This window comes from Kushneria pakistanensis (genome assembly GCF_014652795.1).
In the GTDB taxonomy this organism is placed as follows: domain Bacteria; phylum Pseudomonadota; class Gammaproteobacteria; order Pseudomonadales; family Halomonadaceae; genus Kushneria; species Kushneria pakistanensis.
On sequence record NZ_BMZM01000001.1, the window covers coordinates 920,561 to 976,514 of the forward strand.

56 protein-coding genes (2 of these 56 cut by a window edge) are annotated in these 55,954 nt (G+C 58.1%); 46 read left to right on the plus strand and 10 right to left on the minus strand.

Features of this window, described 5'->3' with window-relative positions:
- From IE123_RS04125 to sthA, 8 genes are all read left to right on the plus strand, one after another.
- Nucleotides 1-481, plus strand: partial view of a Na(+)-translocating NADH-quinone reductase subunit A gene (locus tag IE123_RS04125; RefSeq protein ID WP_189515326.1) — the end only. It extends 875 nt beyond the left edge of the window; only the last 481 of its 1,356 coding nucleotides appear in the window; its start codon lies beyond the left edge, outside the window; it ends in the stop codon at nucleotides 479-481.
- Complete coding sequence (locus IE123_RS04130) at nucleotides 481-1,710, plus strand: NADH:ubiquinone reductase (Na(+)-transporting) subunit B (protein WP_229819582.1); 1,230 nt, start codon at nucleotides 481-483, stop codon at nucleotides 1,708-1,710. Before IE123_RS04125 ends, IE123_RS04130 begins: the two co-directional genes overlap by 1 nt.
- The gene (locus IE123_RS04135) at nucleotides 1,707-2,495 is read left to right on the plus strand and encodes a Na(+)-translocating NADH-quinone reductase subunit C (RefSeq protein ID WP_189515916.1); all 789 of its coding nucleotides are present in this window, start codon (nucleotides 1,707-1,709) and stop codon (nucleotides 2,493-2,495) included. Before IE123_RS04130 ends, IE123_RS04135 begins: the two co-directional genes overlap by 4 nt.
- Before the next feature lie 2 nt (nucleotides 2,496-2,497).
- Nucleotides 2,498-3,178: an NADH:ubiquinone reductase (Na(+)-transporting) subunit D gene (locus IE123_RS04140; protein WP_189515327.1), complete on the plus strand. Its 681-nt coding sequence runs from the start codon at nucleotides 2,498-2,500 to the stop codon at nucleotides 3,176-3,178.
- Nucleotides 3,178-3,798 (plus strand): NADH:ubiquinone reductase (Na(+)-transporting) subunit E, encoded by a 621-nt coding sequence (nqrE, locus tag IE123_RS04145; protein WP_115853001.1) that lies wholly within the window; start codon nucleotides 3,178-3,180, stop codon nucleotides 3,796-3,798. The genes IE123_RS04140 and nqrE overlap by 1 nt, the downstream gene beginning before the upstream one ends.
- 34 nt (nucleotides 3,799-3,832) lie before the next feature.
- Entirely contained in the window at nucleotides 3,833-5,065 is a 1,233-nt protein-coding gene (gene nqrF / locus IE123_RS04150) for an NADH:ubiquinone reductase (Na(+)-transporting) subunit F (protein ID WP_189515328.1), read from the plus strand.
- A 177-nt stretch (nucleotides 5,066-5,242) separates the two neighbouring features.
- Nucleotides 5,243-5,494, plus strand: coding sequence for a (Na+)-NQR maturation NqrM (gene nqrM, locus IE123_RS04155; RefSeq protein WP_189515330.1), 252 nt, complete (start codon nucleotides 5,243-5,245; stop codon nucleotides 5,492-5,494).
- Nucleotides 5,495-5,500: 6 nt separating this feature from the next.
- Nucleotides 5,501-6,892, plus strand: coding sequence for a Si-specific NAD(P)(+) transhydrogenase (gene sthA, locus IE123_RS04160; protein WP_189515332.1), 1,392 nt, complete (start codon nucleotides 5,501-5,503; stop codon nucleotides 6,890-6,892).
- 143 nt (nucleotides 6,893-7,035) lie between these two features.
- Here sthA and IE123_RS04165 read toward each other — a convergent pair whose 3' ends face one another.
- The 3 genes from IE123_RS04165 to IE123_RS04175 all read right to left on the minus strand — a co-directional run bounded on the left by IE123_RS04165 (nucleotide 7,036) and on the right by IE123_RS04175 (nucleotide 10,008).
- Nucleotides 7,036-7,896: a DNA replication terminus site-binding protein gene (locus IE123_RS04165; protein WP_189515334.1), complete on the minus strand. Its 861-nt coding sequence runs from the start codon at nucleotides 7,894-7,896 to the stop codon at nucleotides 7,036-7,038.
- A gap of 131 nt (nucleotides 7,897-8,027) precedes the next feature.
- The gene (locus IE123_RS04170) at nucleotides 8,028-8,927 is read right to left on the minus strand and encodes a carbon-nitrogen hydrolase (protein ID WP_189515336.1); all 900 of its coding nucleotides are present in this window, start codon (nucleotides 8,925-8,927) and stop codon (nucleotides 8,028-8,030) included.
- A 1-nt stretch (nucleotide 8,928) separates the two neighbouring features.
- Nucleotides 8,929-10,008, minus strand: a complete 1,080-nt coding sequence (locus tag IE123_RS04175) for an agmatine deiminase family protein (protein ID WP_189515338.1) — start codon at nucleotides 10,006-10,008, stop codon at nucleotides 8,929-8,931.
- 163 nt (nucleotides 10,009-10,171) lie between these two features.
- Here IE123_RS04175 and IE123_RS04180 point away from each other — a divergent pair, with 163 nt between their 5' ends.
- Together IE123_RS04180 and lolD are read left to right on the plus strand one after the other, a co-directional pair.
- Complete coding sequence (locus IE123_RS04180) at nucleotides 10,172-11,413, plus strand: lipoprotein-releasing ABC transporter permease subunit (protein ID WP_189515340.1); 1,242 nt, start codon at nucleotides 10,172-10,174, stop codon at nucleotides 11,411-11,413.
- The gene (lolD, locus tag IE123_RS04185) at nucleotides 11,406-12,128 is read left to right on the plus strand and encodes a lipoprotein-releasing ABC transporter ATP-binding protein LolD (RefSeq protein ID WP_189515342.1); all 723 of its coding nucleotides are present in this window, start codon (nucleotides 11,406-11,408) and stop codon (nucleotides 12,126-12,128) included. Before IE123_RS04180 ends, lolD begins: the two co-directional genes overlap by 8 nt.
- Before the next feature lie 84 nt (nucleotides 12,129-12,212).
- Here lolD and IE123_RS04190 read toward each other — a convergent pair whose 3' ends face one another.
- Nucleotides 12,213-13,010: an SDR family NAD(P)-dependent oxidoreductase gene (locus IE123_RS04190; protein ID WP_189515344.1), complete on the minus strand. Its 798-nt coding sequence runs from the start codon at nucleotides 13,008-13,010 to the stop codon at nucleotides 12,213-12,215.
- Nucleotides 13,011-13,141: 131 nt separating this feature from the next.
- A complete protein-coding gene (locus IE123_RS04195) occupies nucleotides 13,142-13,663 on the minus strand; it encodes a DUF2062 domain-containing protein (protein WP_189515346.1) in 522 nt (173 codons plus the stop codon).
- 172 nt (nucleotides 13,664-13,835) lie between these two features.
- Between IE123_RS04195 and IE123_RS04200 the strand changes: the two genes are divergently transcribed.
- The 7 genes from IE123_RS04200 (at nucleotide 13,836) to murB (ending at nucleotide 21,407) form a co-directional block, all read left to right on the plus strand.
- Nucleotides 13,836-16,043, plus strand: coding sequence for a DNA internalization-related competence protein ComEC/Rec2 (locus IE123_RS04200; RefSeq protein WP_189515348.1), 2,208 nt, complete (start codon nucleotides 13,836-13,838; stop codon nucleotides 16,041-16,043).
- Nucleotides 16,044-16,110: 67 nt separating this feature from the next.
- Entirely contained in the window at nucleotides 16,111-17,910 is a 1,800-nt protein-coding gene (gene msbA, locus IE123_RS04205) for a lipid A export permease/ATP-binding protein MsbA (RefSeq protein ID WP_189515350.1), read from the plus strand.
- 24 nt (nucleotides 17,911-17,934) lie between these two features.
- Nucleotides 17,935-18,918: a tetraacyldisaccharide 4'-kinase gene (gene lpxK, locus IE123_RS04210; protein WP_189515352.1), complete on the plus strand. Its 984-nt coding sequence runs from the start codon at nucleotides 17,935-17,937 to the stop codon at nucleotides 18,916-18,918.
- 14 nt (nucleotides 18,919-18,932) lie between these two features.
- Nucleotides 18,933-19,142 carry a Trm112 family protein gene (locus IE123_RS04215; RefSeq protein ID WP_189515354.1) on the plus strand — a complete coding sequence of 70 codons (210 nt, stop codon included), beginning with the start codon at nucleotides 18,933-18,935 and terminating at the stop codon, nucleotides 19,140-19,142.
- Nucleotides 19,139-19,927, plus strand: coding sequence for a 3-deoxy-manno-octulosonate cytidylyltransferase (gene kdsB, locus IE123_RS04220; protein ID WP_189515356.1), 789 nt, complete (start codon nucleotides 19,139-19,141; stop codon nucleotides 19,925-19,927). The genes IE123_RS04215 and kdsB overlap by 4 nt, the downstream gene beginning before the upstream one ends.
- The gene (locus tag IE123_RS04225; RefSeq protein WP_308430185.1) at nucleotides 19,924-20,403 is read left to right on the plus strand and encodes a low molecular weight protein-tyrosine-phosphatase; all 480 of its coding nucleotides are present in this window, start codon (nucleotides 19,924-19,926) and stop codon (nucleotides 20,401-20,403) included. Before kdsB ends, IE123_RS04225 begins: the two co-directional genes overlap by 4 nt.
- Nucleotides 20,404-20,405: 2 nt before the next feature.
- Nucleotides 20,406-21,407 (plus strand): UDP-N-acetylmuramate dehydrogenase, encoded by a 1,002-nt coding sequence (gene murB / locus IE123_RS04230; RefSeq protein ID WP_229819584.1) that lies wholly within the window; start codon nucleotides 20,406-20,408, stop codon nucleotides 21,405-21,407.
- A gap of 106 nt (nucleotides 21,408-21,513) precedes the next feature.
- On the opposite strand, the gene rne is transcribed toward murB, so the two are convergent.
- Complete coding sequence (rne, locus tag IE123_RS04235; protein ID WP_189515360.1) at nucleotides 21,514-25,053, minus strand: ribonuclease E; 3,540 nt, start codon at nucleotides 25,051-25,053, stop codon at nucleotides 21,514-21,516.
- Nucleotides 25,054-25,622: 569 nt separating this feature from the next.
- Between rne and IE123_RS04240 the strand changes: the two genes are divergently transcribed.
- The 3 genes from IE123_RS04240 to sppA are packed head-to-tail and all read left to right on the plus strand — an operon-like array spanning nucleotide 25,623 to nucleotide 28,315.
- Nucleotides 25,623-26,561 carry an RluA family pseudouridine synthase gene (locus tag IE123_RS04240; RefSeq protein ID WP_189515362.1) on the plus strand — a complete coding sequence of 313 codons (939 nt, stop codon included), beginning with the start codon at nucleotides 25,623-25,625 and terminating at the stop codon, nucleotides 26,559-26,561.
- A gap of 58 nt (nucleotides 26,562-26,619) precedes the next feature.
- On the plus strand, nucleotides 26,620-27,312 hold the full coding sequence (locus tag IE123_RS04245; RefSeq protein ID WP_189515363.1) for an HAD family hydrolase: 693 nt from the start codon (nucleotides 26,620-26,622) through the stop codon (nucleotides 27,310-27,312).
- Nucleotides 27,305-28,315, plus strand: a complete 1,011-nt coding sequence (gene sppA, locus IE123_RS04250; RefSeq protein WP_189515364.1) for a signal peptide peptidase SppA — start codon at nucleotides 27,305-27,307, stop codon at nucleotides 28,313-28,315. Before IE123_RS04245 ends, sppA begins: the two co-directional genes overlap by 8 nt.
- Before the next feature lie 52 nt (nucleotides 28,316-28,367).
- Here sppA and IE123_RS04255 read toward each other — a convergent pair whose 3' ends face one another.
- On the minus strand, nucleotides 28,368-28,952 hold the full coding sequence (locus tag IE123_RS04255) for a Maf family protein (protein ID WP_189515365.1): 585 nt from the start codon (nucleotides 28,950-28,952) through the stop codon (nucleotides 28,368-28,370).
- Between the two features lie 138 nt (nucleotides 28,953-29,090).
- Between IE123_RS04255 and IE123_RS04260 the strand changes: the two genes are divergently transcribed.
- The 16 genes from IE123_RS04260 (at nucleotide 29,091) to IE123_RS04335 (ending at nucleotide 43,023) form a co-directional block, all read left to right on the plus strand.
- Entirely contained in the window at nucleotides 29,091-29,615 is a 525-nt protein-coding gene (locus IE123_RS04260; protein WP_189515366.1) for a YceD family protein, read from the plus strand.
- Between the two features lie 38 nt (nucleotides 29,616-29,653).
- A complete protein-coding gene (gene rpmF, locus IE123_RS04265) occupies nucleotides 29,654-29,830 on the plus strand; it encodes a 50S ribosomal protein L32 (RefSeq protein ID WP_189515367.1) in 177 nt (58 codons plus the stop codon).
- A complete protein-coding gene (gene plsX / locus IE123_RS04270) occupies nucleotides 29,831-30,853 on the plus strand; it encodes a phosphate acyltransferase PlsX (protein WP_229819585.1) in 1,023 nt (340 codons plus the stop codon).
- Nucleotides 30,854-30,952: 99 nt separating this feature from the next.
- A complete protein-coding gene (fabD, locus tag IE123_RS04275; RefSeq protein ID WP_189515368.1) occupies nucleotides 30,953-31,909 on the plus strand; it encodes an ACP S-malonyltransferase in 957 nt (318 codons plus the stop codon).
- A 60-nt stretch (nucleotides 31,910-31,969) separates the two neighbouring features.
- A complete protein-coding gene (gene fabG, locus IE123_RS04280; protein WP_189515370.1) occupies nucleotides 31,970-32,710 on the plus strand; it encodes a 3-oxoacyl-ACP reductase FabG in 741 nt (246 codons plus the stop codon).
- A 93-nt stretch (nucleotides 32,711-32,803) separates the two neighbouring features.
- Nucleotides 32,804-33,037 (plus strand): acyl carrier protein, encoded by a 234-nt coding sequence (gene acpP / locus IE123_RS04285; RefSeq protein ID WP_019951639.1) that lies wholly within the window; start codon nucleotides 32,804-32,806, stop codon nucleotides 33,035-33,037.
- Between the two features lie 267 nt (nucleotides 33,038-33,304).
- Entirely contained in the window at nucleotides 33,305-34,543 is a 1,239-nt protein-coding gene (gene fabF, locus IE123_RS04290; RefSeq protein ID WP_189515371.1) for a beta-ketoacyl-ACP synthase II, read from the plus strand.
- A 26-nt stretch (nucleotides 34,544-34,569) separates the two neighbouring features.
- The gene (gene pabC, locus IE123_RS04295) at nucleotides 34,570-35,394 is read left to right on the plus strand and encodes an aminodeoxychorismate lyase (protein ID WP_189515374.1); all 825 of its coding nucleotides are present in this window, start codon (nucleotides 34,570-34,572) and stop codon (nucleotides 35,392-35,394) included.
- A 14-nt stretch (nucleotides 35,395-35,408) separates the two neighbouring features.
- Nucleotides 35,409-36,410 (plus strand): endolytic transglycosylase MltG, encoded by a 1,002-nt coding sequence (gene mltG / locus IE123_RS04300; RefSeq protein ID WP_189515376.1) that lies wholly within the window; start codon nucleotides 35,409-35,411, stop codon nucleotides 36,408-36,410.
- 8 nt (nucleotides 36,411-36,418) lie between these two features.
- Nucleotides 36,419-37,060 carry a dTMP kinase gene (gene tmk / locus IE123_RS04305; RefSeq protein ID WP_189515378.1) on the plus strand — a complete coding sequence of 214 codons (642 nt, stop codon included), beginning with the start codon at nucleotides 36,419-36,421 and terminating at the stop codon, nucleotides 37,058-37,060.
- Nucleotides 37,051-38,034: a DNA polymerase III subunit delta' gene (locus IE123_RS04310; protein ID WP_189515380.1), complete on the plus strand. Its 984-nt coding sequence runs from the start codon at nucleotides 37,051-37,053 to the stop codon at nucleotides 38,032-38,034. Before tmk ends, IE123_RS04310 begins: the two co-directional genes overlap by 10 nt.
- Before the next feature lie 66 nt (nucleotides 38,035-38,100).
- Entirely contained in the window at nucleotides 38,101-38,397 is a 297-nt protein-coding gene (locus IE123_RS04315) for a PilZ domain-containing protein (RefSeq protein ID WP_189515382.1), read from the plus strand.
- Nucleotides 38,398-38,580: 183 nt separating this feature from the next.
- Nucleotides 38,581-39,402 (plus strand): TatD family hydrolase, encoded by an 822-nt coding sequence (locus IE123_RS04320; RefSeq protein ID WP_189515922.1) that lies wholly within the window; start codon nucleotides 38,581-38,583, stop codon nucleotides 39,400-39,402.
- A gap of 10 nt (nucleotides 39,403-39,412) precedes the next feature.
- Nucleotides 39,413-39,985: a DUF1285 domain-containing protein gene (locus IE123_RS04325; RefSeq protein WP_189515384.1), complete on the plus strand. Its 573-nt coding sequence runs from the start codon at nucleotides 39,413-39,415 to the stop codon at nucleotides 39,983-39,985.
- A complete protein-coding gene (locus IE123_RS04330) occupies nucleotides 39,982-42,162 on the plus strand; it encodes an ATP-dependent helicase (protein WP_189515386.1) in 2,181 nt (726 codons plus the stop codon). The genes IE123_RS04325 and IE123_RS04330 overlap by 4 nt, the downstream gene beginning before the upstream one ends.
- Before the next feature lie 15 nt (nucleotides 42,163-42,177).
- Complete coding sequence (locus IE123_RS04335; RefSeq protein ID WP_189515388.1) at nucleotides 42,178-43,023, plus strand: sulfurtransferase; 846 nt, start codon at nucleotides 42,178-42,180, stop codon at nucleotides 43,021-43,023.
- An 88-nt stretch (nucleotides 43,024-43,111) separates the two neighbouring features.
- Here IE123_RS04335 and IE123_RS04340 read toward each other — a convergent pair whose 3' ends face one another.
- Nucleotides 43,112-44,758 (minus strand): electron transfer flavoprotein-ubiquinone oxidoreductase, encoded by a 1,647-nt coding sequence (locus tag IE123_RS04340; protein WP_189515390.1) that lies wholly within the window; start codon nucleotides 44,756-44,758, stop codon nucleotides 43,112-43,114.
- 318 nt (nucleotides 44,759-45,076) lie between these two features.
- Here IE123_RS04340 and IE123_RS04345 point away from each other — a divergent pair, with 318 nt between their 5' ends.
- The 8 genes from IE123_RS04345 to IE123_RS04380 all read left to right on the plus strand — a co-directional run bounded on the left by IE123_RS04345 (nucleotide 45,077) and on the right by IE123_RS04380 (nucleotide 52,163).
- Nucleotides 45,077-45,826: an electron transfer flavoprotein subunit beta/FixA family protein gene (locus tag IE123_RS04345; RefSeq protein ID WP_189515392.1), complete on the plus strand. Its 750-nt coding sequence runs from the start codon at nucleotides 45,077-45,079 to the stop codon at nucleotides 45,824-45,826.
- Nucleotides 45,826-46,761, plus strand: a complete 936-nt coding sequence (locus IE123_RS04350; protein WP_189515394.1) for an electron transfer flavoprotein subunit alpha/FixB family protein — start codon at nucleotides 45,826-45,828, stop codon at nucleotides 46,759-46,761. The genes IE123_RS04345 and IE123_RS04350 overlap by 1 nt, the downstream gene beginning before the upstream one ends.
- A 270-nt stretch (nucleotides 46,762-47,031) precedes the next feature.
- On the plus strand, nucleotides 47,032-47,781 hold the full coding sequence (locus IE123_RS04355; RefSeq protein ID WP_189515396.1) for a DUF3450 domain-containing protein: 750 nt from the start codon (nucleotides 47,032-47,034) through the stop codon (nucleotides 47,779-47,781).
- Nucleotides 47,778-49,175: a MotA/TolQ/ExbB proton channel family protein gene (locus IE123_RS04360; RefSeq protein ID WP_189515398.1), complete on the plus strand. Its 1,398-nt coding sequence runs from the start codon at nucleotides 47,778-47,780 to the stop codon at nucleotides 49,173-49,175. Before IE123_RS04355 ends, IE123_RS04360 begins: the two co-directional genes overlap by 4 nt.
- Nucleotides 49,172-49,708 (plus strand): MotA/TolQ/ExbB proton channel family protein, encoded by a 537-nt coding sequence (locus IE123_RS04365; RefSeq protein WP_189515400.1) that lies wholly within the window; start codon nucleotides 49,172-49,174, stop codon nucleotides 49,706-49,708. The genes IE123_RS04360 and IE123_RS04365 overlap by 4 nt, the downstream gene beginning before the upstream one ends.
- Nucleotides 49,701-50,108 carry an ExbD/TolR family protein gene (locus IE123_RS04370; protein ID WP_189515402.1) on the plus strand — a complete coding sequence of 136 codons (408 nt, stop codon included), beginning with the start codon at nucleotides 49,701-49,703 and terminating at the stop codon, nucleotides 50,106-50,108. The genes IE123_RS04365 and IE123_RS04370 overlap by 8 nt, the downstream gene beginning before the upstream one ends.
- Complete coding sequence (locus tag IE123_RS04375) at nucleotides 50,108-50,887, plus strand: energy transducer TonB (RefSeq protein WP_189515404.1); 780 nt, start codon at nucleotides 50,108-50,110, stop codon at nucleotides 50,885-50,887. The genes IE123_RS04370 and IE123_RS04375 overlap by 1 nt, the downstream gene beginning before the upstream one ends.
- A 4-nt stretch (nucleotides 50,888-50,891) precedes the next feature.
- Complete coding sequence (locus tag IE123_RS04380; RefSeq protein WP_189515407.1) at nucleotides 50,892-52,163, plus strand: heme biosynthesis protein HemY; 1,272 nt, start codon at nucleotides 50,892-50,894, stop codon at nucleotides 52,161-52,163.
- Nucleotides 52,164-52,244: 81 nt separating this feature from the next.
- Here the strand turns inward: IE123_RS04380 and xthA are convergent, their stop codons facing one another.
- Together xthA and IE123_RS04390 are read right to left on the minus strand one after the other, a co-directional pair.
- Nucleotides 52,245-53,060 carry an exodeoxyribonuclease III gene (xthA, locus tag IE123_RS04385; RefSeq protein WP_189515409.1) on the minus strand — a complete coding sequence of 272 codons (816 nt, stop codon included), beginning with the start codon at nucleotides 53,058-53,060 and terminating at the stop codon, nucleotides 52,245-52,247.
- Between the two features lies 1 nt (nucleotide 53,061).
- Nucleotides 53,062-53,316, minus strand: a complete 255-nt coding sequence (locus IE123_RS04390; RefSeq protein WP_189515411.1) for a hypothetical protein — start codon at nucleotides 53,314-53,316, stop codon at nucleotides 53,062-53,064.
- Nucleotides 53,317-53,487: 171 nt separating this feature from the next.
- Between IE123_RS04390 and IE123_RS04395 the strand changes: the two genes are divergently transcribed.
- Nucleotides 53,488-54,846 (plus strand): DEAD/DEAH box helicase, encoded by a 1,359-nt coding sequence (locus IE123_RS04395; RefSeq protein WP_189515413.1) that lies wholly within the window; start codon nucleotides 53,488-53,490, stop codon nucleotides 54,844-54,846.
- A 32-nt stretch (nucleotides 54,847-54,878) separates the two neighbouring features.
- On the plus strand, nucleotides 54,879-55,954 hold the 5' portion of the coding sequence (dinG, locus tag IE123_RS04400) for an ATP-dependent DNA helicase DinG (protein WP_189515415.1). 1,072 nt of this gene lie beyond the right edge of the window; 1,076 of the gene's 2,148 nt are visible here — the first part of the coding sequence; it begins with the start codon at nucleotides 54,879-54,881; the stop codon falls past the right edge of the window.

Consider the following 55,954-nt stretch of genomic DNA (forward strand, 5'->3'; position numbering starts at 1 on the left):
CGGTGAAGTTGAAACCGATCGCGATGTTCGCGTTATCTCGGGATCGGTGTTTGGTGGCAACACTGCCAGGGAGGCAACGGCCTATCTCGGGCGTTATCACCTGCAGGTGTCGCTGATTGATGAAGGCCACAAGCGTGCGTTGTTTGGCTGGCTTTCCCTGGGGCTTGATCGGCATTCCGCGACCGGTATCTACCTGTCGCGCCTGACGCGTCCGGCTTCCTTTCGCCCCAATACCAACACCAATGGCTCCGAGCGTGCCATGGTGCCGATCGGCTCATATGAGCAGGTCATGCCGCTGGATATCCTGCCGACCCAGCTTCTGCGCTCGCTGATCGTGGGTGATATTGAAGTGGCCATGCAGCTTGGCTGCCTGGAACTCGACGAAGAGGATCTGGCGCTGTGCACCTATGTCTGTCCGGGCAAGTATGAATATGGCCCGATCCTGCGCGACAATCTGACAACGATCGAGAAAGAGGTCTGATGATGGGGATTCGTCGTTTTCTGGATAATATCGAGCCCCATTTTCATGAGGGCGGAAAGTATCAACGCTTCTACGCACTGTATGAAGCGGTTGATACGATCTTTTATGCCCCGGGTCATGTGACCGGGTCGACTGCTCATGTCCGTGATGGCATTGATCTCAAGCGCATCATGATCACGGTCTGGATATGTACCTGGCCGGCCATGTTCTTTGGCATGTACAACACTGGCCTTCAGGCCAACGTGGCTATCGCTGGCGACTATGGCGCGCTGGCAGGCTGGCGAGAGTCGATCGTCATGGCGTTGGCAGGTAGCCATGACCCAGGCAGTATCTGGGCCAACTTTGTACTCGGTGCGACATGGTTTCTTCCTATTTATGCAGTTACCTTTATCGTGGGTGGCTTCTGGGAAGTGCTGTTTGCCATGCGTCGTGGCCATGAGGTCAACGAAGGCTTCTTTGTAACCTCCGTACTGTTTGCATTGATTCTGCCTGCGACCGTGCCGCTGTGGCAGGTGGCGCTGGGAATCACCTTTGGTGTGGTCATTGGCAAGGAAGTCTTTGGTGGTACCGGCAAGAACTTTCTTAACCCGGCCCTGACCGGCCGTGCCTTCCTGTATTTTGCCTATCCGGCACAGTTGTCCGGTGACGCCGTGTGGGTACCGGCTGATGGCTATACCGGCGCTACGGCACTATCTACCGTGGCACAGGGTGGCGTGGATCAACTGGTCGAGCAAACGCCCTGGCTCAACGCCTTTCTGGGCTTCATTCAGGGCAGTGTCGGCGAGACGTCTACGTTGTTGATTCTGCTCGGCGGGCTGGTCATGATCTGGACCCGTGTGGCCTCCTGGCGCATCATCCTGGGTGTTTTCCTGGGGATGGTGGCTACGTCGACGCTCTTCAACCTTATCGGTTCCGATACCAACCTGATGTTTGCAATGCCCTGGTACTGGCATCTGGTCATTGGCGGTTTTGCCTTTGGCATGGTCTTCATGGCGACCGATCCTGTGTCAGCCTCGATGACCAATACGGGCAAGCTCATTTTTGGTGGGTTGATTGGTTTCATGACGGTACTGATCAGGGTGGCCAACCCGGCATTTCCTGAAGGCATCATGTTGGCCATTTTGTTTGCCAATCTATTCGCCCCACTGATCGACCACTTTATCGTTCAGGCCAATATCAAACGTCGGCAGAAGCGTCTTATGCCGTCAAGGGATAAGGAGGTTGCCTGATGGCCAGTAATGATTCGATCAAGAAAACGCTGACAGTAGCCCTGTCACTGTGTGTTGTCTGCTCGGTGGTCGTTTCCACGGCAGCCGTGGCACTCAGGCCCACGCAGCAGCAAAACCAGGAACTTGATCGCAAGACCAATATCCTGCAGGTTGCCAATCTGCTGGAGCCCGGGCAGAGCGTTGACCAGCAGTTTGGGGAAATTACGCCGCGCGTGGTGGATTTGCGTAGCGGCGAGTATGTTGATGATATTGACCCCGATCGCTTCGATCAGATTGCCTCTACCCAGGACCCGGCCATGTCGCGAACCCTGGGTGGCGGTCAGGACCGTGCAGGTATTGGCGGACGCGTCGAGAATTACGCCACGATCTACCTGGTAGGCGATCCCGAAAATCCCGATGAGATCATTTTACCGGTACGCGGCCAGGGGCTGTGGTCACTGATGCTGGGTTATCTGGCCCTTGAAGGTGATGGTAATACGGTGGTCGGTCTCTCGTTTTATGAGCAGGGAGAAACGCCCGGGCTTGGAGGCGAAGTCGATAACCCCCGCTGGAAGTCTCTCTGGCCCGGTAAGGAAATTTACCCTGAAGGCAGCAACGAGCCCGCCATTCGATTGGTCAAGGGTGGGGTTGGCAGCAATACGCCTGACGCCGAGCACAAGGTCGATGCACTTTCCGGTGCCACGCTGACCAGCACGGGCGTCACCAATCTGCTGCAGTTCTGGATGGGCGACGAAGGCTTTGCCAATTATCTGGCGCGCTTTCGCGACACTTCACAAGGAGCTTGATCATGGCAAAAACTGATACGGCCAGAGGTCTGCTGATAACTCCCATTTTTCAGAATAACCCCATTGCGCTGCAGATCCTCGGGATCTGTAGTGCGCTGGCGGTGACCAACTCCATGAGCACTTCTCTGGTCATGGGGCTGGCAGTCATTGCAGTGACAGCGTTTTCCAACATGTTTGTATCGCTGATTCGCAATCACATGCCGTCATCGATTCGTATCATCATCCAGATGACCATTATTGCTTCGCTGGTTATCGTGGTGGATCAGCTCTTGAGGGCGTTTGCCTATGATCTTTCCAAGCAGCTATCGGTCTTTGTTGGTCTGATCATTACCAACTGTATTGTCATGGGGCGTGCCGAAGCTTATGCCATGCAAAATGGTCCCGGTCTCAGCTTCCTGGATGGTGTCGGCAATGGTCTGGGATATACCTTCATCCTGCTGGCTGTGGGCTTTTTCCGCGAGCTTTTGGGGTCTGGGTCGATCTTCGGGATCACCATCCTGCAGACGGTTAATGATGGTGGCTGGTATCTGCCCAACGGTCTCATGTTGCTGCCGCCTTCGGCATTTTTCGTCATTGGGTTGCTGATCTGGGCGATCAGAAGTTTCAGTCCCCAGCAGATCGAGACCAGCGAGTTCAAGATCACGACCAATACCAAACCGCATACTGCACAGGGGAGCGTGTAATGTTTGAACATTACCTGAGCCTTTTCATCAAGGCCGTATTTGTTGAAAACATGGCGCTGGCGTTCTTTCTGGGCATGTGTACGTTTCTGGCCGTGTCCAAGAAGGTGTCCTCTGCCATCGGGCTTGGCGTGGCGGTCATTGTTGTTCTGACCATTACGGTACCGGCCAACAATCTGATCCTTAACTACCTGCTCAAGGCTGGCGCGCTCTCCTGGACAGGCGTCGAAGGTGCCGAAAATATCGATCTGTCGTTTCTGGGTCTTTTGAGCTATATCGGCGTTATTGCCGCCATTGTTCAGATCCTTGAGATGTTTCTCGACAAGTTTGTGCCGGCGCTCTACAACGCACTTGGTGTCTACCTGCCGCTGATTACGGTGAACTGTGCCATCCTGGGGGCGGCGCTTTTCATGGTGCAGCGCGACTACGCCTTCGGCGAATCGGTAATTTACGGTCTTGGCGCAGGGTTTGGCTGGGCGCTGGCCATTGCAGCACTGGCCGGCATTCGTGAAAAACTCAAGTACAGTGATGTGCCGGCCGGCCTGCAGGGACTGGGAATTACCTTCCTGACGGTCGGACTGATGTCACTGGGCTTCATGTCGTTTTCCGGCGTTCAGCTGTAAGCGGCGGTTTTTCGACTGAGCAAGGAAACGAGTCATGGTAGATACATCTGTCATTATCGTTGGCGTGGTCATGTTCACGCTGATTATTCTGGGGCTGGTGGCCATTATCCTGACGGCGCGTAGCCGGCTGGTCAGCAGCGGCGAGGTCACCATTGAAATCAATGGGGATCCCGACAGCACCATCAGGACCCAGGCCGGCGGCAAGCTTTTGCAGACACTGGCAGGCCAGGGCATCTTTCTGTCTTCTGCCTGTGGCGGTGGCGGCTCCTGCGCCCAGTGCAAGTGTCGTGTGCAGGACGGTGGTGGTTCCATTCTTGCCACCGAAGAAAGCCATTTCACCATGCGTGAAAAGAAGGAAGGCTGGCGTCTTTCCTGTCAGGTGCCCGTCAAGCAGGACATGAAAATTGAAGTGCCTGAAGACGTCTTTGGGGTCAAGAAGTGGGAGTGTACGGTCGTTTCCAACGATAACGTGGCCACCTTTATCAAGGAACTGACACTGCGTCTGCCTGAAGGCGAAAATGTAGCCTTCCGCGCGGGTGGTTACATGCAGCTTGAAGCGCCTCCTTATGACGTCAACTTCAGCGATTTTGATATTGCTGAAGAATATCGAGGCGACTGGGACAGGTTCGGATTTTTCAATCTAAGGACCAAAACAACCGAGCCGGTCATTCGTGCTTACTCGATGGCCAATTACCCCGAAGAAAAGGGTATTCTCAAGTTCAATATCCGTATTGCCACGCCGCCGCCCAATTCCGATCATCAGCCGGGTCTCATGTCGAGCTGGGTGTTTAGTCTCAAGGAAGGCGACAAGGTTACGGTATATGGTCCCTTCGGCGAGTTTTTTGCCAGAGATACCGATGCAGAGATGATTTTCATTGGTGGTGGGGCCGGTATGGCGCCCATGCGCAGTCATATCTTTGATCAGCTCAAGCGACTGGGGACGGATCGCAAGATCTCTTTCTGGTATGGCGCACGCTCGGTCCGCGAATCGTTCTATAATGAAGAGTACGATCGGCTACAGGAAGAAAATCCCAACTTTGAATGGCACCTGGCCCTGTCGGACCCACAGCCTGAAGATAACTGGACCGGCAAGACAGGGTTTATCCATAATGTATTGTATGAGGAGTACCTCAAGGATCATCCTGCGCCTGAAGATTGTGAGTACTATATGTGCGGGCCGCCGATGATGAATGCGTCGGTGATCAAGATGCTCCTGGATATGGGCGTCGAGCCGGAAAACATTTTGCTTGATGATTTCGGTGGTTGATCCATCGCTTCCCATGACGGCATCGGTATCCCCGATGCCGTTTTTGTTTGGCACCTATTAATATTATTGCACTGCCTGCGTTGGTACTCATGGGGGCAGGGCGGTTAAAATAACCGTTACGGTTGAGCGCCAGTCATCTGCGGGCCGGCAATTACCGACAACGAACAGGAGCAATCCATGCTGTTATGGTTGATGGTTCTGGCAGTCATGCTGCTTGTCGTGGGCGTCATGTCAGTTGGTGTGCTGTTGGGGCGCAAGCCCATCAGCGGTTCATGTGGTGGTCTCAATAATCTGGGCCTCAAGCAGGGCTGCGATATCTGTGGCGGCAAGGATGAGGTTTGCGAGGAACAGCAGCGCAAGGAAAAGCTGAAGCTTGCCGCCTACAAACCCGAGCTGGCCTTCGATGCAAGCCGCAAGCCCGGAGCATAATGCGTCATGTCGAGCTATCAGTATGATGTAGTGGTGCTGGGTGCAGGGCCTGCCGGCGAAAGTGCCGCTGTCAATGCGGCCAAGCATGACAAGCGCGTAGCCATTGTCGAGCTGCAGTCATCCGTGGGTGGTAACTGTACCCATAAGGGCACTATTCCTTCGAAGACACTGCGCCACGCTGTCAAGCAGGTTGTGCAATTCAACAATAATCCCATGTTCAGGGATTTGGGAGAGCCTCGCTGGGTCTCCTTTCCTCGCATGCTTGAAAGGTCCCGTCGGGTCATCGAAGATCAGGTTGCCATGCGAACGCGCTTTTATGCGCGAAATCGCATTGATGTCTTTTTCGGTACTGCCTCCTTTGCCGATCCGCATACGATTCAGGTCACTGATGGGCATGGCACCAGGGAATCGCTGGTAGCCGAAAATATTGTCATTGCGACCGGCTCGCGTCCCTATCGGCCGGCCGATGTCAATTTCAGGCATCCGCGAATCTACTGCTCGGATACGATTCTGGGGCTATCTCATACGCCAAGGCGCATCATGATTTATGGTGCCGGTGTTATCGGCTGCGAATACGCCTCGATCTTTTCCAATCTTGGCGTCAAGGTGGACCTGATTGATACCCGCGATCGGTTGTTGTCATTTCTTGATGATGAGATCAGCGACGCGTTGTCCTATCACCTGCGCAACAATGGGGTACAGATTCGCCATAACGAAGAGTATTCCCGCATCGAGGGTGACGAGTCAGGCGTAACCCTGCATCTCAAGTCGGGCAAGAAGATGCGCGCTGATGCCTTCATGTGGGCCAACGGCCGTACGGGTAACACCGATACGCTTAAACTTGAAAACGCCGGTCTTGAGGCCAACTCGCGCGGCCAGTTGCAGGTGGATACCAATTACTGCACCAGGGTCGAGCATATTTACGCTGCCGGAGATGTCATCGGCTGGCCAAGCCTTGCCAGTGCCGCCTACGATCAGGGGCGCTCAGCATCCGGTGATGCGCTGAGCAAGGCCTCCCGCTTTGTGGACGATATTCCGACCGGAATTTATACCATTCCGGAAATCAGTTCATTGGGCAAGACCGAGCGGGAACTGACGGATGCCCGAACGCCCTATGAAGTGGGTCAGGCCTTTTTCAAGGACACCGCGCGTGCGCAGATTACCGGCGACACGGTGGGCATGCTCAAGATCCTGTTCAATCCGCGAACGCTTGAGATCTATGGCATCCACTGCTTTGGCGATCAGGCTTCGGAAATCCTGCATATCGGTCAGGCGATCATGAATCAACCCGGCGAGTCGAATACGCTGGCATACTTCGTAAATACCACCTTCAATTATCCGACCATGGCAGAAGCCTATCGGATCGCGGCGCACAACGGTCTCAACCGGCTGCACTGAAGGTTATCAAGGCATCTCGGAAATACAATGACGCCGACCTCGGGTCGGCGTCATTGTGTCCAGGGGTACTATCATGAGGTCATATCACGTCTGATTCCGTCCGGGCCGGCATTCAAGGCGCAGGCATGGTGGCTTTTAAAGGTTCAGCGGCGATAACGATGAATGCGCAGACTCGGAATAAAGGGTTCACTCTCGATTTTCGAATCTGCACGTAATGCACGAGTCCGCTGCTCCGGAGGCTGCGGGGAGGGCTGATTGATCTGCGGCAGACGTTTATCCGATGCCGGTACGAATAATGGCAGGGCTACATTCATGGCGCGGCGTGTGTGGCCGTCTTCCAGTGGTTCTCGAAAAAACAGATTGGCTCGCATCAGGGGGGCCTGCGTCTGTACCTGTGCCAGCATCTCACCATCAGGCAGACCTGCCAGTAGTCGATACTGAATCTGGACGTGCGCGGCTTCGTTGTTCAGCCTGGCCAGTTTGGCTTCTACCTCGGCGACACTCATGCGCTTGATGGAGCGTCCGCTGGAATACCATGCGAGCCGAATGCGCGATACCGGGGCATCCGCGATCGGGAGACGCCGCCAGCACTGTTTGAGATGCAGGCGCGCCATGCCGCTTCCCTTGAGATGATCATGCAGAACAGGGTGGCGAAAGGGCAGCGTTGCCTTGAGCTCGGCAATCATATTGGGGTGTTGTTTTCGGGCAACGCTCAGCTGATGAGCAAAGGCATCCTTGCAACGATTTACCTGCCATGCCTGCTCAAGCAGGGCGTCACTGGCCACCACGACGCCAATATGATCACGTGTCGCACGGCCGTCCTGCCCATCCTGATACCAGTAATCGGTCAATGCCCGCATCAGCCAGTCAATATCGGCTTCACCATCAAAGCGCCACATGGCCGGCGGCTGTTGTCTTGCCGATGCAATGAGTGCTTCCGTGGCTTCCACCAGCTCGTCAAAACTCTTTTCCAGTTCCGCCATCAATTGATAGTGCAATGACATGACCGTGCCATCCCTGCGCTTGGAATATACCGTTATCTTTTAGCACGGGCCGAAACAGTTAACAATCCTGTAATGGCTATCAGCATTCGCACTTAAAGGGTGTTATGACAGATGCTGATAGCCTGAATGCCTTAGCGGTCCAGGTATCGCTCGGTAATGTCGCCATAGGCGTCGATGCGACGATCACGCAGATAGGGCCAGATACGACGTACCTGTTCACTGCGTGCCGGGGACAGCGTGACCAAAAGCTCTTCGGTATCTTCACCGGCCAGCGCCAGAAGCTCCCCCTGAGCGCCGGCAATGAAACTGCCGCCCCAGAAATCGATTCCGTCGCCCACCTGACTGGGATCCTCTTCATGGCCTACCCGATTGGCAGCCAGTACCGGAATGCCATTGGCTACCGCATGCGAGCGCTGGATCAGAGTCCAGGCATCCTTTTGACGCTGCTTTTCATCCGGCTCATCCTTCGGGTCCCAACCAATGGCTGTGGGATAAAGCAGCATATCAGCGCCGGCCAGTGCCATCAGACGTGCGGCCTCGGGGTACCACTGATCCCAGCACACCAGTACGCCCAGACGACCCACTGATGTGTCGATGGGCGTGAAGCCCTTTTGACGACCGACGTCTCCGGGGGTGAAGTAAAACTTTTCATAGAACCCCGGATCATCCGGAATATGCATCTTGCGATAGATGCCAGCCAGGCCGCGATCGGTATCCAGCACGACTGCCGTATTGTGATAAAGCCCGGGCGCACGACGCTCAAAAATGGAGCCCACAATCACAATATTCAGCTCTCTGGCCAGTGCAGCCAGGAACTGGGTCGTCGGGCCTTCCAGCGGTTCTGCCAGATCAAAGACCTCGGTATCCTCACACTGACAGAAGTATCTTGTAGCGTGGAGCTCCTGAAGCAGTACGAGACGTGCGCCACGCTCTGCCAGCGCGCGGATGCCGCGCTCGCTCTCGGCAAGACTTCGCTGCTTGTCGTTCCAGGCCTTTTGCTGAACGACACCAACTTGAATGCTATCCATCATGTTATTTCTCCGCGTATCTGTTTTCGATCGCTTTTAACGTACCCGTAGGCAGCTGCATGGTCAGGCAGTGCAGGCTGCCGTGCTGTCGAATGACCTGGCGACAATCAATGGGGATGATGTCGCGTCCTGGAAAGGCTTCTGACAGGGCCTGCATCGCGGCGTAATCGGCCCGGTCTGCATAGGACGGCATCAGGACTGCGTCATTGATGATCAAAAAATTGGCATAGGTGGCCGGCAGGCGGTGACCATCCTCCGGATCGAAGCAGGGCCCGGGCCAGGGCAGGGCAATCAGCCGATAAGGCTGGCCATCGCAACGGCGAAACGCCTTCAGTTCGCGCTCCATGGCACTCAAGGCTTCAAAGTGTGGATCGGTCGGGTCATCGCAGCGTACGTAGGCTATGGTCTGCTCGTCACAAAAGCGCGCCAGCGTGTCGATGTGGCTGTCGGTGTCATCGCCTTCCAGATACCCGTTTTCGAGCCACAGAACACGCTGGATGCCCAGATGATCCCTTAAATGCGCCTCGATTGCCGCCTGATCAAGATGAGGGTTGCGATTGGGATTTAAAAGGCAGCTGCGGGTAGTCAAGAGCGTGCCCTGGCCATCGGTCTCCACGCCGCCGCCTTCCAGCACGATCTGCTGCATGCTCTCAAGCTCGGGCGTGAAAATACCCTGATCTGCCAGCACACCATTGAGGGCGTTATCACGTTCGGCGGAAAACTTGCCCCCCCAGCCGGTAAAACGATAGTCCAGCAGTCGCGCAGTGCCGTGTTCGATCACGGTCAACGGGCCGTGGTCGCGGGCCCAGGTGTCGTCACTGGGGGCAATGACCAGCGATAACCGGTTGTCGGGAACCCCCAGATGGGAAAGCGTCATGGCAAGCCGTTGACGGGTGCTTTCGTCTGGCAGGGTAACAAGAACATGCTGATAGCGGGCGATAACCTCGATCAGGGTAATGAACGTGGTTTCGATGGCATCAAGCAGTGACGCCCAGTCGCTGTCACGGCCGGGCCAGCTGAGCATGACAGCCTGCTGAGGCGTCCATTCGGGTAAAAACTGACGGGATGAAGAGCCCTGGTTCATGGCAACAGTGTTATCCGCTCAATCGGTGGGGCAGAAATCTGCAGGTTTGGCACATGGCCTGAGCCAATATTTTACCATTGACGGTGATTAAGGTGACGCCTGATGCAGATTGGTATAAAAATCCGTACCATATCGGCTCCCGTCACTGGACCCCAGGCCAATAATGCTTGATCGAATTCCCTTCCTGATCGGGCTTCGCTATACGCGAGCCAAGCGGCGTAACCATTTTATCTCCTTTATCTCGCTGACTTCCATGCTCGGCCTGACGCTGGGGGTGGCAGTGTTGATTCTGGTGCTTTCAGTGATGAATGGTTTCGACCATGAACTGAGGACACGCGTGCTGGGGATGGTTCCGCACACCCGCATTGAAGCGCAAAACGGCGTGAACGACTGGCGTGCACTGGCAGAGCAGATGCAGCGACATGACCACGTGGTCGGTGCGGCGCCCTACATTGAGCAGCAGGGCATGTTCTCCTCCAATGGTCAGACACAGGGCGCCATGATAGAGGGCATTCTTCCTGAAGCTGAAGAGAAGGTCTCCATCATTGGCAGCCATATGGTGGGTGGCGAGCTTGCCTCGCTGCAAAAGGGCGAATGGAATGTCGTGCTTGGGAGTCTGCTGGCCAGAAATCTTGGTGTCGGCATCGGGGACAGTGTAACCCTGCTGGTGCCCGAGGCCTCCATTACGCCCGGCGGCGTCTTTCCAAGGTTGAAGCGTTTTACGGTTTCGGGCATTTTCCAGGTCGGGGCACAGCTTGATGGCGGCCTGGCCTACACAAGTCTTGGGGATATGAAAACGCTGGCGCGACAGTCCGGTGAAGCCCAGGGCGTGCGCTTGAAACTTGATGATCTCTTCAAGGCCCATAGCGTTACCCGCGATATTATTAACACCATGCCGCCCGGCTACCGCGGTATTGACTGGACCTACACACAGGGCAACCTTTTCCAGGCCATTCAGATGGAAAAGCGCATGATCGGTCTGTTGCTGATGGTCATCGTGGCCGTGGCAGCGTTCAATATCGTCTCGACGCTGGTCATGGTCGTCACCGACAAGCATGCTGATATTGCCATCCTGCGCACACTTGGTGCCACGCCCGGCTCCATCATGGGCATCTTCATGGTGCAGGGAATTACCATCGGCATCATCGGCATTGTACTGGGCGTTATTGCCGGTATCGGTCTGGCGCTGTCGATCGCCGATATCATCAGCTGGGTCGAATCAGCGTTCGGCATTCAGTTTCTGGATCCCAGTGTCTACTTCATCAGCTATCTGCCTTCACGTCTTGAGTTTTCAGACGTCATCGTCGTGACCGGTATTGCGCTTCTTCTGAGCTTCTTGTCGACGCTTTATCCTGCGTGGCGGGCTGCACGTGTACAACCGGCCGAGGTGCTGCGCTATGAGTAATTCACATGAAAGGGTAGAGACCGCCACGCATGACAACATGCTGGAATGCCGGGGGCTTACCCGTGTCTATCAGGAAGGGCCCCAGGACCTGACCGTGCTGGATAATCTCGAGCTGACGGTGGCTGCCGGTGAGCGTATTGCCGTCGTAGGCAGCTCCGGTAGCGGCAAGACCACGCTGCTCAATCTTCTGGGCGGGCTGGATCGTCCGACGCAGGGCGAAATTCTGATCGGCGGTCGTTCCATCAAGGGTCTTTCCGAGGCCGCCATCGGCAAGTTTCGCAACCAGCACATCGGGTTTGTCTATCAGTTTCACCACCTGCTGGCGGAATTCACGGCGCTTGAAAATGTCTCCATGCCGCTGATCATCCGCGGCCAGAGTCGCAGCGAGGCGGCAAAAAAGGCCAATATACTGCTGGAACGGGTCGGTATGGCGCCCAGGGGAGAACACAAGCCGGGTGAGCTTTCCGGAGGGGAGCGTCAGCGTGTGGCAATCGCACGTGCGCTGGTGACCGATCCCAGCCTGGTACTGATGGATGAGCCGACCGGTAACCTTGACCAGACCACGGCGCGCCAGATTCTGGATCTGATGGATGAGGTTGCCGAGCGCTCCCGCAGTGCCTTTGTGGTTGTCACCCATGACATGGCGATCGCCCGCCATCAGGACCGGGTTTTGCGTCTGGACAAGGGGCGGCTGGCGCCCGATACCACGGGCTGAAAACATTCGAGCGACCATGAAAAAAGGCCCATCAGCATTGCTGGTGGGCCTTTTTTATTCCGGTGGCAGGCCGTTTCAGGAGGCTCAGTTCTGAACCGACATCACGGCACCGCCATCGACACGGATGTTGGAGCCGCTGATGAATGAGCCCCGCTCGGAAACCGCCAGCGCAATGACGGCAGCGACTTCTTCAGGCTGTCCGCGGCGCTTTAGTGTAATGCCGGGGCGGCACTCGCTTAAAAAGCTTGATACCGCGTCATCAAAGGAACACTGATGCTCTCCGGCACGCTTTTCCATCATGCCATTGGTCATGGGCGATTCAATGAACGCGGGTGAAACTGTATTGCAGAGAATGCCGTTTTCCGCTTCGCCATAAGCCAGATTCTTGACGAAGGTAGCCAGTGCCGCCTTGGAAACGTTGTAAACGGCTTCATCCCAGTAGGGCTGCACCGCGTTTTCCGAGGTAATGCAGACAAAGCGTCCCCAGCCCTTGTCGCGCATGGTGGGAAAGGTGGCCCGTGCCATGCGCACGGCGGACATGAAGTTGATCTGCCAGGTGTCATCGAAGTCCTCATCCTTCATCTCGAGGGGGTGACCCTTGGCACCGGTAATGCCTGCCGTATGCACCACGATATCGATGGTGCCAAAACGCTCGATGGCCACCCGGGCCAGTTCGTCGATATCGTCCTGGCGGGTCATGTCGGCCCTGTGGCAGATCACTTCTCCATCAAGCTGAGCGGCATCCTTTTCAAGCTGCTCGATGTCCATATCGGACAGCACAAGTTTTACGCCTTCATTGGCTAGCTCACGGGCCGCTGCAAGTCCCAGACCGCCCTTTGCACCGGTAATAATGGCGACGCGATTGGTAATTCCCAGATCCATGATGTCGGCTTCCCTGTCGGTACTGGATGAACGGTGCCTGAAAGAGGCAGGCTTAACATAGTTTAAAAATCGGCAGGGAGAAACGACCATATTTCCCGCTCGGAAAGGCCATGGCATTTCATTGAAGGCGTTTATCGATGGCGTCGGCGCTGGCGGCGTTTGCGCCAGATACGCAGGATGTGCCAGCGCCAGCAAAGTCGCGTCAAGATGTTGGCAATGATGCCGATAACCAGTGCACAGACCAGCGATCCGATAATCAGGGCCGGCATCATGTCGACCAGCTGATTGGCAAACCAGCTTACGCTGACCTCATCGGGTAATTCGCGTGGTGGTGTATGTAATATCCAGGCGCCTGCGCGATAGGTGACGTAAAAGACCACGGGCATGGTCAGGGGATTGGTCAGCCACACCAGTGCCAGCGCCAGTGGCAGATGCCCGCGTAGCCACCAGGCACCGAGCGCCGCTACCAGCATCTGCCCGGGAATCGGGAGCAGGGCGCAAAAAAGCCCAACAGACATGCCATTGGCGATGCTTCGCCGCGTGACCAGCCAGAGCGCAGGATTGCCAAGCAACGGATGAATCAGTCGAAGCGATTTTCGGCGCCGAATGGTCTCCGGGTCCGGCAGGTAACGTTGAATAAATCGGCGCAGCATCAGGCAGCGTCCTGACAGAACGATGTAGCCATTATCCCTGAACCCCACGGGTGAGGAAAATCTTTCTGAATATCATGAGCGCTTTGTGCCCATTCGTCGTGAACTGATTGATTGTGCAAAAGGTATACGCCTTCCACTGCTGTGTCTTGCGGCCTGCATCGGCGCTTTGCTTGTGCACGTGCCACAGGAGCGGTGGGTATGGGGGGTCGCGATCATCTGGCTGCTGGCGGCAGCACTGTCTCATCGGCTGTTGCTGCTCATGGCTGGGGTATTGACCCTTGTGCTGTCTCACGGGCTTGCCCTGTGGCCCGCGCCTTTGACGGATGGTCTGGCCAGACAGGACGTGGCGCTGACCGGGCGCATTGTTTCGCTGGAGCAGCTGGAAGGGCGAGCAAGGTTGAACCTTGCCGTCACGCGTTGCCATGGCCCGACCGAACTGCCCCGCTGTGATGATCTCAAAAACGTTCGCCTTGACTGGTATCGGCCCCCGGCCCTTGAAAAGGGAGATCGCTGGCAGCTTACGGCACGTCTTAAACCGCCACACGGTTTTCTCAATCCCCATCGATTTGATTATGGTGCCTGGCTCCTGAACAAGGGCTTTGGCGCTACCGGCTATGTGCGTGGTGAAGAAGATGCGGTGCGCCTTGAGCCGGGCAGTGGCCCTGCGTTTACCGAACGCTGGCTGGCCTCACGGGTACACAATGACTTTACCCGACGCTGGCTGCAGGCGCTGACACTGGGTGATGGCGGGGCACTCGAGTCGTCACAGTGGAACCTGCTCAGGGAGACCGGTACCACGCATCTGGCAGTGATCTCGGGGTTACACGTCGGATTGGTCGCAGGTTGGATGCTGATGCTTGGCCGGCTTCTGGCGCGTCTTTTTCAGCCGTACGACTGGCGCATGGCGAACTGGCCCTGGGTACTGGCGGGGCTGGCGGCAGTGGCCTATGCCGGACTTTCGGGATTTGCGCCACCGGCCGTGCGTGCCGCCATCATGACACTCATTGCGCTATGGACCGCCAGCGGCCGACATGCTCCTGGCGTATGGCAGGCCTGGTGGCTGGCACTGCTGGTGGTCATCATGAGTGCACCGCTGTCATTGTTGCGGCCAGGGCTCTGGCTTTCCTTCGGTGCCGTTGGCGTGTTGATACTGGCCTGGCGCTGGCGGGAAAAGCCTGTCTGGTGGTACGCGATTCTGCGAAGCCAGGCGCTTTTGAGTCTGGCCACCGGCGCTGCCACGCTGCTTGTGTTCGGACAGCTGGCAAGCCTTTCTCTTTTGATCAATCTTGTTGCGATTCCCTGGGTGTCGATGGTGATGGTACCGCTGGCACTGCTTGGCTGGCTGCTGTCTCCCATACCGGGCGTCGGGCAATGGCTCTGGAAGCTTTTTGGACAGGCGGCTTATCTTTTTGAAGCCGTCCTCGAGCAGGTTCGACAGTGGCAACCGAGCTGGCAGCCTTCTGCTGAACAGGTATGGCCCTTTGCCATCATGGCGTTTTTGATCTGTCTGGTATGGCTGCTGCCCGGACTATCCCGTGTGTGGCGTTGTGTTGCCAGTGTCATGACCATGTCGCTGTGTCTGGGCGGAAGCGCCACGCCAGTACTTCGAAGCGGCGAATTGTCGCTGATGGTCCATGATGTCGGTCAGGGGCAGCTGGTCGATATTCGTACGGCCAACAGCCGCTGGCTTTATGACAGCGGTCCGCGCTCACGTTCGGGCTTCATGGCCATCACTACGCTCTGGGATGAGCCACAGCGCTTTGACGGCGTCATCGTGTCGCATGGGGACATGGATCATGCCGGCGGGGTGCCTGTGCTCAAGACGCTACATGCGGTGGAGCACTGGTGGGCACCGCTGTCTGACACCATCGATGTTGGAGCGGTGACGTCCTGTCGCGCCGGCGCCTCATGGCGCATTGACGGGGTGAGTTTTACCTTCCTCTGGCCACGCAGTACGGCCACCATGCCGGCGGCTGAAAACGATCGTTCCTGCGTGCTGCTGATCGAGAGTGCCCATCACCGTGTTCTGATCACGGGGGATGCCGGTCAGGCAGTCGAAGCCCGCATTGTTGCCCACTATCAAGCGCCTGTTGATGTGCTGGTAGCGGGCCATCATGGCAGTCATGGCAGTTCTTCACAGCGGCTGGTCGATATCCTCAAGCCTGCCCGCGTCATCTACAGCGCCGGCTATCTCAATGCCTATGGTCATCCTGCAGATTCTGTGATCAGGCGGTTTCGCCATGCCGGGAGCTGTCAGTGGAGTACAGCCTCTGATGGTGCCATTGCCGTTAAAAGCAGTGCTCCTGGCATCAGCGTTGTACCCCAACGCCCTGCCAGCGGTGTCGAACAATGCCGACCTGGGGTAGAATCCGGCCGGTGATTGCCCCGGGGCAGTCTTCGATCATGATCGGTATTGGAAAATCGTTGTGCTCAATAGTGTCAGCGCCATGACGCATTTATCCGATATCGCCATCAGCCAGGTAGGAGAGCCCGTGAAGTCAAACGCCAGCCTGACGCTGTACGCCCGTCTGCTGACCTATGTAAAGCCTTTCTGGAAGGCTTTTGCGATCGCCCTGATCGGCAATGCCATCTATGCAGGGTCCAGTACTCTCATGGCGCGCATCATGGAGTTTCTGACCGACGGTATACAAAATCCCGACGCCGATTTTCGCCAGGCCTTGCCGCTGATGATTATCGGCATCTTTTTGGCCCGTGGTTTTGGCACCTTTCTGGGCTCTTATGGCATGGAGTACGTGGCACGCAATGTGGTCCATCGCCTGCGTGTGGCGGTATTTGACCAGATGCTGCATCTGCCGGGGCGCTTTTACGATGAAAACAGCGGTGGTCATCTGATTTCACGCGTGACCTATCACGTGGAGCAGGTCACCGGCGCTGCCACCAAGGCGCTCAATGTCGTGCTGCAGGAAGGCATGCTGGTACTGGGTCTGACGATCTATCTGTTCTGGGTCAACTGGAAACTGATGCTGATCTTCATTGCGGTAACACCATTGATCGGCTTTGTGGTGGCCTGGTGCAGCAAGCGCTTTCGCAAGCTTTCACGGCGAATCCAGAAGTCGGTAGGCGAAGTGACCCATGTGGCGTCCGAGACCATTACGGGCTACCGCGTGGTGCGCACACACGGGGCCGAGCAGCATGAATACGATCGCTTTAATCGAGCCAGTCAATACAACCGCGATCAAAGCCTGAAGGAAGCCCTGACCAAGGCCATCAGCGCCCCGGTCATCCAGACGCTGGTAGCCGTGTCGCTGGCGCTGCTGGTGTGGCTGGCACTGGCGCCGGAGCTTCTGGGCAACATGAGCCCGGGTCAGTTTATCGGGTTCATTACTGCTGCCAGCATGATCATCAAGCCCATCAAGTCGCTGACGGAAATCAACGGCGTCATTCAAAAGGGGCTGGCTGCAGCGCAAGAACTTTTCGAACTGATGGACCGGCCGCGCGAACCAGACAACGGCACGCGAGACCCCGGACGCGTTCAGGGGCAGGTCAGCTTTGACGACGTTCGCTTTCGCTATGGCAGCGATCTGCCGGACGTGCTCAAGGGGATCAGTCATGAAGTTCAGGCCGGTGAGATGATTGCACTGGTTGGGCGCTCAGGCAGCGGTAAAAGCACCATGATGAATATGTTGCCACGCTTTTATGATGCGACAGGCGGTCGTATCTGTATTGATGGCGTGGATATTCGCGATTATTCGATGCAGGCCCTGCGCCGTCAGATTGCGCTGGTAACCCAGAATGTCACACTGTTCAACGCAACCATTGCCGAGAATATTGCCTACGGCATTGATAACGCGACGCGTGAAGACGTAGTGGCTGCGGCGCAGGCTGCCTACGCCGATGAGTTCATTGAGCGGTTGCACCATGGGTATGACACGCTGGTCGGTGACAATGGTGTCATGCTCTCCGGCGGACAGCGCCAGCGCATCGCCATTGCGCGTGCCATTTTCAAGGATGCCCCCATCCTGGTGCTCGATGAGGCGACTTCGGCCCTGGATACCGAGTCCGAGCGCTACATTCAGCGGGCGCTCGAGAAGGTCTGTCAGGGGCGGACGACTTTTGTGATTGCTCATCGTCTTTCGACCATCGAGCAGGCCGATCGCATCCTGGTCATGGATAACGGTGAAATCATCGAGTCGGGCGATCACGCCACGCTACTGGCGAAGGATGGTGCCTATGCAGCATTGCATCGCATTCAGTTCAGCGAGGAGCGCAGCAATGTACCGGTGTAAGCGACCCTTGAGGATATTGATCCCATGAAGGGCCTCGAGAGGGCCTGGTACAGCGGCGCCCGCTGGCCGGGACTTTTGACACCGCTTGAAGTGCTGTACAAAAACGTCACTGCCCGCAGGCGCCAGGCCTACCAGAGTGGCCGGCGTGAAATATGGGCATCGCCGGTACCGGTCATTGTTATCGGTAATATTACGGTGGGGGGGACCGGCAAGTCGCCGCTGACGGCCTGGCTTGGGCGCTGGTTACAGGATCAGGGCTGGCAGCCCGGCATTATTTCACGTGGCTATGGCGGACATGCGCCGCGCTATCCCTTTTATGTCGATGAAAGCAGTGATGTCGCGCATGCCGGGGATGAACCTGTCATGCTGGCACAGCAGACCCATCTGCCTGTTGTGGTGGATCCGGATCGCCCGCGCGCTGCCCGCAAGTTGATCGCCGCCGGCTGTAATATCCTGCTGTCGGATGACGGCCTGCAGCACCATGCGCTGGGGCGTGACATTGAGCTGGTGGTGGTAGACGGCATGCGCGGATTCGGGAATGGCCGCTGTCTGCCGGTAGGGCCGCTGCGGGAGCCGCTGTCCCGACTGGGTGAGGTGGATGCCGTGATCTCCAATGGTGATCTGCAGACCCCTGATGCAGCTGCGCAGTATTCCATGTCGTTGGTACCCAGCGCCTGGCGTCACCTCAATGACGGCGTTTGCTATAGTATCGAGGCGCGGCCCTTTGATGGACGGGTCCATGCCATTGCCGGTATTGGTAATCCGCAACGTTTTTTTAAAACACTCGAGACACTGGGTGTGAACTTTGAGCAGCATCCGCTACCGGACCATCATCGTTTTTCGGCACATGATCTGCGCTTTGCCGACAATCGCCCGGTCGTCATGACGGCCAAGGATGCCGTGAAATGTCGACCCTTTGCCAACGAACGGTGCTGGTCACTGGATATTGAAGCGTGCCCCGAACCAGCGCTGATCGAGTGGCTGGCGGCGCGTCTTGAAAAACTCTGATGCAGGAGAAGAGAATGGATCAGGAACTGCTTGCCATGCTGGTGTGCCCTGAAAGTGGTGGAAAGCTTGAGTACCATCGCGACACCAACGAGCTGCTGTGTCGTGAAAGCGGATTGGCCTATCCCATTACGGATGGCATCCCCGTCATGCTGGTCAACCGGGCCCGCCGCCTGAGCGTGGAAGAGGCGCTGGGTAAACAGCAGGGTGCCTCGGCTTCATCATGAGTCAGGCCTTTACCGTTATCATTCCGGCCAGGTTTGCCTCTCAGCGCCTGCCTGGCAAACCCTTGCTGGATATTGCCGGCAAACCCATGATCGAGCACGTATGGCAGCGTGCCATGGCATCAAGTGCGACTCGTGTGTTGATTGCCACCGACAATGCCCGGATTGCCTCTGTCGCGCGGGGTTTCGGAGCTGAGGTTGTCATGACGCGAGAGGATCATGTCAACGGTACTTCACGTCTGACAGAGGTCGTTGATCGGCTGGGGCTCGAAGATGACGCCTGTATCGTCAATGTGCAGGGCGATGAGCCACTGTTACCCAGCAGCATGATCGACCGTGTGGCCGACTCGCTGCACAGGGATGATAGTGCCGCCATGGCAACGCTTGCAGAGCCGATTGCCGATCAGGCTACCCTGATGCGCGCCAGCGTGGTCAAGGTGGTGTGCAGCCAGCAGGGACGAGCCCTTTATTTTTCACGGGCCCCCATCCCATGGGATCGTGATCGCTTTGATCTACCTGTTTCCGAACAATCGAACGACGATCAGGTTCTGAACAATGGCTGGTTTCGACATATTGGTATCTACGCTTATCGCACTTCCTTTTTACGCGATTATCAAAGTCTGCCGATAGCCCCCATTGAGGCCCTTGAGCAGCTCGAGCAGCTGCGGGCGCTTTATCATGGTTATGCCATTTCCGTTGCTGTCGTCGCCGAGCAATATCCTGCCGGTGTCGATACGCCCGAGGATCTGGAGCGTGTTCGCCAATTGCTGGCAAGGAGATCAGATTGATTCGAGTCCTGTTTGTCTGTCTGGGCAATATCTGTCGTTCGCCCATGGCGGAGGGTGTTTTCCGTCAAATGCTACACCAGTCGGGGCTCGAGAACCGGATAGAGACGGATTCCTGCGGTGTCGGTGACTATCACGTGGGAGAGCCTCCTGATCCTCGGGCCATCCGCGAAGCACAGCATCGGGATATCGATATCACCGGCTTGCGTGGCCGTGTCATTCGTCAGGACGACTTCGATCGCTTTGATTATGTTCTGTGCATGGACCGCGAAAACCTTGAGGCCCTGAAGAAAGTTGCGCCCCGGGAAAGCCGCGCTCATGTAGGTCTGTTGATGGATTTTGCAACGCAAGGGACCGGCAAGGAGATTGATGATCCGTACTTTGGTAATACCGACGGTTTCGAGTGCATGGGCGATCAGATCGTTGCCGGTTGTCAGGGACTGCTCAATCAGCTGAAAGCCAGAGAAGCATCGGATTGAAGATGCAGTACGATGTTTCTCTGAAGTCATATAACACGTTGGGGTTTGAGGCGAGGGCACAGGCGCTGGCGGAAGCTGATTCCCTGCTTTCCCTTCGCCGTATTCTTGTGACAGGCCGTCGGCAGTTTGACAGGATTATCCCGCTGGGTGGCGGCAGCAATGTTGTCATGAAGCCCCGCATTGATGGGCTGGTGGTGCGCTATATGGGACAGCGTATCTGGCAGGTGCCCGTCAATGTCCATGAGGCTCTCTGGCATGTAGAAGCCGGTGTGAACTGGCATGCGCTGGTGGAAAAGACAACCGCCGCCGGCTGGTGGGGCATCGAAAACCTGGCGCTCATTCCAGGCTCGACAGGTGCTGCTCCCATCCAGAATATTGGTGCCTACGGCGTTGAAATGGCGGATGTGATCGATAGTGTGCATGTCATGCACCTTGCAGATGGCCGTTATGAAATACTGGATCGGGCACAGTGTGACTTTGGCTATCGACACAGCATCTTCAAGACAGCCATGGCCGGACAGGTCATCGTGGTCAGGGTCGTGCTAAGACTTGGTCTGGAAGTAAAGCCGCGCGTTGGCTATGGCGATCTTGCCCGGCGTCTGCCGGAAAACCCCGGGCCGAGTGATGTTGCGACTGCCGTGGCCGCCATTCGCCAGGAAAAACTGCCTGACCCACGCCTGTTGGGCAATGCCGGCAGTTTTTTCAAAAATCCTGTGGTGTCCTCTGATCAGGCCACAAGCCTGATAGCACGATGGCCTGACATGCCATTCTGGCAGACCGGTCAGGGAATCAAGCTGGCGGCTGGTTGGCTGATTGATCAGTGTGGCTGGAAGGGCTATTGCCACAAGAGCGTAGGGGTACACCAGCAGCAGGCACTGGTGCTGGTGCACCATGGTGAAGGCAGTGTGCATGACCTGCTGGACATGGCCGGACGTATTCAACACTCCGTGGAGGCACGTTTTGGCGTTACGCTTGAGATGGAGCCTGGCGTCATCGGAGCGTAGTCGGCGCCGGTATTGAGCAATTCCCGGGTCGTTCATAAAGGCAAATGACAGGCGACAAATGAAAAGGCCCACTCCAGAGGAGTGGGCCTTTTTAATGCAGCCTTGATTACTCACCAGAGGACTGGTTTTCTCGCTGCTCGCGCTGCTGTTGACGACGGCGCTCACGTGGGTCGTTGTGCGCGCGGCGACGCTGACGCTGCTGAGATACTGGTGCATTCTCTGAAGTGCTGGCGTCTTTGGTCGAAGCACTTTCGGCGGTTGTCACCTGGCCAGCGCTTTTTTCAGCAGTAGTGACTGATTTGTCGCTGGTGCTAACAGCAGGCGCGGTCTTGTGACTGGCCGGCTTCGGCGCGACTTCACTGACCGGCTTTCCGGCATCGGTACCTGCCGGTTTGTCAGCGGCGTTTGCAGTAGCAGCGGGCGCTGTCTGCTCCGATGCCTGACTGGCTTCGGGCGAAGCCGAGGCTTTCGAGGCGGCCTTATCTGTGCCTTTCTCGCGCGCGGTAACGCTTTGCTTGTTAATGTCGCGTGCCGGCGCTTCCCTGGAGGCCCTGTCTGTTACAGGTTTTTCGGCTTCCTGAGAGATCAGTTGGGGCTGCTCACGAGGAGCGGCTTCACTGGCCATGGCGGCAGCGGACGTCTTCTTTTCTGCGTCGGCGCCTTCTTGCTTCTGGCTGGAAGCACTATCGGCAACTGCACGCTCATTGCTGTCATTGGTAGCGGTATCAGACTTTTGGGGCGTTTCCACGGAACCAGAAGCCACGCTGGTGTCAGTCACCGAGCGCTTGCCGCCTTCGCTGCCGGTATCACCCCCGGCTACAGTAGCCTTACCGCTGGCGGCATTGGGCACTTCTGCGCCGGCTACCTTGTCATCGGTAGTAGCTGCGCTTTTCTGAGATGCCTTCTGCGATGAGGGCTTTTCCTGGCGCTTGTCGGAACTCTCCGGTGACACAGCGGCAGGTTTTGCTGTCTCGTTGGCGCCGTCGGTTTTTTCACTTTGTTGACCCGCAACGGCTTCAGAAGGCTGCGACTCACGCCCAAAGGTGGCGCTGACTGATTTGCGGCCATTGCCCGAGGTTGCAGGTGCTTTTTCTTCAGAAGCTGAGGCCTTCTCGCTGTCAACCGAGGATGCCTCGGAATGCGTAGATGCCAATGTTTCTGAAGTGCTGTCGGCAGTATTGCTGGAAGCCGATGTCGGGGATTCTGTCTTGCTGCCATCGCCTTTTTTAGCGGTATCAGTGTCGGCAGTACCCCTGGACTGGTGGGCTTCAGCCTGTAACCGCTCCTGTTCAGCGACCGCCTCAGGGCTCAAGGCCTGCTTGCGGCTGCGCTGGCGGGGGTTATTGCGGGTACGCTGTGGCTGGCCATCATTGCCATCCTGCGCGGGTGAGGATTGCGCATGTTCGCTTTTGGCACTTTCCGCTTTGGCAGGGGCATCAGCAGAAGGCTTTTTGCGCTCACCCTCATCACGCGTCCTTTCACTGCTCTTGCCAGCAGGCGCGGCCTGTTGGCGCTTGTCGCTGTTATCACTCTTTGACGATGCGCCATTTTGCTGGCGCTTGTCGTTACGATCGGCGCTGGTGTTGTCGCCCTTGTCGGCGGCGTTGTTTTGCTGACGCTTATCGTTGCGACCCGTAGCATTGTCGTTCTTGTCACTCTTGTCAGAGTCACGCGAGGGTCGTTCACGACGTCCCTTGTCGTCACGGCTCTTGTCGGAGGACAGGCGCTTGTCATTGCGACCGTTTTTGCCACCCGCGCTGTCATCGCGTCTGGCGTTGTCACGACGGTTGTTGCGCTGTTCACCGTTGCTCGATGAAGATTTCTGTTCCTCGCGCGCTGTGCTTTCCTGCGCGGAAGGCTGCTGTTTTTCTTCTTCCACGGCCGGCCGAGTGTTTTCCTTTTTCGGCTGAGCGCTGGCAGTTTCCTGCTTGCTGCTGCTTTCTTCGCTGCCCATCAGGCGATTGAAGCCTTTCATGAGACGGCTCAAAAAGCCTGAAGGCTCTTCATTAACCTGAGGTGCAACAGGTTCGGGCGCCGGTGTGCGATGCGCCACGGAGCGTACGGCAGCTTCGGTGCGCTTGACAGGCTTGCGATAGGTTTCGCTTTCGTCTTCCGGTGCCTCGAAGTCGTCTGACAGCTCGAAGCTTGAGCGGGCTGCTTCTTCAGGATCGACCTGATCATCACGGTAGCGCTGAACGTCATAGTGTGGCGTTTCAAGCTCGGGTTGTGGCAGCAGCATGACGCGTACGCCCTGGCGACGTTCGATGTCGGCAAGCACGTTGCGCTTTTCATTGAGCAGATAGGTAGCCACTGGCACCGGCAGCATGGCACGAATCTGTGAGCTGCGATCCTTCATCGCTTCTTCTTCGATCAGGCGCATGATGGACAGCGACAGTGAACGCACATCGCGAATGGTGCCCTGGCCATTACAGCGCGGGCACACCACGCCGCTGGTTTCGCCCAGCGAGGGACGCAGACGCTGGCGTGACATTTCCATGAGACCAAAACGCGAGATTCGTCCGATCTGGACGCGCGCGCGATCAAGCTTCAGTGCATCACGGACACGATTTTCAACTTCACGCTGGTTGCGCGAAGGGGTCATGTCGATGAAATCGATGACGACCAGACCGCCGATGTCGCGCAGACGAAGTTGACGAGCAATTTCATCGGCGGCTTCAAGGTTGGTCTGAAGTGCCGTCTCCTCGATGTCGCCGCCCTTGGTGGCGCGTGAGGAGTTGATGTCGATGGAGACCAGGGCTTCGGTATGGTCGATCACTACCGAGCCGCCTGAGGGCAGTTTTACTTCGCGCTCGTAGGCTGTCTCGATCTGGGATTCAATCTGAAAGCGGGAGAAGAGGGGAACGTCATCGTTATACAGCTTGATCTTCTGCTGGTATGACGGCATGACCTGCTTGACGAAGTTGATGGCTTCTTCATGCACATCGGTATGGTCAATCAGTACCTCGCCAATGTCCTGACGCAGGTAGTCGCGCATGGCGCGAATAATGACGTTGGATTCCCGGTAGATCAGGAAGGGGGCCGAGCGCTTGCCGGCTTCTTCGGTAATGGTTTCCCATACCTGTACCAGATAGTCCAGATCCCACTGCAGCTCTTCACTGGAACGACCGATCCCTGCCGTACGCACAATCACGCCCATTTTTTCGGGCATGTTGAGCTGGCTCATGGCCTCTTTCAGCTCGGTACGCTCATCGCCTTCGATGCGGCGTGAAATACCGCCGGCCCGGGGGTTGTTGGGCATCAATACCAGGAAGCGACCGGCCAGACTGATAAAGGTGGTCAGGGCAGCGCCCTTGTTGCCGCGCTCTTCCTTGTCGACCTGGACGATGACTTCCTGGCCTTCCTTGATCACTTCCCGAATGTTGGGGCGGCCGTTACCGGAAGGCTCCTTTGAGAAGTATTCGCGCGAGATCTCCTTGAGCGGCAAAAAGCCATGGCGATCAGCACCGAAATCAACGAAAGCGGCTTCAAGGCTGGGTTCGACGCGCGTGATGCGTCCGCGGTAAATGTTGGCCTTTTTTTGCTCCCGGGCACCGGATTCGATGTCGAGATCATAGAGTCTTTGGCCATCGACCAGCGCGACTCTCAGCTCTTCAGGCTGTGTCGCGTTGATAAGCATGCGTTTCATGTTGTCTCACTGACTGAGCGTACCGCCAGACAGATGCCGTACTACAGGCGTCATCAAACTCTGCAGTTGAAGTGGGTGCCTGTAGCGCCGGGCATCGGTACAGCCGAATCGCGGGCCAGAGTGTTTGTGCTCAGCGCATGTCTACAAGTATGTATCAATTCCTCAAGCGCCATACAGACGTGCTCGGGAAAGGCTTCTTCATGATCATGTTGAGTACGTGACCGCCTGAAGACATGTCGCGGCAGCATGGTTGCTTAACCGGTCTTCCAGTGGGGCGGTCACACCTGGTGGCCATCGATTCAACAGCACCGGCTTTCGGTACGGAAATGGTTTATCCCGTGATGCAAAATCCGGGTACTTCAATACTGCCAGGTGCCGGGTTTATACCACCCGACGACTGTTCCGTTGCTTCGGCCTGCGTGTCATCTGGTGCAGGCGCTATCAGGTCCTTCGAACCTTAAGGAAGCACCCGGAATATAACAGCAAACCCTGGAGCCCACAATCGGGGTCATCACGGCGTTATTTCGCTACAATGCCGGCCTTTGCAGCAGGTAAACAAGGAAGCAGACATGGGTGAGGGGCGTGGCGTTCAGTGGCTTGAAATCGACGAGCATCATGATGGACAGCGGTTGGACAATTTTCTGATTGCCCATCTAAAGGGCGCGCCTCGTACCCTGGTCTATCGAATCATTCGGCGCGGTGAAGTGCGTATCAACGGCGGACGGGGCAAGGCAAGTCGTCGTCTGATCAAGGGAGACCGTGTGCGTGTACCGCCGCTGCGGCTGACACCTCAGGAAGCGGTGCAGGAGGTCAGCGATAATCTGCGCCAGGTCATCGAGCGCAGTCTTTTAAAGGAGACGCCGGACTGGATGGTATTCAACAAGCCTTCCGGTCTGGCCGTGCATGGCGGCAGTGGGGTCAAGATCGGGCTGATCGAAGCCCTGCGTCAGGTGCGCGATGATCTGCCTTATCTGGAGCTGGTGCATCGAATCGATCGTGATACATCAGGGTGTCTGCTGGTCGCGAAATCACGTGATGCGCTCAACTTCCTCAGCGATGAGTTGCGCGAACATCGGATGCAAAAACACTACCTGGCACTGGTAGCGGGAGAATGGCCCGCCAGGCAGGATGGAGTCGATGCGCCGCTGCTGCGTTTTGAACTGGCCAACGGCGAGCGCCGTGTGCGTGTGGATGCTGCCGGAAAGGCATCCAGAACGCGCTTTAACCTGCTTGAATCGTTGAAGGGGGCGTCACTGCTGGAAGCAGAGCCAGTGACAGGGCGTACGCATCAGATCAGGGTGCATGCTGAACATATGGGGCATCCTCTATTGGGGGATACCAAATATGGCAGTGTCGCTGGCGAGCGTCTGGCCAAACGCTCTGGGTTATCCCGCCTTTTTCTGCATGCGCGCATGCTGGGATTTACCGATCCTGCCTCACGTCAGCGTATCCAGATACAGGCGCCATTGAGCGATGATTTAGAGGATGTACTGACACGCCTGCGTTAAAGGATGTCTGCAACACGGCGGGTTTTCTTCCGAGGGTAACAAGAAGGATACAACAGTGATGCGTTATCGTCTGATCATCTTTGACTGGGATGGCACGCTCATGGATTCGGCTGATCGAATCGTGGACTGTATGCAGCGTGCTGGTATCGATGTCGGCTGGCCTGCGCTGAGCCGCGAAGCCGTGCGCGATATTATCGGTCTTGGCCTGCCTGAAGCCATTGCCCGGTTGTGTCCGGGAATTGATACCGAACAGGCCGAGCATCTCCGACAGCGTTATGTTCATCACTTTATGACGGCTGAGCGAGAGGGACCTGCGCTGCCATTTTTTGCTGGGGTGGAAGAGGGTGTCGCCCGATTGAAGGCCGCACCGGGTGTCAAGCTTGCCGTTGCCACGGGCAAGAGTCGGCGCGGGCTTGATCGCATCTTTGCCGAACGCTGCTGCGGCCACTGGTTTGATGACAGCCGCACGGCAGACATGACGCGCTCAAAGCCTGATCCGCGCATGCTGGCCGAGTTGCTTGAGACGCTTGATGTGCCACTGAATGAGGCCGTGATGGTGGGTGACAGTGTTCATGACATGGGGATGGCGCAGGCCCTGGGCATGGACCGCGTGGCCGTGACGTGGGGCGTTCATGATGCAAGGCAACTGGGTGACTTTTCGCCCGTATACGTGGCGACGGATTTTCGGGAACTGATGTCCTGGCTGGACACGACAGCCTGCCAGCGTACAAGGGTAGAAATGCATGAGTGATCAAAGGGATCGATGGACAGAGCATGACATGGTCGACGAAGGCGCAACGGCCGAGAGCCATGGTCGCGAGAGTGTGCATCGTGAGGCAGTGATGGAGCGCTGGCTGCTCGAAATGGTGCGCGAGCAACGCCGCTCTCGCCGCTGGAAGATCTTTTTTCGGCTGCTGTTCTGGATTTTCTGGATCGTGGTGGCAGCAGCCGTGGCCTTCATGGTGACGGGCGATCGTGAGTCACTGGTCAGTAATCGAGTCGGGGTCGTCAAGATCGATGGCGCGATCGACAGCCGATCTCCTGCCAGTGCCGAAAGGGTCATTCGTGGCCTGAATAATGCGTGGCAGGGTTCCAGCACGGCAGTGGTGCTGCAGATCAATAGTCCCGGTGGCTCTCCAGTGCAGTCACAGCGTATCTATGACGAAATTCGTCGTCTGCGCAGTACCGGTGATAAGCCCATCATTGCTGTCATTGAAGATATCGGGGCCAGTGGAGCCTACTATATCGCATCGGCAGCAGATGATATTTATGCGGCACCGGCAAGTCTCATCGGCTCCATCGGTGTGATCTACTCCGGGTTCGGGCTCGAGGGCGCGATGGAGAAGCTGGGTGTTGAACGGCGTGTGTTTACGGCAGGCGAGAACAAGGACATGCTTGATCCCTTTCAGCCTGTCAATGATACGCAGCGCCGCTTCTGGCAGCACGTACTGGATCAGACGCACGATCAGTTCATCAATGCCGTCAAAAACGGTCGGGGGGATCGTCTGTCGGATGATCCCGAGCTGTTTTCGGGGCTGGTATGGACCGGTGAAGAAGCCGTCGACAAGGGGCTGATAGATGGGCTCAAGAGCGTCGATGACATCGCGCGTGAAATGACCGGTAGTGCCGAGACAACGGACTATACCCAGAGCGGCGATCCGCTTGAGCAGATATCACGCCACTTTGGCCGGGTTGCTGCGCAATACCTTGGTATTGATCTTCAGGCCGAGGGCTCGCCTGTTCGTCTGCGTTAAATATGCCGGGCCGATGTATCGGCCCGGCAGTGTTTTGCTCTTGAAAGCGTTATTAATCAAGTAACGGATTGACGCCTGCCTCGCGCAGTAAACGACAAAGAGCAATCAGTGGCAGGCCGATCAGGGCACTGGGGTCAGTGGTATCGATGCCGTCAAAAAGTGCCGTACCCAGTTTCTCCATATAAAAGCCACCGGCGTTGTGAATTGCCGGTTCCTTCATGATATAGCCCTCGATCTCCTCACGACTTAGCGCTCTGATATCAACGCTTGTGAGATCAACATGGGTGGCAAGGCGATGACGACGCGTATCCAGTAGTGTGACCCCCGTTAAAAAGCTGACGCGTCGTCCGGAAAACTGTTCAAGCTGATGGCGGGCTCGGTCGATACTGCCCGGCTTGCCCAGCAGGGCATTATCGATACTGGCCACCTGATCGCTGCCTATAATCAGATGGTGCGGATAGCGCTCAGCCAGTGCTTGTGCCTTTTCACGCGACAGCCGCTCGGCCAGCCTGTATGGCGTTTCACCCTCTTGAGGCCTTTCGTCGATATCGGGAGAGCAGTGCTGGAACGGCAGGCCAAGACGTTCCAGCAGTTCGCGGCGCGAACTGGAGCCGGAGGCCAGAACAAGCATGGACATCATGTCTCCTGAAGCGGGGCCCACGAAAAGGGCGGGAAAGGGTATTCGTTATTTTAAAACAGTCCCTGCAGCTTCAAACACATCATTTGCAACAACTCTTTTGACACTTTCACGGACAATCCCTATTATTGCGCGCCTATGTCAACCACGCGACTACCTAAAACAGTCGAGCCCTATCGGCTTGCTGCCAGCGGCGAACGTCTGGAAGGGAGAATTCTTCTCTCTGCCATGCCCCGTATCGTCGATGCCATCGGTCGGCAGGAAGTTGAATGTCATGTTGTCATGACGTTTGATCTTGATGCTCAACGCCAGCACTACATTGAAGGTTCACTCGTTGCCGATGTCGAAATGCCCTGTCAGCGCTGTCTGCAGGCCATGCCGGTTCATCTCGAAAGCACTTTCCTGCTTGGCATGGTGACCAGCGATGAGCGTGCAGCGACGCTGCCGGCACGTTATGAGCCGGTGCTTGTGGAAGACGAACATCTGGCTCTGCTGCCGGTTGTCGAGGACGAACTGCTTCTGACGCTTCCGCAGGTGGTCTATCACGATGAAGCGGATTGCGCCGTTTCTCGCGATTCGCTGCAAAGCGGTGACGAAGCCGAGCAAACGCCGGCGCGAGCCGATAACCCGTTCAGTGTGCTTCGTTCCATGAAGGATCACTGAGTCATTTCTGACGTTACGTTACAACCGGAGACAACCCCATGGCTGTCCAACAGAATCGCAAGTCTCGTTCCAAGCGCGGTATGCGTCGTGCACATGATGCGCTGACTGCTCCGACGCTCTCCCAGGACAAGGAGACCGGTACTACCCATCTCCGTCACCATGTTGCACCGGACGGATACTATCGTGGCCGCAAGGTCATTGACGTCGAAGAATAAATGATTCTGGCGATGACGCCCTTGCGTATCGCCATCGACGCCATGGGCGGGGACCACGGTCCCCGCGCTACTGTCTCCGGAGCAGCCCTTGCATTGGCAGAACGACCGAATGCAAGCGCCACGCTTTATGGCAGGTGTCATCTGCTTGATGTCGAACTCTCCCGCCTGCCAGCCCACCTTGCTCATGTTTGCGATCGCATCGATTTCGTTGAAGCCGGTGATAGCCTTCCCGTTGACATGACACCGTCTCGAATTCTGCGCGATGCTCGTCCCAATAGTCTTCATGCAAGTCTGCTCGCCCTGCGAAATGGTGAAGCACAGGCATGTGTGAGCGCAGGCCATACCGGGGCCATCATGGCGCTGGCGCGGCGCGATATCGGTATGCTGGTCAATGTCGCACGGCCTGCCATCAGTGCTGCCATCCCGACCGTGTCTCACAGGCCCTGCTATATGCTTGATCTTGGTGCCAACGTGGATGCCAGGGCAGAGCATCTCGTGGATTTTGCCGTCATGGGGGCTGCCATGGTCAGGCTTTTGGATAATGTTCCGCGGCCGCGGGTGGCGCTTTTGAATGTAGGTGTCGAGAGCAGCAAGGGAGAGCGGCGCGTACGTGACGCTGATGCACTGCTGCGTGCTGCTGAGCATTCGCGTTTTGAATATGTAGGCTATCTGGAAGGAGACGCTCTTTTTACCGGCAATACGGATGTCGCTGTCTGTGACGGCATGGTCGGCAACGTTGCGCTCAAAAGCAGTGAAGGGCTGGCACGAATGCTGGGGGAGCGTCTTCGCGGCGAGTTTCAGACCGGCTGGTATGCTCAAGTGGTAGGGTGGCTGGCAACCCCCGTATTGCGTCGTTTTCTGCAGGAGCTCAATCCTGTGCGATATAATGGCGCCAGTTTCCTGGGGCTCAGGGCAACGGTTGTCAAAAGCCATGGCAGTGCGCGCGCCGACGGGTTCGCCTATGCTGTGCGCCGTGCCGTGGATGAAGCCGCGCTGAATTTGCCGGGCCGGTTGATGTCATAAGGTCGTTTTCGTATGGCGAAGCCTGTAGCAACCCTGCACCATGTTTTTTTATGATGCTTCGCTTATTCAATCTTCAATGAGTTAGTACAGGTGATTCAGATGAGCAATGCCCTCGCCCTGGTCTTTCCCGGTCAGGGTTCTCAGCAGCTGGGCATGCTGCGAGAGCTCGCCGAACGCTATAGCGTGGTGAGAACGACCTTCGAGGAAGCTTCCGATGCCCTGGGATATGATCTCTGGCATGTGACACAGGAAGGTCCCGAATCAGCGCTCAACGCCACTGCCTGCACACAGCCGGCCCTGTTGACCGCCAGCGTAGCCATCTGGCGCGTATGGCAGGAGCTTGAAGGGCCGCGTCCGGCGGCCATGGCCGGGCATAGTCTGGGCGAATACAGTGCACTGGTATGTGCCGGTGCGATGAGCTTTGCTGATGGGGTGCGTCTGGTTCGTCTGCGAGGCGAGGCCATGCAGGATGCCGTGCCGGCAGGTCAGGGCGGCATGGCCGCCATACTGGGACTTGATGATGATGTTGTGGAGGCTGCCTGTGAACAGGCGGCTCAGGGCAGCGTTGTCTCTGCTGTCAATTACAACTCTCCCGGGCAGGTCGTCATTGCCGGTGAAAAGGCAGCCGTTGATCGTGCCATCGTGTTGTGTCAGGAGCGTGGTGCGCGTCGTGCCATGCCGCTGCCGGTATCGGTACCCTCGCATTGTGCACTGATGAAGCCCGCTGCCGAGCGTCTCGAGCAGGCAATGGCGGACATTGATCTGCGCCAGCCGCGCTACCGTGTTATCCAGAATGTGGATGCCGCCTGCCATGAAGATCTTGATACCATCCGGGCATGCCTGGTCCAGCAGCTGTATCGTCCCGTGCTCTGGACACGCTGTGTAGAGGCGCTGTGTGAAGAAGGTGCCAGCGTATTTATCGAGTGCGGCCCGGGCAAGGTATTAACCGGGCTGGGCAAGCGTATTGCACGTCAGAGTCGTGGACTGGCCGTTAATGACCCTGAATCGCTGGCAGCTGCCATTGAGCTGGCCAAAGAGACCCCTGCCGGTCAGTAATGGCCTTTAATGCGCCATGAACTGGCAGCACAAGACATCAAGCCCAAAAGGACAGTAAGCATGAGTGAAGCAAGAGTGGCACTGGTTACCGGTGCAACACGCGGCATTGGTCAGGCCATTGCTCGTGAGCTGGGTCGACAGGGTCACACGGTCATCGGTACGGCCACCAGCGAAGAAGGTGCGCGCCGCATCGGGGATGATCTTGCCGCGCATTCGATTGCGGGTACGGGCATGGTGCTCAACGTGACCGACAGCGCTGCCATAGAGCAGGTGCTCGGCGAGATTACCGAACGCTTTGGTGCGCCCCTGATTCTGGTCAACAATGCTGGTATCACTCGTGATAACCTGTTGATGCGCATGAAGGATAACGAGTGGGACGAGGTCCTGGATACCAACCTTACCTCGGTCTACCGCGTCTCAAAGGCGTGCCTGAAGGCCATGACGCGTGCGCGCTTTGGTCGCATCGTCAATATCAGCTCGGTCGTCGCAACACTGGGCAATGCCGGACAGAGTAACTATGCTGCGGCAAAGGCCGGCATGGAAGGGTTTACTCGCTCACTGGCACGTGAGCTGGCCTCGCGCAACGTGACTGTCAACTCGGTCGCACCGGGGTTTATCGCCACTGACATGACCAGTGAGCTGCCAGAGAAACACAAGGAATCATTGCTGAGTCAGATTCCGCTGTCGCGTCTGGGGCAACCCGAGGAAATTGCAGCGGCGGCATGTTTTCTGACCAGTGATGTCGCCGGTTATATCACCGGTGAAACGCTGCATGTCAATGGCGGTATGAACATGCGCTAGCGCCGGCAAAGGACGCTGTTGCGTCCGGGAAAGACGGTCTATAAACTACCGCCAGTTTTGATCTGGCGACTCGTAAACCAGGAGTGATGATAAATGAGTACCATCGAAGAGCGCGTTAAAAAAGTTGTTGCCGAACGTTTGAACGTCAAGGAAGAAGAGATTCAGAACAGCTCCTCCTTCACTGAAGATCTGGGCGCCGACTCGCTCGACACCGTGGAACTGGTAATGGCTCTCGAAGAGGAATTTGATACTGAAATTCCCGACGAAGAAGCTGAAAAGATCACGACCGTGCAGGAAGCGATCGACTACATCGTTGCCCACCAGTAAGTTTTTGGCGCAATCCGACCCTGCTGGTCAGGATTGACCTGTAAAGCCGCCCCATTCGGGAGCGGCTTTATTTTTAAATAAAATTGACCGATAGGCAGCGCACGCCGCGCCATGCCTTTGGGCTGAATCATTAAAGGTATATCAGTCAGCGACCGAACAGGCAGAATCGGTATAATGGCCAGGATATATCATGCAGCAGGCGGTCGGGTATCCAGCAGGAATTCAGACTCTCGAGCGCACTCATCTGTCTTTTTTGGAGGAAAAACGATGCCTCGCAGAAGGGTCGTGGTGACCGGCATCGGTCTGGTAACACCCGTAGGCAACACCACTGATGCCACCTGGAACAGTATCAAGGCGGGCAAAAGCGGTATCGGATCAATCGAGCATTTTGATGCCAGCGGTCTGAATACCCGTTTCAGCGGCGCTGTAAAGGGATTTGATCCGGCCCCCTGGTTCAATCCCAAGGATGCCAAGAAGATGGATCTTTTCATCCAGTATGGCATCGCGGCTTCCGTACAGGCTGTCCAGAATTCGGGGATTACCTGTAACGAGGAAAATGCACATCGCATTGGCGTTGCCATTGGTTCAGGTATCGGTGGATTACCGATGATCGAAACCAATCATCAGTCGCTGCTGAAGTCGGGCGCACGCCGCATTTCTCCCTTCTTTGTCCCCGGTTCGATCATCAACATGATTGCCGGGAATCTGGCGATCCAGTTCGGTTTTCGTGGGCCCAATATCGCCATTACAACGGCCTGTACTTCCGGTACGCACAATATTGGCTATGGCGCGCGAACGATTGCTTATGGCGATGCAGATGTCATGGTCTGCGGTGGTGCCGAGATGGCCAGTACGCCGTTGGGCGTAGGGGGCTTTTCTGCAGCGCGGGCGCTCTCGACCCGCAACGATGATCCGCAGGCTGCCAGTCGTCCCTGGGACCGTGATCGCGATGGTTTTGTGCTCTCTGATGGCGCCGGCATTCTGGTACTGGAAGAGTATGAGCATGCCAGGGCACGCGGCGCCGACATCCTTGCAGAGTGTGCAGGGTTTGGTATGAGCGACGATGCCTGGCACATGACGGCACCTCCCAGTGATGGCGCCGGTGCGGCCCTGGCCATGAGCAATGCCATTCGCGATGCGGGTCTTGATCCTTCCAGCATTGACTACATCAATGCCCATGGTACGTCCACGCTGGTAGGTGATGTTGCCGAAAGCCTGGCCATCGAGAAGGTACTCGGCGCTTCAGCGCGTGATGTGGCCATCAGCTCGACCAAATCCATGATCGGGCATCTGCTGGGGGCAGCCGGCGCTGTCGAGGCAGCCTTCTCCATTCTGGCCCTGCGCGACCAGGTCGCACCGCCAACCATCAATCTTGACAACCCTGATGAGCAGTGCCGACTGGATTACGTGCCGCATACTGCACGTGACATGAAGATCGATCATGCGCTGTCGAACTCATTCGGCTTTGGCGGCACCAACGGCTCGCTGGTGTTCTCTCGGATCTGATGGCAGATGATGTCAACGTGACGGGCATGGTTGAAAGCGATCCGACGATTGCTTTAACGGACCGTGGGCTGGCCTACGGTGACGGTCTTTTTGAAACCGTACTGTTAAGGGATGGCGTCGCCCGGCTTTGGGATGAGCACTGTGAGCGTTTATCGCAGGGTGCGCAACGGCTGGGTTTTGAGGCCCCTTCGCGGGCGTGGCTCGATGCCCTGCCCGGAAAGGCCCCGGCAGGTGAGCATGTGCTCAAGATCACGCTCACACGGGGCAGTGGTGGACGCGGTTATCGTCCACCACTGCCGGCCGAGCCTCGCTGCTACTGGCAGTTTATCCCTTTTACGCCCATGCCCGAGCGCTGGGTACAAGGCATCACCGTACGGCTTTGCCGTCTGCGGCTGGCTTGCCAGCCCGTACTGGCCGGTATCAAGCATCTTAATCGGCTGGAAAATGTGCTGGCGCGTCAGGAGTGGCAGGACGACACCATTGCCGAAGGCATTTTGCTCAACGACCGGGATCAACTCATCGAGGCGACGGCGATGAATCTGGCCTGGCATGATCAGGGCCGATGGTGGACGCCTGCGCTGACCGAATGTGGCGTGGAAGGTACGTTGCGTCGTGCATTGATCGAAAGGGGACATTTGTCCGTTGCAGATCATGCGCCGCTTTCCCGACTGCTGAATTCACAGAGCGCCTGTCTTTTCAATTCGGTACAGGGGCTATGGCCGATCGTGATGTGTCACGATGCAGACGGTCATGATACGCCCGGACAGTGGCGAATTGATGAAGCGGTGCGCTGTCTTCAGCGTGAAGCACACACCCTGCTGGGTCATCCTCCTGTTCTCTCAACTTCCTGATCAGAGTCTCACATATGCGATGGTTAAAGGGTGTGCTTCTGGCACTGGTCATCATGGCGATCGCCATTGGGGGCGGCTGGCTCTGGTGGCAGCACAAGCTCGACAGCCCGATTGCACTGCAATCACCTGCCGTCTATGAAGTGCGCTCTGGTATGGGCGCCAGGCAGATCATCGATGAACTTCATGATCAGGGCATCATCGATGAGCGCTGGCCGTATCAGTTGCTGGGAATCATTGATCCGGCTCGTTTAAGAGCACTGCGTGCCGGCGAATTCGAGATTCTTCCGGACATGAACGCACATGCGCTACTGGGCAAGCTTTCCAGTAACGATGTCGTTCGACACCGACTGACTATCCCCGAAGGCCGCACCTTTACCCAGATGCGCCAGATTCTGAATCAGGCCGAGCCGCTGGTGCATGACACCCGGGACATGAGCGATGAAGAAATCATGGCTGCACTCGGGCAGAAAGGTGAGTTTCCCGAAGGCTGGTTTTTCCCGGATACCTATCAGTGGCACAAGGGGACCACGGATCTTGAGCTGCTCAGGCGTGCCCATGACAGGATGACCGGTACACTCGATGAGATCTGGGCCGAGCGCCAGCCTGACCTCCCCATTGATAGCCCCTACGAGGCGCTGATCTTGGCGTCACTGATCGAGAAGGAAACCGGTGCGCCTGCCGAACGTACCCGGATTGCGGGCGTGTTCGTTCGTCGTCTTGAAAAGGGCATGCGCCTTCAGACAGACCCTACCGTGATTTATGGGCTAGGGCAGGCCTATAACGGCTCATTAACACGTGCGGACCTGACAAGATCCACTCGATGGAATACGTATGTGATCCATGGGTTGCCGCCCACGCCCATCGCGATGCCTGGACGTGCCTCACTCGAAGCGGCGGTCGACCCTGCCGAAGGCAATGAGCTCTATTTTGTTTCCAAGGGGAATGGGGAACATCAGTTCTCCGCAACCCTTGAAGAACATAATGCGGCGGTACGTCGCTATATCCTTAATCGTTGAGAGTCGTCATGACCCAGTCAGGCCGCTTTATTACGCTGGAGGGAGGAGAGGGTGCCGGCAAGAGCACCAACCTTTCCTTTGTCCGTGACTATCTTCAATCCCGGGGCATCAGCGTTGTCACAACGCGGGAACCTGGCGGCACGCCCATGGCAGAACGCATTCGTGCGCTGTTGCTTGCCGGTGACGAACAGGAGCCGCTGGATGATCTGGCAGAGTTGCTGCTGGTATTCGCAGCCCGCGCGCAGCATCTGGCGCAGGTCATTCGGCCTGCGCTTGCTCGAGGAGAGTGGGTCATCAGTGATCGCTTTACCGATGCCACCTTTGCCTATCAGGGCAGCGCACGGGGGATTGCTCCCGAGCGTATTGCCATGCTCGAACAGTTTGTTCAGCAGGGCCTGACGCCGGATTTGACGCTCTGGCTGGATATGCCGGTGGTCCATGCCGCAGAGCGTCTGGCAACGCGCGGCAAAGAGCGCGACCGTTTTGAACGTGAGCGCAACGATTTCTTCGAACGGGTGCGCCTGGGATATCGTGCCCGTGCCGAGCAGGCTCCCGAGCGCATTGTTCCCGTCGATGCGGCGCAGCCGCTTGAGCAGGTGCAGCGCGACATCGCCGTATTACTGGAACAACAGCTTACTTCATGGAACTAACACCCTGGCCCTGGCAAGCCTCGATCTGGCAGCGTCTGATTGCACTGGCAGATGAGTCGCGTCTGCCTCATGCGCTCATGCTGACCGGGCCTTCGGGGCTGGGCAAGGAGCGGCTGGCGCAGGCATTGATTGCACGCCAGCTGTGTCAGGCGCCTTCCAATACGGCCTGTGGTCAATGCCACGCCTGCCAGATGCTGATCTCAGGCTATCATCCCGATCTTTTGGAAATCCTGCCTGCCGAACGTGGCAAGCAGATTCGGATCGATGCCATCCGCGATATCAATGCCTTTGCCTCCCAGACGGCGCAGCAGGGTGGCTATCGCATCATCCATCTGGCGCCGGCCGAGGCCATGACCGTCGCCGCTTCCAATGCGCTGCTGAAAAGCCTCGAAGAGCCGGGAAACGACACGCTGTTTATCCTGCAAAGCGATATTCCCTCCCGCACGCTGCCCACCATTCGCAGCCGCTGTCAGCAGTGGGCACATCCCATGCCTGCACGCGAGGAGACCCTGGCCTGGCTGGCACAGGAACTCGATGATCAGGAGCAGGCCGAATTCTGGTGGCTGGTTGCTGGCGGTCGTCCTCTGCTGGCGCGCGATCTGGCCATGCCCGAGGCACGACAGCTGCGTCAGGAGTTGCGCGAACTTTTCGAGTCACTGGTGCGCGGTGGCGATCCGGTGGCAGAAGCCGGGCGTCTGGACAAGCAGGCGTTGTCCGATATTTTGTGGCATGGCGTGCTATGGCTGGAGGACCTGATTCGACTGGGAGTCTCCGGTGACATGAGTAGTGTCCGCAATCGTGATCTTTTGCCGCTATATCGACAGGCCATCAAGAACGGACGCGTGCGCGACTGGTTTCGACTTCTGGACTATGCCCACGAGCAGCGACGGCTACTGGCTGCCGGAGGCAATCCCAATGCCCAGCTGGTCATCGAATCCTGGCTGATTCGATGGTCCGCATTGCTGCGGTCATGATATTGAGCGCAACTTCTGTCGTGGGCGGCCGATAAGAGAAGGGATATTTTCCTGCAGGAGGCTCCCATGAGTGCCCGGGCATTATCCTTTACCTTCACCGATACTGATGCGCTCAGAGCAGCGTGGATGCCGCTGTTTGAGCGTGGTGGCCTGTTTGTTCCAACTCCCATGCGCCATCGCCTGGGGCAGCGGGTCTATCTGCTGCTGACATTGCCATATGAACAGGCGCCGCGCCCGGCGTCGGGCCTGGTGGTCTGGTTGTCACCGTCAGGCGGGCTCGGGCAGCGTGAGGGTGGTGTGGGTGTCCATCTTGACGCTGAAGAGCATGCGCTGCGTGAGCATATTGAGACGCTACTGGCCTGATGACCATCAGCTCACCAGCGCATGACCTGAATATTTTTATACCGTTATCTTCATGTTGGTTAACATTAATACCCCATCTTTGATCCCCCTGAAAGTCGGTGATCTGCGATAATACCCGCTCTGTATATTTTCAACCGGGTAGGTCCAATGAGCCAGTTAACCGAACAATTGTCATGGCCTTCGGTGCTGATCGATTCTCACTGCCATCTTGATCGTCTTGATGCACAAAGCGGTCATGTGGACGACGTGCTGGCGCGCGCGCGCGATGCAGGCGTGCGCGGATTCCTCGCAGTAGCTACCAATCTGGAAGGCATGCCAGCGCTGGTGGAACTCGCACGTCGTCACGATGATGTCTTTTATGGCGTCGGTGTGCATCCGATGCAGATCCTTGAGCGCGAACCCACACTTGAAGAGATCAAGGATTGTATCGATCGATTTGAGCCGGTCGTCATCGGTGAGATTGGTCTGGATTTTCAGGCAGACGAGCAGGGTGCACTGCGTGTCCCCAGAGAGGTTCAGCTAACCCGCTTTGAACATCATCTACGCGCCGCCCGTGATGCCGAGCTGCCGGTCAGCGTTCATACGCGTGCCGCGCGTGACGAAACCATGGACATGATCGAGCGCCATCTTGATCCGGCGGTGGGCGGTGTGCTGCACTGTTTTACCGAGGACCTGGATATGGCGCGCCGGGCCGTAGCGCATGGTTTCATGATTTCCCTGTCCGGTATTGTCACCTTTGCCAGTGCCGAGAACGTACGTGCACTGGCGCGAGCACTACCGCTTGATCGGCTGCTGCTGGAAACCGACAGCCCGTGGCTGTCGCCGGTGCCGTATAGGGGGCGTCCGAATGAGCCGGCGCGTGTGCTTGAGGTGGCGCGTGTCATTGCCTGCGAACGCAATATCAGTCTTGATGAAGTAGCCATGCAGACCACGGCCAACTTTCATCGTCTGTTTCGCCGGACCGCACCTGCACACGCCGCCGCTGCCCACCTTGTGAATACCTGAGGAGCCTGCCATGTCACTGGAGAGACTGCTGACGGTTCAAATGGATGACCAGCCCCTGCCGCTGGAGTGCTGGCACCCGGCACTGTCAGGCGATCTGGACATTCTGGCTGATCGTCATGGTAGCTGGTGGCATGAGGGCACACGGGTAGAACACCCGCGAGTGTTGCGTGCGCTGTCGCGTCTGCTCAGGCGTGAGGCAGATGGACACTACTACCTGGTCACGCCAGTCGAAAAATGGCGAATCCGTGTCGAGGATTATCCGCTGATTATCGTCGATGCCCATCGTCATGAGACGACAGGCGAGGATGCCTGCTGGGTACTGACCACACAGACCGGTGAGCACGCCACCCTCAATGATGATTGTCATCTGGTAGTGGATGAGAACACGGATATACCGCTGGTCAACCTGCGCCACGGCCTGTCGGCACGGCTTTCCAGGCAGTGCTGGTATCACCTGGTCGAGCAGGCCGAGTGTGTCGAGGATGACAAGGGCCGTTTTTGCATGGGGCTTTACAGTGGCGGTCACTGGCATGCGCTTGGTGCTGCGATGGATTCCGATGATATCGTGACACCACCCTCATGAAACTGACCGAACAGCAGCAGGCTGTCGTCCATCATGGGGAAGGGCATGCACGGGTCTTCGCCGTCGCCGGCGCTGGCAAGACATCAACCATGGTGGCCAGGGTGCTTCATCTCATGGCAATCGGCACGCCAGCTGATCGCATCATGGTATTAATGTTCAATCGCGCCGCGCGTGAGGACTTTGCTGCCCGCCTGCGCCTGCTGGCCCCCGCCGGAAGCCGGCTGCCACAGGTACGCACCTTCCATTCCATCGGTCATCGTCTGGGGCAGAGTCTGGTGCGCTGGGGCGCGCTGCCGGGGCGTCGATTGATCGAAGGAGAGTGGCAGCGAGAGCGTCTGGCCCGTCAGGTGCTGCAACAGTTGCTCCGTGATGAGCCCGCACAGCTGGCATTGGCGCTGGAAGAAGAGCGTATCGAGGCGCTGCTGCAGTTCTGTGATCTGGTCAAGTCAGAGTGTCTGCCGCCGGCCAGACTTCACGAGCGTGGCGATTACGGCGCCGATACCGAGCACTTTGTGCCGGCCTTTCTGGAGATGGAGCGCCAGATGCATGACCAGGGCGTCATGACCTATGCTGACCTGCTCTATCGCCCGCTGCGGGCGCTGATCCGTGATGACATGGCGCGCGAGCGTATTCAGGGGCGTCTTGATCACATCATTGTTGATGAGTACCAGGACATCAACGAGGTGCAGCTGCGTCTTCTATCGATGCTGGCAGGCAGCAGCGCCAGTGTCATGGCCGTAGGTGACGCCAACCAGTGCATCTATGAGTGGCGCGGAGCACGCCCGGATGCCATGAATGCCCGCTTCAGCGAGCTTTTCGGTATGCCGACCGACTACCCTCTGAGCTGGACCTTTCGACATGGCCATGCTGTGTCCCTGATGGCCAACCATGTCATTCGTGCCAATCCGGGCGCCGCGGATCAGCTCACATTATCGGCGCCGGGTAACCCCGATACCCGGGTTGAATGCGACAGCGGTGGTACGCGCCTGGTCAGTCTGTTCAAGGAGTGGCAGACACAGGGGCGTGACCTGAAGGAGTGTGCCGTTCTGGTGCGCAGCTGGTCGCTCAGCGTGCCGGTGCAGCTGCGCCTGTTGCGGGAAAATATTCCCTTTCAGCTGGGCCAGCAGGACCGCTTTGTCTTTCGTCTGCCGCTGGTCAGGGCGCTGGCGGGTTATCTGGAGCTGACCCGCCGCCCGGCGCTTTTAAAGGACAGCGAGCATCTGCTGTTGCTCTATAGTCAGCCCAGCGCCTTTGTCAGTCAGGAGCGTCTGGGGCCGCTGACGGCAGAGCTTGCACGCACCGGTCGCTGGCCCGAACATCATGTTGTGCTGGATGGCCTGAAACCCTTTCAGCGTCGCCATCTCAAAAAGCGCTGGGCACTGCTGCAGAAGCTGCCTTCCATGCGTGATCAGGCGCCGGCCGATGTGCTGTCTCATGTGGTAGAGACGCTGGAGGCCGAAAAGCTTCTGCGCCGTGCCGCGGCGCGACGTGACAAGGGCGAGGAGGATATCCGGCTGCTGGATGTTCTAATCGAGCAGGCCGGTGAACTGGCGGATGACCCTGACGCCTTTATTGCGCTGCTCAAGGACCCGGTCGTCAGTCAGGAGCAGGGCGTGTTGCTCTCGACCGTACACGGTGCCAAGGGACTTGAATGGCCAATGGTAGTGCTGGCAGGACTCAACGAAGAGGATTTCCCTCTTTATTCCAGAGAGAACCCGCTGACGCCCCAGGCGCTGGAAGAAGAGCGAAGGCTTTTTTATGTCGGGATTACCCGGGCACGTGAGCGGCTGCTGCTGCTTTCCGACCCGACACCGCACCGCACCAGCCGCTTCGTCGAGGAGGCGGCCTGGGAGGACAGCATCAGGATCACACGTGCCATCACGGCAGGTCAGGATGGCGCGCCCGGCGTGCGCGACCCGGCACTGGTCAATCGCTATCTTGAAGGTATCGGGGCTGATGCATCACTTCGTGCCTGTGCCGGAAGCAAGGCGCCGGCGGTGCTTTCTCGGGCCAATGACTGGCAGCCGGGCGAGCAGGTGCGTCACGCCGTATTTGGTGAGGGACGCATCGAACTGGTAGAAGGCGATCGTGAGCGCTGTGTGCTGGAAGTCATGTTTCATCGGGCCGGCCGTCGCCGACTTATCGCTTCACGCGCGCCCATCGAGCGCGTCAGTTAAATCCAGGGAGTTTTCATGACCACTGCACTGACAGATGTCACCACACTTCTGATGTGGCAGCGCGATAGCGTACCGCTCGTTGTTCTTGACTGTCGTGCGCGCCTGGATGATGCCCAGGCGGCCACGCGACTGTACCAGGAAGGTCACCTGCCCGGCGCGCTGCTGGCCGATATGGACCAGGATCTTTCGGCGCCGCCGGGTGGGGCCAGAGGTGGGCGCCACCCGCTGCCGGCGCCAGAGACCTGGCAAAAGACCCTGCAGGCCTGGGGAATTACGCCACAGACCCGAGTGGTGGTCTATGACGATCTGGGCGGGCAGCTGGCCGCGGCGCGTGCCTGGTGGATGCTGCAGTGGGCCGGACACGACAATGTGTTTGTGCTCAATGGCGGCATTCAGGTGTGGCAGGCCATTGGCGGGGCGCTGGAACAGGATGCCCCCGAGTCACCGTCGCCCAGTGACTGGCAGTGCGATTTTCAGCATCAGATGGTGGCCAGTGCCGATGATGTTGCCGGTGGCGATGCCTTGCTGCTCGATGCGAGACCTTCTGCACGTTATCGCGGAGAGAGTGAGCCGATTGATCAGGTGGCAGGCCATATTCCCGGCGCCATGAACGTGCCGGGCGCCTCGCTGCTGGATGGCGGGAACTGCATGGCAGAGAGTGATGTTCTCGAACAGCTCATACCGGCCACCGGGCAGTCGAGTATTGCCTACTGTGGCTCCGGTATTTCTGCCTGCATGATCATTCTGGCGCATGCAGCGCTGGGCAGGCCGTTGCCCCGGCTCTATCCGGGTTCCTGGAGCGAGTGGAGCCGTGACCCCGCACGCCCGGTGGCCACCGATACCAGCGCGCCAACGACCTGAACGAAGGGCGGCAGGGACAGGAAAAGGGCCCCGATGTTTTGACACATCGGGGCCCTTTTATGTGCACGATGACCGACGTACTGCCTGCCTACATGTTGGGATAACCCGGGCCATTGCCGCCTTCCGGCGTGACCCAGCGGATATTCTGGGAAGGATCCTTGATATCGCAGGTCTTGCAGTGAATGCAGTTCTGGAAGTTGATCTGGAAATGCGGCGCACCGTTACTGTCTTCAACCACCTCATAAACGCCCACCGGGCAGTAGCGCTGTGCCGGTTCAGCGTAACGGGGCAGGTTGACGTTGATCGGGATGCTGGCATCACGCAGCTTCAGATGACAGGGCTGATCCTCTTCGTGATGGGTATTGGAAAGATACACCGAGGAAGGCTTGTCAAAGGAGAGCACGCCGTCGGGGCGCGGGTAGTCGATTTTCGAAGCCTCTTCGGCTGTCTTGAGGCGCGCGTGATCCGGGATAGTGTCATGCAGCACGGGTAGCGGTAGACGCAGTTTCTGTTCCAGAAAATTCCACGCCCCGCCCATGACCATGCCAAGGCGATGCATCGCCGGACCAAAGTTGCGATGTCTGGCCAGTGCCTCATGGGCCCAGCTGCTTTCAAAGCGTGTTTTAAAGGCGGTGAGCGTATTGCCACCTTCATCGCCGCCAGCAAGCGCTTCTACCACACTTTCTGCCGCCAGCATGCCGGACTTCATGGCCATGTGAAGCCCCTTGATACGGGAAAAATCCAGCGTGCCGGCATCGCAGCCGATCAAGAGTCCACCGGGGAAGACCATCTCCGGCAGGCTGTTGAGACCGCCCTTTGTGATGGCGCGGGCGCCGAAGGCGATGCGTGTACCGCCCTTGAGGTGACGCGCAATCTCTGGGTGATGTTTCATGCGCTGGAATTCATCGAAGGGCGAGAGCCAGGGGTTTTCATAGGCCAGATCCACGATCAGCCCGACCATGACCTGCCGGTCACTGCCGTGATACAAAAAGCTGCCGCCGTGCGCTTCGGATGAAAGCGGCCAGCCGGCGGTATGGACTACCAGCCCGGGCTCGTGCTGTTCGGCAGGTACCTCCCAGAGTTCCTTGAAGCCGATGGCATAGTGCTGCGGATCGCGTCCGGCGGCCAGGTTGTAATGCTTGATCAACTCCTGGCCAAGGTGACCGCGCGTGCCCTCGGCAAAAAGGGTATAGCGACCATACAGGGCGATGCCCGGCTCATGGGCAGGTTTGGGGGTGCCGTCATGATCAAGGCCCATGTCACCGGTAATCACGCCGGTGATTTCACCGCGCTCGCCAAACATCAGCGACTGGGCAGCGAACCCGGGGAAGATATCAACGCCCAGGGCTTCGGCCTGCTCGGCCAGCCAGCGGCACAGATCACCGGCGCTGATCAAATAGCTGCCGTCATTGAGCATGGATGGCGGTATCAGTGCCTCGGGAAAGCGGACCGCCCGCTCGCTGTCGCGCAGATACAGGATCTCATCGCGCTGCGCGGGGGTATGCAGCGGCGCACCGCGGTCTTTCCAGTCGGGGAAGAGTTCCTCAAGCGCGCGTGGGTCAAAGGCGGCGCCTGACAGAATATGGGCGCCAACTTCAGCCCCCTTTTCCAGCACGCAAACGCTGATCTCATGCGCCTGCTCGTGGGCCTCCTGCATCAGACGACAGGCCGCGGAAAGCCCCGCGACGCCGGCACCCACGATAACCACATCAAACGACATGGACTCTCTGTCCATTGCGCAACTCCTTGTGCGTGATTCATTCCCCCCATCCTGATGACGTATGGCGTGTTACACTAACGCTTTTGGATGGCAATGATTATCAGCCGCTTCTGGAAGCAGCTTCAGGGGGGCAATTGATGCCTGATTATCGCATCAAGTAGCACCACGACCCAATGCGAACCCTTTTTTCATTGCTGACTTGTTGCCCTGAAGTGTCCCAGTCCCCATGTAGGCTGGCAGTCGTTCACGATTAGCAGTGACAGGTTTTCCTGTCCGCATTTGCCGGGCAGCAATATTTACGAGCTTCACAATATCTGACACCACGAGGAAGGCATGAAAGTACTCGTCGCCATCAAGCGCGTAATCGATCACAACGTTCGTGTGCGCATCAGGGAAGACCACAGTGATGTGGATCTGACGCACGCCAAAATGGCCATGAACCCGTTTTGTGAGATCGCGCTCGAAGAAGCCGTTCGCCTCAAGGAGCAGGGGATTGCCGACGAGGTTGTGGCGGTCTCCATCGGAGACAAGAGCGTGCAGGAGCAGTTGCGTACGGCTCTGGCCCTGGGAGCGGATCGTGCGCTGCACGTGAGCAGTGATACCGCAGTGGACTCCCTTGGCGCTGCACGGGTGCTGGCCGAAGTGGTCAGGCGTGAAACCCCGGGGCTGGTCCTGCTGGGCAAGCAGTCCATCGACAGCGATAACAGCCAGACCGGTCCCATGCTGGCGGCTCTGACGCAAATGCCGCAGGCCACCTTTGCTTCCAGCATCAGCATTGAAGGCGATCGTCTGGAAGTTACCCGGGAGATCGATGGCGGGCTGGAAACGCTGGCCATGTCACTGCCGGCAGTCGTGACAACGGATCTGCGTCTTAACGAGCCGCGCTATGCCAAGCTGCCGGCCATCATGAAGGCCAAAAAACGCCCCATTGAAAGTCTGGAAATAGACACGCTGGGTATCGACGTGACGCCCCGTCAGACGCTGCTTCGGGTCGAGATCCCAAGGGAGCGTCAGGCAGGCGTACGCGTGGATTCAGTGGATGAACTGATCGATAGACTCAAGAACGAAGCGAAGGTGATCTGATGAGCGATACACGTATTCTGGTCATCGCCGAGCAGGAAAAGGGCCACCTTTCCAGCGCTACGGCACGTGTTCTGGACGCCGCCAGCCAGCTGGGCGGTAGTATCGATGTGCTGGTAGCGGGAAGCCAGGCCAGCGAAGCTGCCCAGCAGGCCGCGCGCCTGACAGGCGTCAGTGGTGTTATCAGCGTTGAAGACAGCGCTTTTGATCACATGCTGGCGGAAAACGTGAGCGCGCTGATCACATCACTGGCCGAACCCTATACACATCTGCTGTGTGCCTCCACCACCAGCGGGCGCAATGTCATGCCGCGTGTGGCAGCACTTTTAGGGGTGGGGCAGATATCTGATGTCATCGCCATCGAATCTGCTGATACCTTTGTGCGCCCCATCTATGCCGGCAGCGTACTGGCCACGGTGCGCAGTCTGGACGTCAAAAAGGTGATCACCATTCGCCCGACCGCCTTTGAACCGGTCGGCGAGCAGAGCGCAGCCAGTGTTTCAAGCGCTGACAGCACGGGTGATCAGGGGATGGTAACGTTCGTCGAAGAGCAGTTGGCCAACGGTGAACGCCCCGAACTGGGCGGTGCCCGCGTGATCATTTCCGGTGGACGAGGACTGGGCAGCGCCGAGAATTTCCGTTTGATTGAAGGCGTGGCCGACCGACTGGGAGCTGCAGTAGGCGCTTCGCGCGCTGCGGTGGATGCCGGTTACGTACCCAATGATCTTCAGGTCGGTCAGACCGGCAAGATGGTAGCGCCCGAGTTGTATATCGCCGCCGGTATTTCCGGTGCGGTACAGCATCTGGCCGGCATGAAGGACTCAAAGGTTATCGTTGCCATCAACTCCGATGAAGAGGCGCCAATCTTTCAGGTGGCCGACTACGGTCTGGTGGCCGATCTGTTCCAGGCGTTGCCGGAGCTTGAGCGCAAGCTTTGAGCTGCGTTCCAGCATCGCTGTATGAGCCGGCCCCGTGCCGGCTTTTTTGTGGCAAAAGGACGTTGTTGGATAAAAGCAGCACCGTTTTGGCGATGCTAGCGATGATCATTTGATAATTGTTCTTGTTTCTATTAAGTTGCCCCGAGTATTCAATATCCCGCGCTCGGGGTGACCCCCACTTTTACCGTACGCCTCTTCCTGGAGAACCATGTGAGGACCCACCGTCGTAATTGTTGTCTCAGAGGCGCTGCCTTTTCCCTATTGACGATAATGGCATTACCGACGCTGGCAGAGGAGTCGTCACTTCGTGATGAAACCGCTCAGCAGCAACAGCAACAGCAGGCCATTCAGACCCGTATTGATGAAGCTGATGATGAAACGCGTGAGCTTTTGACGCGCCTTCGTGACGCTCAGTCGTCGTCCCAGCGCCTTGAGCGCTACAACAATCAGCTTTCTTCGACACTCGATGAACAGCAGCAGCGCATCGATCGTCAGCAGCACGCCCTTGAAACTCTGGATGACACCCGCGATGCGCTGCCTGACACGCTGCAGGGCATGCTGGATCGCCTGCGTGCGTTGGTCGAAGCCGATATGCCCTTTCGTCACGAAGAGCGAATGGCACGACTTGACGGTCTTGAAAGAACGCTTGCCGATACTTCCGTTTCTGAAGAAAAGCGCATGGAGCAGCTGCTTTCCGTCTGGCGCGCCGAGCTTGATTATGGGCGCAACATGGATAGCTGGCGGGGCCGGCTGACCCAGGGTGACCAGCAGCGCGACGTACAGTTCCTGCGTATGGGCCGGGTGGGTTTCTACTATCTCACCCCCGATGGCGAGCAGGGGGGCGTGTGGAAAAACCGTGATCGCCAGTGGCATGCCCTGGATGGCGCGCAGCGCAACATGGTCAATCGCGGCATTCGCATTGCCAACGATCAGCGCGCGCCTGAGCTATTGTCGTTGCCGCTGTCCATCGAAATGGACAATGCGCCGTCCGAAGCCGCTTCGCAGGGGGCATCATCATGAAGGTGGTAAAGCACATGACAGGGCATCTGGCAGGCATGACGCTGGCCCTTTTGATGGGCGCGTCGCTACCGGTTGCCGCCGCAGAACCATCAGCACCCACGCTTGAAGAGATCATTCAGAATTATCAGCAGGTTTCTACAGAAGCACGTCAGCGCGACATGTCGCGTTTGAACAGCCTGCTGGATGATCGTGAACGCCTGGAACAGGCCGTAACAGAGGCCGAGGCGCGCCAGCAGGAGGCCCAGAAGCGTCGCGACAGTCTCGACAGCACACGCCAGGCTCAGGAAGACGCCATTGCAGAAATCAACGAGCGCCGCAATGCGGAAGGCGATGATCTGCAGCCGATGTTTGATCGTTTGCGTCAGGAGATCAACGATACCCGTGATGGCCTGCACAACAGCTGGCTGATGCTGGGCAGCAACATCAGCCTGCCTGAGCTGGAAGAGGACAGTATCGCCTCTACCAGTGATCTTGAGCAGTACGCGCAGTCCATGAGTCAACTGATCGCGCGTAGCGCCCAGGCCGAACATTTGCAGCTGAGCGTGGCCGAGCGCGATGGCAATATTACCAAGCGCGATGTTGTGCGCCTGGGGGGCATGGCGGCTTTCAGTGACGCCGACCTGCTTCGCGCTCCGAGCGATGATCGACCGCTGGCGGTGGCCGCGCATACGCCCGGCAGTGTCTCCAGTGAGCTCAGGGCTCTGTCAGACGGCAAGGGTGAAACCATGGCCCTTGATCCAACCAATGGCGATGTCCTGGAGGCACTGGCGCAACAGCCTACCCTGATTGAGCGGGTGACACAGGGCGGCGTGATTGGCTATATCACGCTGGCACTGGGGGCGGTTGGTCTCCTGATTGCGCTGGCCCAGTTTGGCTGGCTGGCACTGGTAAGTGCCCGGACACGTCGCCAGACGCAGCATTTCGAGGATCTGCGTAACGATAACCCGCTGGGGCGTGTACTCAAGCGCTTTGGCCAACAGCAGCGCTACCACGAACCCGAAGTGCTCGAGGCGCGCATGGATGAAATGCTGCTGGCCGAGCAGCCGCGGCTTGAGCGGGGCCAGGCGGTGGTCAAGGTCATTGCCGCCATTGCGCCCCTGATGGGGCTTCTGGGGACGGTGACCGGCATGATCGGTACTTTCCAGGCCATTACGGTATTTGGCAGTGGCGATCCCAAGATGATGGCCGGCGGTATCAGTCAGGCGCTGGTGACGACCGTGCTGGGACTGGTGGTCGCCATTCCGCTGCTGTTTGCCAATACCGCCCTCAATAGCCGCAGCCGCCAACTGATGAACATGCTGGAGCGACAGGCCAGCGCCCATCTGGCTGACCGCCTCGATGAGCAGCACGCCGGCCTTGAAACCGACACCCGCCTGCATGGAAGTGCATCATGATCGAGGCACTGGTGCATCCCATTGCACGACTGGCCAGCGCCGGTGGGCCGGTGCTGGTGGTCATTGCGCTGGTGGCGATACTGCTGTTTACCCTGGCGCTGGAGCGGCTGATCTACTGGCAGTGGCGGTACCGGCGACAGCGCCAGGCGTTGATCGTCCGCTGGCAAAAGCGGCATGAGCATGTCAGCTGGAGCGCGCGTACGCTGCGTGAATGCTGGTGCGGTGAGCTGATCAGTGCGCTGAGATCCTCGCTGCCCTGGCTAAAGCTACTGGTCGCGCTGTGCCCATTGCTTGGGCTGGTCGGCACCGTCACTGGCATGATCCAGGTGTTTGATACGCTGGCCATTACCGGCGTGGGCCAGGCCCGCAGCATGTCGGATGGCGTGGCCCGGGCCACGTTGCCGACCCTGGCAGGCATGGCAGTGGCTGTGGTGGGCATCCTGTTTACCAGTCGTTTTGAACATATTGTGCGTCGTGAGGATCAGTATCTTCACGATCGTCTGACCCGAGCCACGGAGATCGAGCATGCGTAGACGGCGAACTCGCATGGAGGAAGACACGACCGGTATCGATCTGACTCCGATGCTGGATGTGGTCTTTATCATGCTGATCTTCTTTATCGTGACCACCAGTTTTGTGCGTGAAAGCGGCGTGGACATCGAGCGTCCCGAGTCCAGCGAGGCCACACAGCGCACCGATACGCAGGTGCTGGTCGCCATCACCGCTGAAGGCGCCATCTGGGTGGACGGTCAGGCCGTTGACAGCGACGCCGTGGGGGATCGCGTGCGTGAGGCAGTATCAGGCAGTGATGGTAATGTGGTCATTCAGGCCGATCGCGCCTCGCAGACCGGTCTTTTGATTCAGACCATGGACCGTATCCGTCAGGCAGGTATCGACAACGTGGCGGTCGCCGCCTCGCGGGGAGATAGCTGATGCGTCAGGTGCTTGCGCTGCTGGGCGCGCTGGCCCTTGCACTGCTGCTGTTCTGGGGGCTGGCCATGATGGTCGCACCGCCCGAGCCGCGTGAAACGCCTCAGGACACCATGACCATGGCGGTTGTCGACGACGTGGCGGCGCCTGCTCAGGCGCCCGAGGTATCGACTGATATCGCGGCGGCTGCGCCACCGCCGCCGCCACCGGCAGCACCGGCGCGGCCTGCACCGGCACCCCAGCCTGCAGAGAATGTACAAAGCGATATTCAACTGCAGACCCAGGAGGTCAGTGACCCCCAGGCACCAGATGTGGAGATGAACGATCAGCTGCCGGAACTGGAGGTCGAGCAGCCCGAGCCACAGCCGGAACCCGAGCCTGCACCCAGGCCACGTCCATCGCCGACACCACCGCGTGAACAGAGCACGCCCACGCCATCCTCACGAGGCACGCAGCAAAGTGAGCAGCAGGGCGAGCGCAGCGGCGGCACACCTGATGGCGCTACTTCGCAGGGGGGCGGCATGGTACAGGCCCAGCCCACCAACCGGGTACAGCCGGAATATCCCATGCGGGCGAGACGCCGTGGTGAGGAAGGCTTTGTCGAGATGAGCTTTACGATCAATGCCGACGGCAGTGTTGATGCCGGCTCTATCGAAGTGACGGCGTCAGAGCCCGGCGGCGTATTTGAAAGTGCTGCCCGTGATGCCATCGAACAGTGGCAGTTTCCATCGCGTGATGCGCCGGCGCGTACGCGTCAGCGGCTGGTCTTCAAGCTGAGGTAATATCATGTTTCGCCACTATCGGGTGCGTCATTTGCGTTGTCGTCAGGGCCCGTTGAAAGCGCTGATGGCGATGGGGGTTGGCCTCGCCATGCTACTGGGAGGAGAGCAGCGTGCCCTGGCAGCAGGTCCTGCGCTTTCCCAGCAGAGTATCGACAGACTGCAGGGTCTGGAACGTGAGCTCTCTGTCGGTCATTACCAGCAGGTCGTGGACACGGCACGCTCACGGGCGGCCAGTGCCGGCAGTGGGCAGGGAGATCAATGGGCGCGGGCGCTCTACCTGCAGCTGGCCGCCAGTGCGGCACAGCGTCTGGACCAGCCCGGGCGTGCAGCCGATCTGCTTTACCAGGCGCGGACCATCGACACCGCACCGCTGGCACAGCGCCTGCAGTGGCTTGAGCAGGAGGCCAGGCTGCGGGTCCGCGCGGGGCAGCTTGAGCAGGCCGCCGCACTCTTTGATCGCTGGCAGGGTCAGACGACGCCTGCTGTCGAAGACCTGTGGCTGGGGGCGCGCATTCATGCCCGGCTGCAGCAGTGGGATGAAGCGCTGCGCTGGATCTCGCTGGCTCGCGAGCGTGATTCAACGCCAGACAGCGACCAGCTGGCCCTGGCTGCAAGTGTTTATCAGCAGACCGGTCAGTTCGAGGCCGCCTCCAGTGTCGTCGAAGCGCAGCTGGATCAGGATGACAGCGACCCGGCGCGCTGGCAGCAGGCCGCCGCACTTTACCAGCGCATTGGCCAGCCCGGGCGGGCGGCGGCACTCTGGGAGGCCGGCTGGCAGCGCGGCATTCTGAAAGGCGAGGAGGCCCTGCTGACCCGGGCAAAATTGCACATGGCCGGTGATACGCCGGCACGTGCTGCTGAAATGCTTTCACAGGCGCTCGAAAACGGCGAGCTCAAGGACAGTGATGCGCATCGCCGCCTGCTGGCGCGTGCCTGGGCGCAGGCGCGTGATCATCAAAAGGCGTTGCAGGCCTGGCAGGCAGTCGCCGAGCGCACGGATGAGGCCCATGACTGGTACATGCTGGGCGATCTCGCCTATGGCTGGGGCATCTGGGAACAGGCAGAGCAGGGGTTTGCCAGGGCGCGGGCCAGAGGTGGGGATAATCCAGGGCAGCTATTGCTGATGGAAGGTGTCGCGGCCTATGAGCAGGGGCGTCTTGATCAGGCCGAGGAGGTCTTTCGTCAGGCCAGGGCATTTGGCGATAGTGCCGATCAGGCTGGCCAGTGGCTTGCGTTGATCGACAATGACCGGATGCAGCCGGACAGGCCCTCATAAGCCCTGATGCATCGCAGGACACATGGCCCGCCTTTGGCGGGCCATGTGGTTTGTGTTCTGCCAGTCATGCAGACCGATGGATCACTCGACCGACAGGGAAGTCCATACCGGCGCGTGATCAGAGGGTTTTTCCATGGCACGCAGCTCGTAATCGATACCGGCATCCTGTACGCGAGGCGAAAGGCCTGTACTGGTCAGGATGTAGTCGATGCGAAGGCCTCTTTTGGGATCACGCTCAAAGCCCTTTGAACGATAGTCAAACCAGCTGAACAGATCGTCACGCTGCGGATAACAGCGACGATAGCTGTCTTCCAGTCCCCAGGTCGTCAGACGCTCAAGCCAGCTTCGCTCCTCGGGTTGAAAGCTGGTCTTTCCCTCTCTCAACCAGCGCTTTCGCGCGGGCTCACCGATGCCGATATCAATATCGGCAGGCGAAATATTGAAATCGCCCATGACTGCGATCAGCTCATTGCTCTGATGCTGCTGCTCGAGATGGCGCGAGAGCTGGTCATAAAAGTGACGCTTGTTGGGAAACTTGGTCGGGTGATGAATGCTCTCGCCCTGGGGGAAATAACCGTTGTAAACGGTCAGGGGCCCGGCAGGTGTATCGAGGGTGACTGCGATCATCCGACGCTGGGCATCTTCGCTATCATCTGCAAACCCGAGCTGCACCTGCGTCGGCGCCTCTTTAGTGAGAAGGGCCACACCGTAGTGCCCCTTCTGGCCATGGTAGTGCACGTGATAACCAAGGCCGGCCACGGCATCGAGCGGGAACTCGCTGTCCTGAACCTTGGTCTCCTGCAGTCCGATGACGTCGGGCGAATGTGCTTCGACCAGCGCTTCAAGCTGATGCTGTCGGGCACGAATACCGTTGATATTGAATGAAACCAGGCGCATGTCAGCTGTCTTGTGATGAGTCGGTTGTGGCGTCGCTGCCCTGCGGGGTCAGCGGCAGGGTCGTGGCCTCGCGGCGCTGTCGCTCCAGCTTGCTGGCGGCCTGTGCCTTGCGCTGGTTACGCTTTTTGGCCGCAAATCGCGGCGTGGATTGTAGTTGGTCAGGATTGTCATGGCGCCAGCGGCGGTAATCCTTGCGCTTGCCGGTACGGATGGTCACCTTGTCGGCCAGCGAGCGCGTCTTCTTGCGACGGGTCATAAAAACCTCTCGTGTCTCGCCTGAAGCAGTGTGCTGCAGTGGCGTGCAGTTTAACAATTTGCGCGCGTGCTGGCTTGTCCCGGACACGGTAGATGCACAACTGAGTCGGCGGTGCTGATACAATGCGCCGGTATCTTGTCTATTCATCTCAAGCCAAAGTGATCGCAGCATATGAGTGAGTCGGAAAACTCTCAGCCGGCACAGACGTCGGCGGAGGCTCCCGCCAATGCCAATCGTCGGCCCAAGCGCCGTCGTCGCAAGCCCCGGCGCAGCCAGTCCCGCAATAACGCTCAGGCCGGTAACGTGCAGAACCATCAGGCACCAGGTGGCGAAGCCCAAAACGCTTTGCCGGAAGTGCCCGCCGTGGCCGGCAAATGGCGTTTTCAGGACTTCAATCTGCCGATGCCGCTGATGCAGGCCATCGCCGAGCAGGGCTTCCACTATTGCACCCCGATTCAGGCCGAGGCGCTGCGTCACACGCTGCTGGGCGGCGATGTCGTCGGCAAGGCGCAAACGGGTACCGGCAAGACGGCTGCCTTTTTGATCTCGATTCTGGCCTATTTCCTGGAAGAGCCTGCTCCAGACGGGCAGAAGCCGGGCGCCCCCAGAGCGCTGATCATCGCGCCGACGCGTGAACTGGCCCTGCAGATCGAAAAGGATGCCAGGGCGTTGATGACCCACACCTCACTGAGGGTGGCCAGCGCGGTTGGTGGCATGGATTATCAAAAACAGCGTCAGAAGCTTGAAAAGCCGCTGGATATTCTGGTGGCAACACCCGGACGCCTGCTTGACTTCCATCAAAAGCGTGACGCTGATCTGTCTCAGGTAGAAGTGCTGGTACTTGATGAGGCCGATCGCATGCTGTCGATGGGCTTTATTCCGGACGTCAAGCGCATCATTCGTGCCACGCCCAAAACCAGCGAGCGCCAGACGTTTCTGTTTTCGGCCACCTTTACCCAGGACATTCTCAACCTGGCCAGTCAGTGGACGCATGAACCCGCGCATGTCGAGATCGAAGTCGATGCCAGTGCGGCGGCCAACATTGACCAGCGCGTGTATCTCGTCAGCGACGCCGAGAAATTTACCATTCTCAGGCGGCTGATCGAGCGGGAAAAGCTGGAGAAGGTGATGGTGTTTGCCAATCGACGCGATCTGGTACGAAAGCTCGATGACCGCCTGCGCAAGGCCGGGATCAATGTGGCCATGCTTTCAGGCGATGTGCCGCAGAAAACGCGGGTAAGCACGCTTGAGCGCTTTCGTGAAGGCAAGGTTGCCGTACTGGTAGCCACCGATGTGGCCGGTCGCGGTATCCATATCAACGATATCAGCCATGTGGTCAACTACACGCTGCCCGATGATCCGGAAGATTACGTTCACCGTATCGGACGGACCGGCCGTGCAGGGGCGCAGGGCACGTCGATCAGTTTTGTGGGTGAAGAAGACGGCTATGCACTGCCGGAAATCGAGGCCTACATCAAGGATCGCCTCCCCTGTCAGCAGCCGCCGGCCAACCTGCTCAGCGATGACTGATCGCGCCGTGTACGACAAGGCGGAGAAGCACTGTGCTTGACGACGCGCTTAAAAAGGATATCCAGACGGCCTATCGACGCGTGATCGAAGCGCGCTCGCTCAGACCTCGTTATGGCCAGCGCCTGATGATGGCCGAGATCGCCCGCACACTTGGTGATATCAAAACCGATGAGCAGGGCAAGCGCGTCAGTCAGGAGCATGTCTGTGTGCTGGAAGCCGGTACAGGGACCGGCAAGACGCTGGCCTATCTGCTCTCGGCATTGCCCATCGCCAGGGCGCAGGGCAAGCGATTGGTGGTGTCGACCGCCACCGTTGCCCTGCAGGAACAGGTCCTGCATCAGGATCTGCCAATGCTCAAGGCCAGCAGCGGAATCGATTTTGATTATGCGCTGGCCAAGGGTCGCGGACGTTACGTCTGTGTCGCCAAACTTGATCAGCTGATGGATGGTGTGGAAGACAATCCCACCATGTCGCTTTTCGAGCAGAGTCTGGTCAGTAGTCAGGAAGATATCGGCGAGCTCGCCCGAGAGCTTGCCGAGGCCTACGGCAGCGGTGAATGGCAGGGCGATCGTGACAGCTGGCCTCAGGCCATTGCTGATCCTCAGTGGCGTCGTCTGACGGTCGATCATCGCCAGTGTACCAATCGGCGTTGCGGGCACTTTGGCGCGTGCGCCTTCTTTCGGGCCCGGCGCGGCATGGACGAGGCCGATGTGATCGTGGCCAACCATGATCTGGTACTGGCCGACCTGTCGCTGGGCGGGGGTATTGTGCTACCCAATCCGAAGGACACGATCTACGTCTTCGACGAGGCGCACCACCTGCCGGACAAGGCACTGGAGCACTTTTATCATCGTCAGGGCGTCAATGCGGCAATGCGCTGGCTGGGTCAGCTCAAGAAGTCGCTGACGGATCTCAATACGGGGCTGGGCGCGCAGCACACGATTGCCCGTCTGCTGGGGCAGTTTCCGGAGCTGCTGGCCGCTATCGAGCCCCGGCTTGGCGAGGCCTTCCGACTGGCGCAGCCGCTGGCCGAGCGCACGCCGGAAGACAACGAGCGGCTGCATTACCGCTTTACCATGGGCAAACTGCCGGCGGCCTTTCGTGACCT

What these genes read in the sequence shown, in the direction of transcription:
- IE123_RS04130 (WP_229819582.1), top strand. Translation starts at nt 481, where the DNA reads ATGATGGGGATTCGTCGTTTTCTGGATAATATCGAGCCCCATTTTCAT.
- IE123_RS04140 (WP_189515327.1), top strand. Translation starts at nt 2,498, where the DNA reads ATGGCAAAAACTGATACGGCCAGAGGTCTGCTGATAACTCCCATTTTT.
- nqrE (WP_115853001.1), top strand. Translation starts at nt 3,178, where the DNA reads ATGTTTGAACATTACCTGAGCCTTTTCATCAAGGCCGTATTTGTTGAA.
- nqrF (WP_189515328.1), top strand. Translation starts at nt 3,833, where the DNA reads ATGGTAGATACATCTGTCATTATCGTTGGCGTGGTCATGTTCACGCTG.
- nqrM (WP_189515330.1), top strand. Translation starts at nt 5,243, where the DNA reads ATGCTGTTATGGTTGATGGTTCTGGCAGTCATGCTGCTTGTCGTGGGC.
- sthA (WP_189515332.1), top strand. Translation starts at nt 5,501, where the DNA reads ATGTCGAGCTATCAGTATGATGTAGTGGTGCTGGGTGCAGGGCCTGCC.
- IE123_RS04165 (WP_189515334.1), bottom strand. Translation starts at nt 7,896, where the DNA reads ATGTCATTGCACTATCAATTGATGGCGGAACTGGAAAAGAGTTTTGAC.
- IE123_RS04170 (WP_189515336.1), bottom strand. Translation starts at nt 8,927, where the DNA reads ATGATGGATAGCATTCAAGTTGGTGTCGTTCAGCAAAAGGCCTGGAAC.
- IE123_RS04175 (WP_189515338.1), bottom strand. Translation starts at nt 10,008, where the DNA reads ATGAACCAGGGCTCTTCATCCCGTCAGTTTTTACCCGAATGGACGCCT.
- IE123_RS04180 (WP_189515340.1), top strand. Translation starts at nt 10,172, where the DNA reads ATGCTTGATCGAATTCCCTTCCTGATCGGGCTTCGCTATACGCGAGCC.
- lolD (WP_189515342.1), top strand. Translation starts at nt 11,406, where the DNA reads ATGAGTAATTCACATGAAAGGGTAGAGACCGCCACGCATGACAACATG.
- IE123_RS04190 (WP_189515344.1), bottom strand. Translation starts at nt 13,010, where the DNA reads ATGGATCTGGGAATTACCAATCGCGTCGCCATTATTACCGGTGCAAAG.
- IE123_RS04195 (WP_189515346.1), bottom strand. Translation starts at nt 13,663, where the DNA reads ATGCTGCGCCGATTTATTCAACGTTACCTGCCGGACCCGGAGACCATT.
- msbA (WP_189515350.1), top strand. Translation starts at nt 16,111, where the DNA reads ATGACGCATTTATCCGATATCGCCATCAGCCAGGTAGGAGAGCCCGTG.
- lpxK (WP_189515352.1), top strand. Translation starts at nt 17,935, where the DNA reads ATGAAGGGCCTCGAGAGGGCCTGGTACAGCGGCGCCCGCTGGCCGGGA.
- IE123_RS04215 (WP_189515354.1), top strand. Translation starts at nt 18,933, where the DNA reads ATGGATCAGGAACTGCTTGCCATGCTGGTGTGCCCTGAAAGTGGTGGA.
- kdsB (WP_189515356.1), top strand. Translation starts at nt 19,139, where the DNA reads ATGAGTCAGGCCTTTACCGTTATCATTCCGGCCAGGTTTGCCTCTCAG.
- murB (WP_229819584.1), top strand. Translation starts at nt 20,406, where the DNA reads ATGCAGTACGATGTTTCTCTGAAGTCATATAACACGTTGGGGTTTGAG.
- rne (WP_189515360.1), bottom strand. Translation starts at nt 25,053, where the DNA reads ATGAAACGCATGCTTATCAACGCGACACAGCCTGAAGAGCTGAGAGTC.
- IE123_RS04240 (WP_189515362.1), top strand. Translation starts at nt 25,623, where the DNA reads ATGGGTGAGGGGCGTGGCGTTCAGTGGCTTGAAATCGACGAGCATCAT.
- IE123_RS04245 (WP_189515363.1), top strand. Translation starts at nt 26,620, where the DNA reads ATGCGTTATCGTCTGATCATCTTTGACTGGGATGGCACGCTCATGGAT.
- sppA (WP_189515364.1), top strand. Translation starts at nt 27,305, where the DNA reads ATGAGTGATCAAAGGGATCGATGGACAGAGCATGACATGGTCGACGAA.
- IE123_RS04255 (WP_189515365.1), bottom strand. Translation starts at nt 28,952, where the DNA reads ATGTCCATGCTTGTTCTGGCCTCCGGCTCCAGTTCGCGCCGCGAACTG.
- IE123_RS04260 (WP_189515366.1), top strand. Translation starts at nt 29,091, where the DNA reads ATGTCAACCACGCGACTACCTAAAACAGTCGAGCCCTATCGGCTTGCT.
- rpmF (WP_189515367.1), top strand. Translation starts at nt 29,654, where the DNA reads ATGGCTGTCCAACAGAATCGCAAGTCTCGTTCCAAGCGCGGTATGCGT.
- plsX (WP_229819585.1), top strand. Translation starts at nt 29,831, where the DNA reads ATGATTCTGGCGATGACGCCCTTGCGTATCGCCATCGACGCCATGGGC.
- fabD (WP_189515368.1), top strand. Translation starts at nt 30,953, where the DNA reads ATGAGCAATGCCCTCGCCCTGGTCTTTCCCGGTCAGGGTTCTCAGCAG.
- fabG (WP_189515370.1), top strand. Translation starts at nt 31,970, where the DNA reads ATGAGTGAAGCAAGAGTGGCACTGGTTACCGGTGCAACACGCGGCATT.
- acpP (WP_019951639.1), top strand. Translation starts at nt 32,804, where the DNA reads ATGAGTACCATCGAAGAGCGCGTTAAAAAAGTTGTTGCCGAACGTTTG.
- fabF (WP_189515371.1), top strand. Translation starts at nt 33,305, where the DNA reads ATGCCTCGCAGAAGGGTCGTGGTGACCGGCATCGGTCTGGTAACACCC.
- pabC (WP_189515374.1), top strand. Translation starts at nt 34,570, where the DNA reads ATGGTTGAAAGCGATCCGACGATTGCTTTAACGGACCGTGGGCTGGCC.
- mltG (WP_189515376.1), top strand. Translation starts at nt 35,409, where the DNA reads ATGCGATGGTTAAAGGGTGTGCTTCTGGCACTGGTCATCATGGCGATC.
- tmk (WP_189515378.1), top strand. Translation starts at nt 36,419, where the DNA reads ATGACCCAGTCAGGCCGCTTTATTACGCTGGAGGGAGGAGAGGGTGCC.
- IE123_RS04310 (WP_189515380.1), top strand. Translation starts at nt 37,051, where the DNA reads ATGGAACTAACACCCTGGCCCTGGCAAGCCTCGATCTGGCAGCGTCTG.
- IE123_RS04315 (WP_189515382.1), top strand. Translation starts at nt 38,101, where the DNA reads ATGAGTGCCCGGGCATTATCCTTTACCTTCACCGATACTGATGCGCTC.
- IE123_RS04325 (WP_189515384.1), top strand. Translation starts at nt 39,413, where the DNA reads ATGTCACTGGAGAGACTGCTGACGGTTCAAATGGATGACCAGCCCCTG.
- IE123_RS04330 (WP_189515386.1), top strand. Translation starts at nt 39,982, where the DNA reads ATGAAACTGACCGAACAGCAGCAGGCTGTCGTCCATCATGGGGAAGGG.
- IE123_RS04335 (WP_189515388.1), top strand. Translation starts at nt 42,178, where the DNA reads ATGACCACTGCACTGACAGATGTCACCACACTTCTGATGTGGCAGCGC.
- IE123_RS04340 (WP_189515390.1), bottom strand. Translation starts at nt 44,758, where the DNA reads ATGGACAGAGAGTCCATGTCGTTTGATGTGGTTATCGTGGGTGCCGGC.
- IE123_RS04345 (WP_189515392.1), top strand. Translation starts at nt 45,077, where the DNA reads ATGAAAGTACTCGTCGCCATCAAGCGCGTAATCGATCACAACGTTCGT.
- IE123_RS04350 (WP_189515394.1), top strand. Translation starts at nt 45,826, where the DNA reads ATGAGCGATACACGTATTCTGGTCATCGCCGAGCAGGAAAAGGGCCAC.
- IE123_RS04355 (WP_189515396.1), top strand. Translation starts at nt 47,032, where the DNA reads ATGGCATTACCGACGCTGGCAGAGGAGTCGTCACTTCGTGATGAAACC.
- IE123_RS04360 (WP_189515398.1), top strand. Translation starts at nt 47,778, where the DNA reads ATGAAGGTGGTAAAGCACATGACAGGGCATCTGGCAGGCATGACGCTG.
- IE123_RS04365 (WP_189515400.1), top strand. Translation starts at nt 49,172, where the DNA reads ATGATCGAGGCACTGGTGCATCCCATTGCACGACTGGCCAGCGCCGGT.
- IE123_RS04370 (WP_189515402.1), top strand. Translation starts at nt 49,701, where the DNA reads ATGCGTAGACGGCGAACTCGCATGGAGGAAGACACGACCGGTATCGAT.
- IE123_RS04375 (WP_189515404.1), top strand. Translation starts at nt 50,108, where the DNA reads ATGCGTCAGGTGCTTGCGCTGCTGGGCGCGCTGGCCCTTGCACTGCTG.
- IE123_RS04380 (WP_189515407.1), top strand. Translation starts at nt 50,892, where the DNA reads ATGTTTCGCCACTATCGGGTGCGTCATTTGCGTTGTCGTCAGGGCCCG.
- xthA (WP_189515409.1), bottom strand. Translation starts at nt 53,060, where the DNA reads ATGCGCCTGGTTTCATTCAATATCAACGGTATTCGTGCCCGACAGCAT.
- IE123_RS04390 (WP_189515411.1), bottom strand. Translation starts at nt 53,316, where the DNA reads ATGACCCGTCGCAAGAAGACGCGCTCGCTGGCCGACAAGGTGACCATC.
- IE123_RS04395 (WP_189515413.1), top strand. Translation starts at nt 53,488, where the DNA reads ATGAGTGAGTCGGAAAACTCTCAGCCGGCACAGACGTCGGCGGAGGCT.